Origin of the sequence: Pseudoalteromonas sp. MQS005 (assembly GCF_001661605.1) — a bacterium.
GTDB lineage: Bacteria > Pseudomonadota > Gammaproteobacteria > Enterobacterales > Alteromonadaceae > Pseudoalteromonas > Pseudoalteromonas tetraodonis.
Genome location: NZ_LYRQ01000007.1, coordinates 1 through 57671 on the forward strand (window position 1 = coordinate 1; position 57671 = coordinate 57671).

The 57671-nt window shown below is 40.6% G+C and carries 53 protein-coding genes (1 of these 53 running past the window's edge); 14 read left to right on the top strand and 39 right to left on the bottom strand.

Annotated features, from left to right (window positions below; all coding sequences use genetic code 11):
• Nucleotides 1-823 precede the first annotated feature (823 nt).
• Nucleotides 824-3004 carry a catalase/peroxidase HPI gene (gene katG, locus A9479_RS04265; RefSeq protein ID WP_064662772.1) on the bottom strand — a complete coding sequence of 727 codons (2181 nt, stop codon included), beginning with the start codon at nt 3002-3004 and terminating at the stop codon, nt 824-826.
• Nucleotides 3005-3642: 638 nt separating this feature from the next.
• Between katG and A9479_RS04270 the strand changes: the two genes are divergently transcribed.
• Nucleotides 3643-4527 carry a tetratricopeptide repeat protein gene (locus tag A9479_RS04270; RefSeq protein ID WP_008467888.1) on the top strand — a complete coding sequence of 295 codons (885 nt, stop codon included), beginning with the start codon at nt 3643-3645 and terminating at the stop codon, nt 4525-4527.
• 199 nt (nt 4528-4726) lie between these two features.
• Here A9479_RS04270 and A9479_RS04275 read toward each other — a convergent pair whose 3' ends face one another.
• The 5 genes from A9479_RS04275 to A9479_RS04295 all read right to left on the bottom strand — a co-directional run bounded on the left by A9479_RS04275 (nt 4727) and on the right by A9479_RS04295 (nt 10087).
• Nucleotides 4727-5047 carry a hypothetical protein gene (locus A9479_RS04275; protein WP_008467890.1) on the bottom strand — a complete coding sequence of 107 codons (321 nt, stop codon included), beginning with the start codon at nt 5045-5047 and terminating at the stop codon, nt 4727-4729.
• Nucleotides 5048-5056: 9 nt separating this feature from the next.
• Nucleotides 5057-5758 (bottom strand): nuclear transport factor 2 family protein, encoded by a 702-nt coding sequence (locus tag A9479_RS04280; protein WP_064662773.1) that lies wholly within the window; start codon nt 5756-5758, stop codon nt 5057-5059.
• A gap of 90 nt (nt 5759-5848) precedes the next feature.
• Nucleotides 5849-6592 (bottom strand): ferredoxin--NADP reductase, encoded by a 744-nt coding sequence (locus A9479_RS04285; protein ID WP_016900123.1) that lies wholly within the window; start codon nt 6590-6592, stop codon nt 5849-5851.
• A gap of 1510 nt (nt 6593-8102) precedes the next feature.
• Nucleotides 8103-8804: a purine-nucleoside phosphorylase gene (deoD, locus tag A9479_RS04290; protein ID WP_008110728.1), complete on the bottom strand. Its 702-nt coding sequence runs from the start codon at nt 8802-8804 to the stop codon at nt 8103-8105.
• Nucleotides 8805-8869: 65 nt separating this feature from the next.
• Nucleotides 8870-10087, bottom strand: coding sequence for a phosphopentomutase (locus tag A9479_RS04295; RefSeq protein ID WP_033103236.1), 1218 nt, complete (start codon nt 10085-10087; stop codon nt 8870-8872).
• 192 nt (nt 10088-10279) lie between these two features.
• Here A9479_RS04295 and udk point away from each other — a divergent pair, with 192 nt between their 5' ends.
• Nucleotides 10280-10909 (top strand): uridine kinase, encoded by a 630-nt coding sequence (gene udk, locus A9479_RS04300; protein ID WP_013462847.1) that lies wholly within the window; start codon nt 10280-10282, stop codon nt 10907-10909.
• Nucleotides 10910-10926: 17 nt separating this feature from the next.
• Complete coding sequence (locus tag A9479_RS04305) at nt 10927-12150, top strand: NupC/NupG family nucleoside CNT transporter (RefSeq protein WP_064662774.1); 1224 nt, start codon at nt 10927-10929, stop codon at nt 12148-12150.
• Between the two features lie 572 nt (nt 12151-12722).
• Here the strand turns inward: A9479_RS04305 and A9479_RS04310 are convergent.
• From A9479_RS04310 to A9479_RS04370, 13 genes are all read right to left on the bottom strand, one after another.
• Nucleotides 12723-13481, bottom strand: coding sequence for an ABC transporter substrate-binding protein (locus A9479_RS04310; protein ID WP_064662775.1), 759 nt, complete (start codon nt 13479-13481; stop codon nt 12723-12725).
• A gap of 214 nt (nt 13482-13695) precedes the next feature.
• A complete protein-coding gene (locus A9479_RS04315; RefSeq protein ID WP_008467029.1) occupies nt 13696-13905 on the bottom strand; it encodes a cold-shock protein in 210 nt (69 codons plus the stop codon).
• Between the two features lie 260 nt (nt 13906-14165).
• The gene (locus A9479_RS04320; RefSeq protein ID WP_028834668.1) at nt 14166-14879 is read right to left on the bottom strand and encodes a hypothetical protein; all 714 of its coding nucleotides are present in this window, start codon (nt 14877-14879) and stop codon (nt 14166-14168) included.
• Entirely contained in the window at nt 14876-15616 is a 741-nt protein-coding gene (locus A9479_RS04325) for a hypothetical protein (protein WP_064662776.1), read from the bottom strand. Before A9479_RS04325 ends, A9479_RS04320 begins: the two co-directional genes overlap by 4 nt.
• Complete coding sequence (locus A9479_RS04330) at nt 15603-15956, bottom strand: cupredoxin domain-containing protein (protein ID WP_028834667.1); 354 nt, start codon at nt 15954-15956, stop codon at nt 15603-15605. Before A9479_RS04330 ends, A9479_RS04325 begins: the two co-directional genes overlap by 14 nt.
• Nucleotides 15949-17250: an ATP-binding protein gene (locus A9479_RS04335; RefSeq protein ID WP_029609982.1), complete on the bottom strand. Its 1302-nt coding sequence runs from the start codon at nt 17248-17250 to the stop codon at nt 15949-15951. Before A9479_RS04335 ends, A9479_RS04330 begins: the two co-directional genes overlap by 8 nt.
• A gap of 62 nt (nt 17251-17312) precedes the next feature.
• The gene (locus tag A9479_RS04340; protein ID WP_013462838.1) at nt 17313-17972 is read right to left on the bottom strand and encodes a response regulator transcription factor; all 660 of its coding nucleotides are present in this window, start codon (nt 17970-17972) and stop codon (nt 17313-17315) included.
• Between the two features lie 11 nt (nt 17973-17983).
• Entirely contained in the window at nt 17984-18631 is a 648-nt protein-coding gene (locus tag A9479_RS04345; protein WP_013462837.1) for a hypothetical protein, read from the bottom strand.
• Between the two features lie 13 nt (nt 18632-18644).
• Nucleotides 18645-19415 (bottom strand): SDR family oxidoreductase, encoded by a 771-nt coding sequence (locus tag A9479_RS04350; RefSeq protein WP_064662777.1) that lies wholly within the window; start codon nt 19413-19415, stop codon nt 18645-18647.
• Nucleotides 19412-20101: a TenA family transcriptional regulator gene (locus A9479_RS04355; RefSeq protein ID WP_016900001.1), complete on the bottom strand. Its 690-nt coding sequence runs from the start codon at nt 20099-20101 to the stop codon at nt 19412-19414. Before A9479_RS04355 ends, A9479_RS04350 begins: the two co-directional genes overlap by 4 nt.
• Complete coding sequence (locus A9479_RS04360) at nt 20094-21572, bottom strand: AMP-binding protein (RefSeq protein WP_082918296.1); 1479 nt, start codon at nt 21570-21572, stop codon at nt 20094-20096. Before A9479_RS04360 ends, A9479_RS04355 begins: the two co-directional genes overlap by 8 nt.
• Nucleotides 21569-22225 (bottom strand): thermostable hemolysin, encoded by a 657-nt coding sequence (locus tag A9479_RS04365; RefSeq protein WP_064662779.1) that lies wholly within the window; start codon nt 22223-22225, stop codon nt 21569-21571. The genes A9479_RS04360 and A9479_RS04365 overlap by 4 nt, the downstream gene beginning before the upstream one ends.
• Nucleotides 22226-22311: 86 nt before the next feature.
• A complete protein-coding gene (locus A9479_RS04370; RefSeq protein WP_064662780.1) occupies nt 22312-23832 on the bottom strand; it encodes a sensor domain-containing diguanylate cyclase in 1521 nt (506 codons plus the stop codon).
• Nucleotides 23833-24135: 303 nt separating this feature from the next.
• Between A9479_RS04370 and A9479_RS04375 the strand changes: the two genes are divergently transcribed.
• The 3 genes from A9479_RS04375 (at nt 24136) to A9479_RS04385 (ending at nt 28856) form a co-directional block, all read left to right on the top strand.
• Nucleotides 24136-25947 carry a glycoside hydrolase family 3 protein gene (locus tag A9479_RS04375; RefSeq protein ID WP_064662781.1) on the top strand — a complete coding sequence of 604 codons (1812 nt, stop codon included), beginning with the start codon at nt 24136-24138 and terminating at the stop codon, nt 25945-25947.
• Nucleotide 25948: 1 nt separating this feature from the next.
• Nucleotides 25949-26683 (top strand): 5-oxoprolinase subunit PxpA, encoded by a 735-nt coding sequence (locus A9479_RS04380; RefSeq protein ID WP_064662782.1) that lies wholly within the window; start codon nt 25949-25951, stop codon nt 26681-26683.
• A 154-nt stretch (nt 26684-26837) separates the two neighbouring features.
• On the top strand, nt 26838-28856 hold the full coding sequence (locus A9479_RS04385) for a S9 family peptidase (RefSeq protein ID WP_064662783.1): 2019 nt from the start codon (nt 26838-26840) through the stop codon (nt 28854-28856).
• 703 nt (nt 28857-29559) lie between these two features.
• Here the strand turns inward: A9479_RS04385 and A9479_RS04390 are convergent.
• A complete protein-coding gene (locus A9479_RS04390) occupies nt 29560-31161 on the bottom strand; it encodes an isocitrate lyase (protein ID WP_033103227.1) in 1602 nt (533 codons plus the stop codon).
• 239 nt (nt 31162-31400) lie between these two features.
• On the opposite strand from A9479_RS04390, the gene A9479_RS04395 reads away from it, so the two are divergent.
• On the top strand, nt 31401-33593 hold the full coding sequence (locus A9479_RS04395; protein WP_064662784.1) for a malate synthase G: 2193 nt from the start codon (nt 31401-31403) through the stop codon (nt 33591-33593).
• 106 nt (nt 33594-33699) lie between these two features.
• Here A9479_RS04395 and A9479_RS04400 read toward each other — a convergent pair whose 3' ends face one another.
• The 4 genes from A9479_RS04400 to A9479_RS04415 all read right to left on the bottom strand — a co-directional run bounded on the left by A9479_RS04400 (nt 33700) and on the right by A9479_RS04415 (nt 38389).
• The gene (locus A9479_RS04400; RefSeq protein WP_064662785.1) at nt 33700-34425 is read right to left on the bottom strand and encodes a YebC/PmpR family DNA-binding transcriptional regulator; all 726 of its coding nucleotides are present in this window, start codon (nt 34423-34425) and stop codon (nt 33700-33702) included.
• A 153-nt stretch (nt 34426-34578) separates the two neighbouring features.
• The gene (locus A9479_RS04405) at nt 34579-35196 is read right to left on the bottom strand and encodes an HAD family hydrolase (RefSeq protein WP_013462823.1); all 618 of its coding nucleotides are present in this window, start codon (nt 35194-35196) and stop codon (nt 34579-34581) included.
• Between the two features lie 251 nt (nt 35197-35447).
• Entirely contained in the window at nt 35448-35942 is a 495-nt protein-coding gene (locus A9479_RS04410) for a DUF6702 family protein (protein ID WP_033103224.1), read from the bottom strand.
• Between the two features lie 2 nt (nt 35943-35944).
• Nucleotides 35945-38389, bottom strand: a complete 2445-nt coding sequence (locus A9479_RS04415; protein WP_064662786.1) for a M1 family metallopeptidase — start codon at nt 38387-38389, stop codon at nt 35945-35947.
• Nucleotides 38390-38804: 415 nt separating this feature from the next.
• Here A9479_RS04415 and A9479_RS04420 point away from each other — a divergent pair, with 415 nt between their 5' ends.
• The 4 genes from A9479_RS04420 to A9479_RS04435 all read left to right on the top strand — a co-directional run bounded on the left by A9479_RS04420 (nt 38805) and on the right by A9479_RS04435 (nt 44668).
• Complete coding sequence (locus A9479_RS04420; RefSeq protein ID WP_013462818.1) at nt 38805-39041, top strand: hypothetical protein; 237 nt, start codon at nt 38805-38807, stop codon at nt 39039-39041.
• 66 nt (nt 39042-39107) lie between these two features.
• Nucleotides 39108-40355 (top strand): exonuclease SbcCD subunit D C-terminal domain-containing protein, encoded by a 1248-nt coding sequence (locus A9479_RS04425; protein WP_024602426.1) that lies wholly within the window; start codon nt 39108-39110, stop codon nt 40353-40355.
• The gene (locus A9479_RS04430; protein ID WP_024602427.1) at nt 40352-44002 is read left to right on the top strand and encodes an AAA family ATPase; all 3651 of its coding nucleotides are present in this window, start codon (nt 40352-40354) and stop codon (nt 44000-44002) included. Before A9479_RS04425 ends, A9479_RS04430 begins: the two co-directional genes overlap by 4 nt.
• 9 nt (nt 44003-44011) lie before the next feature.
• Nucleotides 44012-44668 carry a class I SAM-dependent methyltransferase gene (locus A9479_RS04435; RefSeq protein WP_016899984.1) on the top strand — a complete coding sequence of 219 codons (657 nt, stop codon included), beginning with the start codon at nt 44012-44014 and terminating at the stop codon, nt 44666-44668.
• Between the two features lie 103 nt (nt 44669-44771).
• On the opposite strand, the gene A9479_RS04440 is transcribed toward A9479_RS04435, so the two are convergent.
• The 3 genes from A9479_RS04440 to A9479_RS04450 all read right to left on the bottom strand — a co-directional run bounded on the left by A9479_RS04440 (nt 44772) and on the right by A9479_RS04450 (nt 46117).
• On the bottom strand, nt 44772-44981 hold the full coding sequence (locus A9479_RS04440) for a cold-shock protein (protein ID WP_007377377.1): 210 nt from the start codon (nt 44979-44981) through the stop codon (nt 44772-44774).
• Between the two features lie 184 nt (nt 44982-45165).
• Nucleotides 45166-45375 (bottom strand): cold-shock protein, encoded by a 210-nt coding sequence (locus A9479_RS04445; RefSeq protein WP_008463923.1) that lies wholly within the window; start codon nt 45373-45375, stop codon nt 45166-45168.
• A gap of 289 nt (nt 45376-45664) precedes the next feature.
• Entirely contained in the window at nt 45665-46117 is a 453-nt protein-coding gene (locus tag A9479_RS04450; RefSeq protein ID WP_013462814.1) for an Lrp/AsnC family transcriptional regulator, read from the bottom strand.
• Between the two features lie 114 nt (nt 46118-46231).
• On the opposite strand from A9479_RS04450, the gene A9479_RS04455 reads away from it, so the two are divergent.
• Nucleotides 46232-46876 carry a LysE family translocator gene (locus A9479_RS04455; protein ID WP_064662787.1) on the top strand — a complete coding sequence of 215 codons (645 nt, stop codon included), beginning with the start codon at nt 46232-46234 and terminating at the stop codon, nt 46874-46876.
• A gap of 14 nt (nt 46877-46890) precedes the next feature.
• On the opposite strand, the gene A9479_RS04460 is transcribed toward A9479_RS04455, so the two are convergent.
• Together A9479_RS04460 and A9479_RS04465 are read right to left on the bottom strand one after the other, a co-directional pair.
• Nucleotides 46891-47427: a hypothetical protein gene (locus A9479_RS04460; protein WP_016899983.1), complete on the bottom strand. Its 537-nt coding sequence runs from the start codon at nt 47425-47427 to the stop codon at nt 46891-46893.
• Nucleotide 47428: 1 nt separating this feature from the next.
• Nucleotides 47429-47884, bottom strand: coding sequence for a YaiI/YqxD family protein (locus A9479_RS04465; RefSeq protein WP_008110780.1), 456 nt, complete (start codon nt 47882-47884; stop codon nt 47429-47431).
• A gap of 68 nt (nt 47885-47952) precedes the next feature.
• Between A9479_RS04465 and A9479_RS04470 the strand changes: the two genes are divergently transcribed.
• Nucleotides 47953-48486 carry a lipocalin family protein gene (locus A9479_RS04470; protein ID WP_016899982.1) on the top strand — a complete coding sequence of 178 codons (534 nt, stop codon included), beginning with the start codon at nt 47953-47955 and terminating at the stop codon, nt 48484-48486.
• A 207-nt stretch (nt 48487-48693) separates the two neighbouring features.
• On the opposite strand, the gene A9479_RS04475 is transcribed toward A9479_RS04470, so the two are convergent.
• The 4 genes from A9479_RS04475 to A9479_RS04490 all read right to left on the bottom strand — a co-directional run bounded on the left by A9479_RS04475 (nt 48694) and on the right by A9479_RS04490 (nt 52424).
• A complete protein-coding gene (locus tag A9479_RS04475; protein WP_016899981.1) occupies nt 48694-49035 on the bottom strand; it encodes a DUF3325 domain-containing protein in 342 nt (113 codons plus the stop codon).
• Nucleotides 49032-50621, bottom strand: a complete 1590-nt coding sequence (locus tag A9479_RS04480; protein WP_064662788.1) for a PepSY domain-containing protein — start codon at nt 50619-50621, stop codon at nt 49032-49034. Before A9479_RS04480 ends, A9479_RS04475 begins: the two co-directional genes overlap by 4 nt.
• Complete coding sequence (locus A9479_RS04485; protein WP_064662789.1) at nt 50618-50962, bottom strand: hypothetical protein; 345 nt, start codon at nt 50960-50962, stop codon at nt 50618-50620. Before A9479_RS04485 ends, A9479_RS04480 begins: the two co-directional genes overlap by 4 nt.
• An 892-nt stretch (nt 50963-51854) precedes the next feature.
• Nucleotides 51855-52424, bottom strand: coding sequence for a hypothetical protein (locus A9479_RS04490; protein ID WP_064662790.1), 570 nt, complete (start codon nt 52422-52424; stop codon nt 51855-51857).
• Between the two features lie 173 nt (nt 52425-52597).
• Here A9479_RS04490 and arfB point away from each other — a divergent pair, with 173 nt between their 5' ends.
• Complete coding sequence (gene arfB, locus A9479_RS04495) at nt 52598-53011, top strand: alternative ribosome rescue aminoacyl-tRNA hydrolase ArfB (protein WP_064662791.1); 414 nt, start codon at nt 52598-52600, stop codon at nt 53009-53011.
• Nucleotides 53012-53069: 58 nt separating this feature from the next.
• On the opposite strand, the gene A9479_RS04500 is transcribed toward arfB, so the two are convergent.
• The 6 genes from A9479_RS04500 to A9479_RS04525 form a co-directional block, all read right to left on the bottom strand.
• Nucleotides 53070-54119, bottom strand: coding sequence for a DUF2955 domain-containing protein (locus tag A9479_RS04500; RefSeq protein WP_064662792.1), 1050 nt, complete (start codon nt 54117-54119; stop codon nt 53070-53072).
• An 11-nt stretch (nt 54120-54130) separates the two neighbouring features.
• Complete coding sequence (locus A9479_RS04505; protein ID WP_028834643.1) at nt 54131-55195, bottom strand: HlyD family secretion protein; 1065 nt, start codon at nt 55193-55195, stop codon at nt 54131-54133.
• A gap of 2 nt (nt 55196-55197) precedes the next feature.
• Nucleotides 55198-55674 (bottom strand): MarR family winged helix-turn-helix transcriptional regulator, encoded by a 477-nt coding sequence (locus A9479_RS04510; protein WP_024602437.1) that lies wholly within the window; start codon nt 55672-55674, stop codon nt 55198-55200.
• A 288-nt stretch (nt 55675-55962) separates the two neighbouring features.
• Nucleotides 55963-56676 (bottom strand): type 1 glutamine amidotransferase, encoded by a 714-nt coding sequence (locus tag A9479_RS04515; RefSeq protein ID WP_064662793.1) that lies wholly within the window; start codon nt 56674-56676, stop codon nt 55963-55965.
• 71 nt (nt 56677-56747) lie between these two features.
• On the bottom strand, nt 56748-57644 hold the full coding sequence (locus tag A9479_RS04520; protein ID WP_064662794.1) for a spermidine synthase: 897 nt from the start codon (nt 57642-57644) through the stop codon (nt 56748-56750).
• Nucleotides 57637-57671, bottom strand: the 3' portion of a protein-coding gene (locus A9479_RS04525; protein ID WP_064662795.1) for a fused MFS/spermidine synthase. It continues 586 nt past the right edge of the window; the window shows 35 of its 621 coding nt (coding positions 587-621); its start codon lies beyond the right edge, outside the window; its stop codon occupies nt 57637-57639. The genes A9479_RS04520 and A9479_RS04525 overlap by 8 nt, the downstream gene beginning before the upstream one ends.

Here is a 57671-nt window from a genome sequence, read left to right on the forward strand (position 1 = left end):
TTCGGGGTTCGGGGTTCGGGGTTCGGGGTTCGGGGTTCGGGGTTCGGGGTTCGGGGTTCGGGGTTCGGGGTTCGCCAAAATTATGCTTGGTATTAATTAAAACGCAATTAGTAATTTATTTATAAAAGCAAAGAAAGGCTGTGTTTTTTGCTCATTTGTACTCGCTCTTTGCTGTTTGTGCAAATAGATTTTAAGTGATTTATTCACCACAGAGGTTAAGAGGCGCTGCATTTTACCCGCGTCTCGCGCCTCGTAGCCCGTAGCCTTCTCATTTACTCTCATTCGCTTCTCTGTGTTCAAATAGCTTTTAATGAATTATGCACAAAGAGGTTATGAGACGCTGCGCTTTTAGAGGAAAAAGCAACTATCAGGGTGTAGCAGCGATTTTATATCGCGTCAGGCCTAGGTCATTGCATTTTACCCGCAGCTCGAAGTCCGTTGTCTTCTCATTTACTCTCATTCGCTTCTCTGTGTTCAAATAGCTTTTAGTGAATTATGCACAAAGAGGGCTATGAGGCGCTGCGCTGAAAGAGCAGGTTAAAGGATAAAGGTTTCAGATTTTAGCACTAGCTAGCGTCTCGCAGCTCGAAGTCCGCTGTCTTCTCATTTACTCTCATTCGCTTCTCTGTGTTCAAATAGCTTTTAGTGAATTATGCACAAAGAGGGCTATGAGGCGCTGCGCTGAAAGAGTAGGTTAAGGATAAAGGTTTCAGATTTTAGCACTAGCTCGCGCCTCGCAGCCCGTTGCCCGTTACCCGCAGCCCGTAACTTTCAAATAATAAAAAAAGGAGCATTGCTGCTCCTTTTTAAATTTTACTTAGGTTTATTTAATATCAAACCGGTCGGCGTTCATCACTTTTACCCATGCGGCGACAAAGTCGTGTACAAAACGAGTTTTGTTATCGTCTTGAGCATAAAACTCTGCCAGTGCACGGAGTATTGAGTTTGAACCAAATACTAAATCAACCCGCGTAGCCGTGTACTTAGTTTTACCACTAGCGCGGTCGACTATGTTGTACTCGCCTTTAGCTGCAGGCTCCCAGCGGTTGTTCATGTCGGTTAAATTAACAAAAAAGTCGTTACTGAGTACACCTACGTTATCGGTAAATACACCATGTTCACTATTGCCATAGTTAGTACCTAGTACGCGCATACCGCCTAGTAATACGCTCATTTCTGGTGCGGTTAGCCCCATTAATTGGCTGCGCTCTAGTAATAGCTCCTCGGCGGATACAGCATAGTCTTTTTTCAGCCAATTTCTAAAACCGTCATGAATTGGTTCTAATGGCTCGAATGACTCTGCATCGGTCATGTCATCACTAGCATCGCCACGCCCTGGGGCAAACGGTACGGTTATATCAACTCCTGCCTTTTTAGCCGCTTGCTCAACCGCAGCGGTGCCGCCAAGTACAATTAAATCGGCCATACTGACAGGCTTAGTTAAACTCGCTTGCAGTTTTTCAAAGGCTGCAATCACATTGGCTAAACGCTCTGGTTCGTTACCTTGCCAGTTATTTTGCGGAGCAAGGCGAATACGGGCGCCATTTGCACCACCACGGTGATCTGAGCCTCTGTAAGTGCGGGCGCTATCCCATGCGGTATTAATTAAGTCGGTTTCACTCAATCCACAATTAAGTAGCTTCGCTTTTAACTCGGTTATTTCAGCGTCGCTTAGGGTGTAATCAACTGCAGGAATAGGATCTTGCCAAATTAAATCTTCACTGGGTACATCGGCGCCCAAATAACGTGATTTTGGCCCTAAATCACGGTGGGTTAACTTAAACCATGCGCGGGCAAATACGTCAGTAAAGTACTCAAAATCGTCATTAAAACGCTCAATAATTTTACGGTACGCTGGGTCGAGCTTCATTGCCATGTCGGCATCGGTCATTATTGGGTTTAAACGAATCGAAGGGTCTTCCACATCAACGGGTTTATCTTCTTCTTTAATATTAACCGGCTCCCACTGATGAGCCCCTGCAGGGCTTTTGGTTAGCTCCCACTCGTAATTGAGCAACAGTTTACAATAACCGTTGTCCCATTTAGTTGGGTAGGTTGTCCATGCGCCTTCAATACCTGAGGTCATGGTATCGCGGCCAATGCCACGGGTTTTATGGTTATTCCAGCCAAGGCCTTGCTCGTGCACATCGGCGGCTTCTGGCTCTGGGCCTAAGTTTTCTTCTTTGCCGTTACCATGGGTTTTACCTACTGTATGGCCACCTACCGTTAGCGCTGCGGTTTCTTCGTCGTTCATTGCCATACGCGCAAAGGTTTCGCGCACTTGTTCTGCGGTTTTAAGCGGATCGGGTTTACCATTTACCCCTTCTGGGTTTACGTAAATTAAACCCATTTGCACTGCCGCTAATGGGTTTTCCATGGTATCGGGTTTATCAACCTGGGTATATCGCTCATCACTTGGCGCAAGCCATTCTTTTTCTGCGCCCCAATAAACGTCTTTTTCTGGATGCCAAATATCTTCACGGCCACCGGCAAAACCAAAGGTTTTTAATCCCATTGATTCGTACGCCATATTACCGGCTAAAATAATTAAATCGGCCCATGAAAGCTTATTGCCATATTTCTTTTTAATTGGCCATAATAAACGGCGCGCTTTATCTAGGTTGGCATTATCTGGCCACGAATTAAGTGGTGCAAAACGTTGATTACCGGTACCACCACCGCCTCGACCATCAGCTAAACGGTACGAGCCCGCAGAGTGCCATGCCATACGGATCATCAGGCCTCCATAGTGCCCCCAATCAGCTGGCCACCAAGGTTGGCTTTGAGTCATTAAATCTTTTAAATCGGTTTTAAGTGCTTCTAGGTCGAGTGAATTAAAAGCGTCGGCGTAATTAAAGTCGCTGTCGTAGGGGCTGCTTTTGCTATCGTGCTGATGAAGAATGTCTAAATTAAGTGAATTTGGCCACCAATCTGTATTGGTGTTTTCGGTTGTAGTATTACTGCCGTGCATAACCGGGCATTTACCCGCTTTATGATTATCCATATTGAGCTCCTTTTTAAGTATAAATAAAAACGCCCATGCTTACTGCTTTTGGTATTCACCAATTGGGAGCGCTGTTATGTATGGTCTCTGCTTATTCAATATACGTGTAGCTGCTTTGATACGCTAGGGCAAAGTAATGCTTTAAAACGATTACTCTCATTTATAAATATGATGATGCAGCCAATGTTTGTGCTTAGCGTAAATAAATATTAAAACTTTTTATAAAATAGATGATCGTTATTAAAAATAGCCACGTAATGTACGATGAAGGGTTTGAAAGTGACTTAGGTTTTCTTAAGTGCACAGTGGAATACCCCCCTTCGCCATGAAATTATAGTTATAAAAGGTGTATAAGTTACTTATGCACCTTTATTTCTTTTTTATTTTTATCCATTTGAATTTAGTTAAGTAAAAATTCAGGTAGGCAAACTTACAATAGCACCTATCTCCTATTGTTCCCTTGATATGTTGATGTAGTTTTTTCCAGCCCAACTTGGGCTGGATTTTTTTTGCCTGTAATAAAAGATTTTTGAGTTAATTCCAGCTTCCCTATCCTCACCCTAGTACCCCTAGTACCAATGATGTGCGCATGTTAAAGTTAACAAAGCGATTAACTAATTTTTTAACTAGGCATATCAATGCGTTTTTATTTTTTACTATTTATTGTATTTATTGGTGTTTTTTCATCTGCGGTGCAAGCTGCTGATAAAAACACCGCAGCACTCAACGAGCAACAACAGCGTGAATTAGCACAGCTAGAAGCCCCTTTGTACAAACCATTACTTGAACGTTATATTCTCGACGAATTAAAGTCGGTACGCCAAGATCAACAAAAACTGCGTGAAGACGTGACCAAACAAGTTACGCATGCACAGTTAGACACCGCCGATCGGGCGCTTACCTACACCACAGATACCATTAATAATGTATTTTTTATTATTACCGCCACCGCGTCTATTTTGGTATTAGTGGGCTGGAACTCGTTACGTGATGTAAAGAACAAAGTAGAAGATATAGTAAACACCCGAGTGAGTGTTATTACTGATGAGTATGAAGATCGCTTGAAAATATTAGAAGAAAAACTGCGAGTACGCTCTGAAGAAATACTCAGTAACCAAGAACGCATATCAATCACTAATGAAGTTCATTCATTATGGATGCGAGCCAACCTTGAAAGTGATATTGCGAATAAAATTGAAATATTCGATGAAATTTTAAAACGTAAACCAGAAGATGTAGAAGCCATTGCCTACAAAGCGGATGCATTATTAGAGCTAAATGAGACTGAGCAAGCTATTGAGCTTTGTAATCAAGCAATTGATATAGATAGCGACTATGGTTACGCCTATTGGCAAAGAGCCTGTGCGTATGCTTTAACACATGAACATGCAGATGCCCTAGCTGATATAAAAATGTCGCTTGAATACTCGCCTAACTTACGAAACGAGCTACTTCACGAAAGTGCTTTTGCCAGCCTACATGATAACGATAGCTTTAATGCGATTGTTTCAAACGAAGCCTAAACTTCGTAGCCTACAGGGAGGGTGGTAAAAAGCGTGAGCAGAACGCGAAAGTTTTGCTCAGTTTTTACTTATTATTACAAGGATGTAAGCCAGTAGAATAACTTAGGCGCAGTTATCGACCCCACTAGGTTAGAAGCTCGCGCCGCAATTAAACTACCTCTAGATTAAACAAATATCAATCTACAAAGGTCAATAGAGCTTAGCGTTTAAAGTATAAGTCTATTGACTTAGTAAGCAGCTCGTCGAGCTGCTCTTCAAAGTCTTCTATGTTGATTTCAAAATGATTTAAATACGCTTTAGCCTGCACTTGAGATAAGTTGCGGTTTTTAACGCTGTATTGCCGCTCATCTTTTTGCTTGTCGTATCGAGGTAAAAATAATAACTGCGCATAATAAGGCGACTTAATATGCTTGTTCGCAAAGCGACAAAAGTCTTCAATGTGGTCTGCGCCCTCAGGGCCTAAACAGCCGGGCTCTACACGATACATTACACGAATTTTTTTCTCGTCACTTAGCTGCATAATTAATAATTACCTAAAAAATAATACCCTAACCACTTTGCCATCTTTAATTTGATAGCTTGAAATAAGCTCTGAACGTTTATCTATCACGTTCGGATCGTTAGAGCAGGTTTCTGATAGCTCATGGTCAATCACAATGTCACCATGCACAATACGCTTAATAGGTGATGAGTGAAGACACTTTAGCTTTTTAAACATAATGCCATAACGCGCAATTAATTTTTCTTTACCTTTAAATAATAGCTCATTCGGGAAAATATAAAACTCAACATCTTCATCATACATACGAATAAATTCTTCAATGTTACGCGCGTTGTAGGCTTTAACTAATTGCTCTATAACAGCAAGTGACTCACGAGACTGTTTTGCTTTGGCTTGTTGCCTTGCTGTAAGTGCCTCTTTTGCTTGCGTTACTGCTTGCTCAGCCTCGACGACCGCTTGTGCTTTATCTACTTTACTTTTAGGCTGTTCAACCGGCTTCGTTGATTCGCTGCCAAGTACTTTAGAATCATCTGCAGTCACTCTCTTTACATCGGGTTGTTTAGGTATGTTAGCCTCTTGAGTTAACGTATCAAGTGCATCTTGTTGCGGCTGTACTTTTTCTGGCTGTGTCAGTTCAGCATTGTTTGATGATGCCGATTGCTCTATGGCATGACAGTTTAATGTGAAAGCGGCGAATAAACACGCATATATAATGAATGAAGGTTTCATGGTTTTCCTAAGTACAAAGACAAAATGCAATTAACGCGCAACATAGCAAATTTTACCCTCATGAGATAGTTATTATAGCGTTATAGCTCATTACCAATACTGCTCAACCGTAATATGCCCCGGCTCTTTTCGACGATTACGCTTATAGTTTTGAGCCACTAATAACTCACTGGTATCTTTAACCATTTGCGGATTACCACACAACATAAACTGCGCATTATTGGGAGTAGCACACAGCCCCACATGTTCAGATAGCGCGTTATTTTTTATCACCGTGGTTATTCGCCCAGCTAAACCTTGTAAAGGCTCCTCACGGCTAACTACTGGCACATAATTAAGCTGCCCTGGATGAGCCTTTAATAACTTATTAATTAGCTCCTGATAGCTTAAATCGCTATTTAGGCGCACCCCATGCACTAAGTTGATATGTTTGTATTTTTGCCATACCTCACTTTGCTGCAATATAGATAAAAACGGGCCAATAGCGGTGCCGGTGCTAAGCATCCAAAGTTGTTCACTCGCTGGCACTTCGTCAAGGGTAAAAAAACCGCTAGCACGGCGCTCTATTAGTACAGTGTCACCTGGGGTTAGTTGTGCTAAATGCGATGACAATTGGCCATCGACTACATTAATTAAATAAAATTCTAAATTTGGATCATCTGGTGCGTTAACATACGAGTAAGCCCGAGCAATGCGTTTTTCACCGTCCATAACAGAGAGCTTTGTAAATTGCCCTGCTTTAAACGGTTCTACATCGGCGTTAACCGTTAAGCTAAATAACGATTCATTCCACCATTTAACTGACTTTACTGTCGCATCAATCCAATTAGACATAATTACTCCAGAGTGTAAAACGTGTTTTAGCTATCAGCTATCAGCTATCAGCTATCAGCTATCAGCTATCAGCTATCAGCTATCAGCTATCAGCTATCAGCTATCAGCTATCAGCTATCAGCTATCAGCTATCAGCTATCAGCTATCAGCTATCAGCTATTAGTTATCAGCTATCAGCTATCAGCTATCAGCTATCAGCTATCAGCTATCAGCTAAAACTTTAAAGTGCTTCATTTTAAAAGCAAGTTTTATAACTTAAACATTAGCATCAAGTTGTAAATACTGACAGGGAAATAAATGAGAAGGCAGCGAGCTACGGGTTTCGAGCAACGAGCTAGTGCTAAAACCTGAGACCTTTAATCTACTCTTTTAGCGCAGCGTCTCTTTGTCCTCTTTGTGAATAAATCACTTAAAAACTATTTGAACAAAGAGAAGTAAATGAGAAGTAAAAGAGAAAGTAAAACACCAAACTGGTAGCAGCGGGTTTACCCCGCGTCTCTATACTTAATGACCTAGACCTGACGCGATATAAAATCGCAGCTACGAAAGACATTTACTGCTAAAAGCAATTTTTCACCACAGAGGGTTCCGAGGCGCTTTGCGCTGCACAGAGGAAGATGGGTGTTTTTTAAGCATTTCTCTGCGAGCTCTGTGTTCTCGGTGGTAAATATTTATTTTTCATTAATGACCTTGCTCGGCATAAAGCCTGCCTACAGTAAATTCAGAAGTTAACCATATCAGTAGGCGGGAGTTTACCTCGCGCATTTGTGTTTAATATCCTAGACCTGACGCGATATAAAATCGCTGCTACAAAAGGCACTTACTGCTAAAAACAATTTTTCACCACAGAGGGTTCCGAGGCGCTTTGCGCTACACAGAGGTAGATTAGTATTTTTTTAAGCATTTCTCTGTGAACTCAGTGTTCTCGGTGGTAAATACATATCTGACGCGATATAAAATCGCTGCTACAGATCAATATTTAGGTTTTTCTTCCTCTAAAAGCGCAGCGTCTCTTCGCCCTCTTTGTGCAAAATTCACTAAAACTGTTTGAACAAAGAGAAGACAACGAGCTTCGAGTGACGAGCAGCGAGCTAGTGCTGAGACCTAGAACCATAAAGCCCGTAGCTCATAGCTCGAAACCCGTGGCCCGCACCCCGAAACCCGTGGCCCGCACCCCGAGGCCCGAATCTCACACCTAAATTTCAGACATAAAAAAAGCCGCATAAAATGCGGCTTTGGGGGTTTAGTCTCACTTCACTTTGGGCGTGTCTCCAAAACTTAGTGAATACGTTACCAAGGAACTGTTGTATTTAACCTGAACTCTGGATAATAAATCTATCTCAAGCAGCTATTTACAGCGCTAACTACGTTGAATTCACTTACAATAGGCGAGCTATTGACGCGTAATTTCGCCTTGTTTTCACTGGAAATCTCTGGCTAGAGAAAATAAACATAAATATCAATTTTGATTCAATACGTTAGTAAATCTCTTAACCAAAGTTCAGGTTAATTAAATTGACTCTAGGGCAATTTTAACCATTTCGTTGAACGTGGTTTGACGCTCATCTGCAGGTGTTGCTTCGCCGGTGATTACATGATCACTGACGGTAAATAATGCCATTGCTTTTGCGCCATACTCTGCTGCTACGCCGTATAAGCCAGCTGTTTCCATATCAACAGCGAGTACACCTAGTTTGTCTAGATCTTTATAAAACGTGTCGTCTGCTTGATAAAAAGTATCGGTAGTAAATACGTTACCTACTTTCGCATCAATACCTAAATCTTTAGCTGCATTTACGCCGTTTAAAAGTAGGTCAAAGTTAGCAATGGCAGCAAAGTCAGTACCACGAACGCGGGCACGATTTACGTTTGAATCTGTGCTTGCACCTTGTGCAAAAATTACGTCGCGAATTTTAATATCGCTACCAATACCACCACAGGTACCTATACGAATAATATTTTTAACGCCAAAACTGACAATAAGCTCACGAGCATAAATTGACATTGAAGGAATGCCCATGCCAGAACCCATAATGCTCACTGGCTTACCTTTGTAAGTTCCAGTAAAGCCGTACATGTTACGTACGCCGGTTACTTGCACTGCATCATCTAAAAAGTTTTCAGCAATATATTGTGCGCGTAGCGGATCGCCTGGCATTAATACTGTTTCGGCAAAATCACCTACGTTTGCACTGATATGCGGAGTACTCATCGATTGTTTTCCTTTTGTTTGGCTAAAAGCCCTATTACTTTAAAAATAGCGAGCGTATTTTTAAGTTATTTAACTGTGTTCAGCTTATCAATAAAGCCATCACCATATTCTAACGCTTTAAGGTTAAACCATTGTGCAAGCGTTTGGCCAATATCGGCAAAGCTATTGCGTTCGCCCAGCGGGGTATTTTTCATCCCTGTCTGATAGGCAATAACCGGCACATATTCACGGGTGTGCTCAGACCCTGGAAAGGTCGGGTCACAGCCATGATCGGCGGTGATCATTAATAAATCATCCGGCTTTAATTGCGCTAAAATAGTGGGTAAGTAATCATCAAACTCTTTGAGCGCTTTCGCATAGCCAACAGGATTTCGGCGGTGACCAAACTTTTCATCAAAATCAACTAAATTGGTAAAAATCAAACTGTGATCCGGCGCAGTCGCAACCACTTCGCTGGTTTTTTCTAGCAAGTTCATTAACCCTGGTGCTTTATGCTTTTGGGTAATGCCTTGATGCGCATAAATATCTGAAATTTTACCAATACTGATAACTTCGCCACCGTCTTTTGCAAGTACATCAAGCAATGTTGGCGATGGCGGTAATACTGAATAATCACGACGATTACCTGTTCTGGCAAAATCTTGATTATTAGAACCCAAAAATGGCCGCGCAATCACTCGCCCTATATTCATTTCATCAAGCAGCGCCCGTGCGATTTCGCAAACTTGATAAAGCTTCTCTAGGCCGAATGATTCTTCATGCGCGGCTATTTGAAACACACTGTCAGCTGAGGTGTAACAGATTGGTTTACCTGTTTTTACGTGCTCTTCACCCAGCTGCTCTAAAATCGTGGTACCTGAGGCATGGCAATTGCCTAAAATGCCCGGAATACCTGTGCGAGCAATAAACTCGTCTACAAATTCTTGTGGGAAACTCGGCTGTGTTTTAGGGAAGTAACCCCAATCAAATAACACTGGCACGCCTGCCATTTCCCAATGACCCGATGGCGTGTCTTTACCGCTTGAAAGCTCTTTTGCGTAACCCCATGCACCTTGTGGTTCATGTCGCTCAGCAACTAAACAGGGTTCTTTACCAGCGGCTTCACATGCATCCACTAACCCTAATTTTGAAAGGTTAGGAAGCGAAAGCTTATTGCCAGTCTCGTCATAATATGCCTTGAGTAAATGTGCGAATGTATTAGCACCAACATCACCAAATTTATCTGCATCGGGTGCTGCGCCAATTCCTAAACTATCCGCCATTAAGATAATTGCTCTTGCCATTGTGACCTCACATCTGTTCTAGGTGGTTACTTTATCTGCTCTTCGAATTTTCCGTACAGGACATAAGTCCTGTTTCATAAAACCTAAACATTATAAATTTGCACTCTTAAGCGAAGCAAAAGAGATTAATCGTGTCTTTTTTGCTATTGTGATCTACCAACAATATATCCTTCTGTGTGGGTGAGAACTTTAGTGACACGAACTATTATAGCTATTGCAGGCGCATCGGCGTCCGGCAAATCTCTATTTAGCCAAACTATTTACAATGAATTGGTAAATGAGCTTGAACCAGGCGCTATCGCCATTATTGAAGAAGATGCTTATTACAAGGATCAATCGCATTTGCCGATGGCACATCGTACGCAAACGAATTACGACCATCCTGATGCATTTGAACACGAGCTATTGCTTGAGCATTTAACGCAACTTCGTAATGGCCACTCTGTTGAAGTACCAACTTATGATTATGCCCAGCATACACGTAGCGATAAAACGCGCCGTGTGGCTTCGGCTAAAATACTCATTGTAGAAGGTATTTTATTACTGAGTGATAAAGCGCTTAATAAAGAATTTGATATCAAGGTGTTTATAGATACGCCATTAGATATTTGTTTAATGCGCCGAATGCAACGCGACATGGAACAAAGAGGCAGAACATTACAATCTGTTGTTGAGCAATATCAAGCAACTGTTAGACCGATGTTTTATCAATTTATTGAGCCTTCAAAGCATAACGCTGACTTAGTTGTGACTCGAGGCGGTATGAATCGCGTTGCGATTGATATTATAAAAAGTAAAATAAAGTACATTTTACAAGAATAACAACGGGAAACGTTTGTATGACAACATTTATGAGCTTAGTAGGCATGCTAGTGCTACTAGGCATCGCTTTTGCGGCCTCAACTGATCGCAAAGCAATAAAATTAAGAACCGTGGGTATCGCATTTTTAATGCAAGTCATTATCGGCGGTTTTGTACTGTTTTTTGAAGCAGGAAAAAATGTATTAGCGAGTATGTCTCGCGCCGTTTCATCGGTGATTGGATTTGCTAACGATGGTATAAGCTTTTTATTTGGCCCACTAGCATCGCAAGATACACTCGGGTTTATTTTTGCCATTCAAGTATTGCCAGTGATTGTGTTTTTCTCAGCGCTTGTTGCTGTGCTTTACCACCTTGGCATTATGGATTGGGTGATTAAAATTTTAGGCGGTGGTTTACAAAAACTGTTGAAAACCTCTCGCACCGAGTCGCTTTCAGCCACCGCAAATATTTTTGTGGGCCAAACTGAAGCACCACTCATTGTTAAACCGTTTATTGCGACAATGACCAAGTCGGAATTGTTTGCAGTAATGGTTGGTGGTTTGGCAACCGTAGCAGGCTCGGTAATGGCCGGTTACGTGATAATTGGTGTAGACCTTAAATACTTAATTGCGGCCAGTTTTATGGCAGCGCCTGGTGGTTTCTTAATGGCAAAAATGATTGTGCCAGAGACAGAAACGCCAAGAGATGATTTAGCCGATATAGATTTAGGCGACGACAAACCGGTTAACGTAATCGATGCAGCAGCATCAGGTGCGTCAAACGGTATGCAGTTGGCACTTAACGTAGGTGCAATGCTACTTGCTTTTGTTGCATTAATTGCTTTATTAAACGGTTTGTTAGGCGGTATTGGTGGGTTGTTTGATTACCCAACACTAACGCTACAAGAAATTTTAGGTTATTTATTTGCCCCTGTTGCATGGTTACTAGGAGTACCGTGGAATGAGGCAATTATAGCCGGCAGCTTTATTGGTCAAAAGTTAGTGGTAAATGAGTTTGTTGCTTACTTAGACTTTATAAATTATCGCGATACGTTAAGTGCGCATACACAAGCAATTGTTACTTTTGCTTTGTGTGGCTTTGCTAACTTATCATCGATAGCCATTTTACTAGGTGGATTAGGCGGTATGGCGCCTAGTCGGCGAAAGGATATCGCACGCTTAGGGCTCAGAGCAGTGTTAGCAGGATCTATGGCTAACCTTATGAGCGCAGCAATTGCTGGGTTTTTCCTCTCGCTAGCTTAGAAACTTAATGAGACGATCCAACTGTTGCAAAACAATAGGATAGCGCTTTAAGGGGTTAAAGCACTATCTGACTTGAACGATACTTCACCAAGGGCCGCAAGGCCCTTTTATCGTTTTTATAGCCTCTACTTTCTAAATCCTCAGCAATTCATACCTAAAAATTCCCTAGCAAAGCTTTCATTCACGCACTCCTTACGCCATCAAAAGCCATCATTGCACTTATACCAATCCGCAATAATACTTAATCATTTTGCGGGGCTAAACATGTCGCTACCTGTGTTAAAAAATTCTCATTTAGAACAACTAAATAGCGAATTTTTTGCCTAGCTATCAACTCGTTTTTCCAGCCTCAAAATAGACCACTTAATTAAGCGAATTGGTATTACTAAAAAATATGAACAACTGTGTAGCTGTAGGAGCATTTACTTATTAGCCCTTTACAAGGCACTTGAGAGTATAAAAGGTAGCGAAGTTAACAAGAATGAAGGCTGTGAAGAGGTAATATAGGCATTATTGAGTGGGAACTTTTTGAGTTTTTCTGTGCTTAGGCGTGTTTATTATTGTCTATAGGCTTAATTTTTTACATAACGTTTAATGTAAGCTTCATAGCCAGACTCTGCCTTAAGCTGCTCAAGTGCTTGATTAAAGCGTTTTACTACCACAGGTGAAGCGGCTTTGTTAAAGCCAATATAGTTGCCTTTAAGCTCATCCACATGAATTTGCTTGAGCTTCACCAAATCATCCCTAGAGTACCCAAATGGCTCAGTTTGATGATCAATAGTAAAGTCAGAGCCAATAATTAAATCGATGCGTTTTTTAAAAAACAGTCGCATAAATGAGTCTGCTTCACTAAACAGTAGTAAGTTTTTATCGGTAACAAACCCAAGTCGACGCACCAGCATTTCATAAATGTCGCCTCGCACTATGCCCAACGAGTAGTTTTTAGCTTGTGAAATATCATTCATCACAATATGGTCGCTAGTTTTTAATTTAAAAAAGTAGGTTTGGCTCGATACCAAAGGTCCCACCCATTCAAAAAGAGGAATACGTTCTTGCGTTTTTGCTAGAGAAATGATGGCTGAGTGTGGGTTATTTTGCACTAACTGGTAAGCACGCTTCCAAGGTAACATAATAAATTCGCACTCTAGTGCGGCACGAGCACAAGCATCTTTCACTATATCATGATTAATACCCGCCAGCTGCCCAGCTTCATTTTGAAAATTGTAAGGGGCAAAGCTTTCGGTATAAATAACCAATTTAGGCTCATTAGCCTGAATATTATGGCTAAATAACAACCCTAACGCTAATAATGTAAATTTAAAAATAAACACCCCCTGTGATTTAAGTATTAACTTTAACCTAGAAAGCGTACAGAAACTATTAATTTATAGCGCAGTTTATGATGTTAAAAATAGCAGGTGATGTAAATAGAAATGAAAATGACCGTGGTGATATATTTGCGCAACACTGTGGTGGCAGATCTTGAATTTTAGACACAAAAAAAGCGCCTTAAGCGCTTTTTTTCATTTTACTTAAAAAGTAAAATTATAGAGCTGTGATGTTATCAGCTTGAGGACCTTTTTGACCTTGTGAAAGAGTAAACTCTACACGTTGGCCTTCAGCTAAAGTTTTGAAACCTTCGCTTTTGATTGCTGAGAAATGTGCGAAAACGTCTGGACCATTTTCTTGCTCGATGAAACCAAAACCTTTAGACTCGTTGAACCACTTAACTGTACCTGATACGATGTTAGACATAGTATTATTCCTGATATAAAAATTAAATTGTGCCCTAATGGGCGGTGTAGCAAAAAATGAGATGGTACTTAAAAACTTCAGGACGGTACTACAAGTATTACTTATACAACAACGAAATGGAGATTTATAAATTATCATGCTTTCTTTCTAGCTGCGGACTACTATATAGAGTTACAGACTCAAGTCAACCCTTAATGCGATTTAATTTATAAAATAGCTTAAGCAGCCCGTTTTATAAATTAAGTACTTGTTTAAAGAGCTTAAAATTCAAATTCTAGTGCCATTCTAAAGCTATGATTTTTCTCTGACTGGCTAATTTCAGTAATAAAACCGGCTTCCCACTTTAATTGTTTTTGTCCATCAAAGCGATGTAACCCTATAAATCCGGGGCCAATACCCACAAAGTCTTCGCCAAGATAAACCTCAACCGCGGGCTGAAAAGCAGACAAATAGCGGTAGCGATATTGCGCTCTAAATTCGCTTTCCCACTCATTTTGTATATCTTGGCCCCACTCGTACACTAAAAATGCATTCATAGTGAGACTTGCACGACCAAACTCTTTTTCAATCACAAAACCGGTGGTTGCTTCGTATGCGTCGGCGTCATGCTGTTTTTCAAATTCAAATAACGCGCCCCAATCAGCCCATAGCCTGCCCTGCTCTATTAACTGCCAACGAAGTTCTAACTCATACGCTTGCAAGCCAAAGTCACCATTATCATCGCGCTCGCCCACTAAATAGCCTTCCAATGCCATGGTGTCGTTAATTGCGCCGCCTAAGCCAACGCGCTGCGCTAAAATATTACCACTGTCGGTTTGATGTGACACAAGCCGCCACTCTAGCTCGCGCTCAAACGGCAACACATACGGATGATAAACTTTATCAACCACTATGCCATCAGCATAAGCCAGCTTAGGTATTAATAAACAAAAACCAATTAATACAGTGGCTGCAAATAGGTTTATTGCTTTCATGATTGTTCCTTAGTTATTGATTTAGGAATAAAATAACAAACTGATAAAAATAACACGCTGCTCAGCACATAACTTAAAACACTGGTTAAATTAGGCGTAGCCTCATAACCGATAAGTGCGCGCAAAACCCGTCCAAACTCTGAGTTTTCAGTTAAAATAGCACGTAAATCCCATACGGTTGCCGTTGTTGCTATCAAATCAATTTGGCTCGCCAAATCAAGTGCCACAACCAGTTTTGCCGCACTGTTTAATGCTAACAATACCAATAAAGGGATAAGCCCAAAGCGCTGTTTGATTGCACTCAATAAAAAATACAACAACACACTAAAGCTACTGCATATCCCTAAGCCTAAAAAAGTGCCAATAAATAAGCTTTGTGCTGCTTCGTTGTTTTGCCAAAAGCCAATCAGGTAAATAATGTAATGACTTAAATAAAGAGTCATTACACTGATAATCGCAATCATAAATGCAGGCGTTGCTTGTTTAATGGCGTAGTACAGCGCACTGATAAACACTAAAACACATAAAGCAATTTGGGTATATTCTAAACCCTGGTAGTCGAACAAGGGACTAATTAGCGGCGCACTTTTTACAAATAAAAATGATAGCCCCACACCTAAAACAAGCATCCCCAGTACCTTCACTAAACTTTGCTTGGCAATCACTTGGAGTAAAATAAGTAAAATGGCCACCGGCAATAACTGATTGAGGCTCATCACAAGGCTAGTTATTAGCATCAGAACCCTCCTTTTCGGTCGCTATTACAGCACCACGCGCCGTATTAGGCGAGAACTCGCCAAAAAATTCATAACGCCCAGGAGTTAACGGCCCAATATAAATAACGCTTTTGCGATTAGGGTAAAGTACTTTCTCTCGGTTGAGATCGAAACTGTCGAATTCTTCAGGCGTACTATCTTGATTTTCGATTAACAAGCGTACCTTTTTATTGGCCGGCACCACGATTTCTGCGGGATAAAACAAATGATCTTTAAGTACAATAAGATAGTCTTTACTGGCGGCGTTAAATGATAAAAATACGCAACAATATAAATAGGGGTGAATAAGTCGTTTAATCACATTTAGCTCCTGCAAAAACTACCTGTACTTTTAAGCCGCCCAAATCGCTGTCTGTTAAATTAATTTCAGCGCTATAAATAGCAATAATGTGCTGGACTATTGCCATGCCTAAGCCCGCACCTTGTTCACCCGAAGGATGTTGGTCACCGCCAACGCGATAAAAACGGTTAAATATCCGTTGTTTTTGATCGTCCGTCATACCTGGACCGCTGTCTTCTATTTGCCAAATACGCTGCCTGTGCATCTGCTTTAGGGTAATTTTTATTTGTCCGTTTGCAGGCGCGTACTTTATAGCATTACTCAGTAGGTTTGAAATCAACGTCACTAAGGTAAACTCATCACCGTTAATAGTAAAGTCATCTCCCTCAAGGCTAATAGTGTGATTTTTAGCCTCTATTTTTTCATATAGTTGGCTAACTACTTCTTGCGTGATCGCTAATAATGACTGTTCTTTAAACTGCTTTTGCCACTGCTCTGGCTGAGTACGTCCTAGTATTAGCATTTGCTCCACTATATTGGTGAGTCGATTTATACCTTGAGTCATGGCTTGTAATTCTTGGTTATCGCCTTGTTGGGCGGCCAAATTATGCACATTAATTTTTAAACTGCTCAGGGGTGTACGTAATTCATGGGCGGCATCTGAGGCAAAAAAACGCTCTCGTAAATAGGCCGTTTCTACGCGTTTAAATAAGTCGTTTAAGCGGCTGATCACTGGTTTTATTTCTTCATCCGTCACCTGCCAATTGATCGCTGTGAAATCATTTGCTTGGCGCAGGGCTAACTGTTTTGATAAACGGGTTAACGGTGCCAGTGCATATTTAACAAAAAAGCTAATAAATAGCGCAAGCAAAGGAACCGCCCATAACATGGGTAACATGGCTGATAAAATCACCGCCTCGGCAAGCTCAAACCGCTTAGCAATCGGCTCGGCAACAATAACAGTGCGTAAAGAAGTAGCAAAAACGAATACCCGCATTCGCTGCCCTGCAATATTAAGCGTTTGAAAACCCGCTTGATATTGGCTCAAATCAAGATTTAATTCGTCAGAACCGCTAAGTAGCTCACCACTTTGCCAAATTTGATACAGTAGCTGGGCGCTTTCTTGCATTTTTGGCGCCATAGCGTTTATAGATAGAGGCTGTTGCATCAACACTCCAGCCACTACTTTTAGCTCACTATCGAGTAATTGCTCACCATGGCTCATACTTTTTTGATAGCCTTTTACTAAAGCTAAAAAGCAGGTTAACACCATCATTGACAGTAAGATAAGTGTTAAACGCTTACGAATTGACATAGAGCATGGTTACCTTTGTAAATTCAAGTTTGTGCAATCTAGGGGCGTTTTAATCACGTGAGCTATCTCTTTCCCACGACATAGCCAATACCACGGAGAGTTTTAATAAAATCGCTGGGGAATTTTTTTCGTAGGTGATGAATATGCACCTCAATGGTGTTAGAGCCAACCTCTTCACCCCATTGATAGAGTTTATTTTCTAATTGCTGCTTAGATTGCACGCGACCTTGGTTTTCCAGTAACGCTTTTAGCAGCATGTACTCTTTTCGCGGCAGAGAAAGTAGCTCATCGTTAAGTGTGACACTGTGCGCTGACGTATCCATAGTAACATCACCACATTGTAATAAGCTCGACTGAGCTTGATTTACACGTCGGCTCGCTACGCGCAAACGAGCAAATAATTCGGCTGGTTCAAATGGCTTAGCTAAATAATCATCAGCCCCCATATCAAGCCCTTGCACTTTGTCATCTATGCTACTGCGAGCGGTCAGTATCACCACCGGAATCACTTTTTTTTGTGCTTTTATGTGCTTTAAAATTTGCGAACCATCACCATCAGGTAAGCCTAGGTCAAGTATAACCAACTCTATTTCGCCACTGCCTAAACATTGCAACGCATGCTTAACCGTTGCGCTGTGTTCTACACTGTAGCCTTCTTGGCGCAATGAGCGGCAAAGCCCTTGCGCCACAAGATGATCATCTTCAACTAATAATAAATGCATTGTTTGTTTTGTTATCTCTTTAGTTTTTTATCAACTTTAGCTAATAATTGGCTAATTGCTTGCTGACGATATTTGTCCGCTTTAGCGCGAGTATCACGAATACCGGCCGCTTGTGCAACTAACAAATGGGCTTTGGCTTGCTTATATTCACGTTCGTCATATAAAAACTCACCATACAAGTAATTAGTATCAATGCCTTTTTGATTAAAAGCGAGTGCTTGCTTAAAAAACTTATCGGCGGTGTCATCATCACCAAAGCCAATTGGCCACCCTGGTACTTTACTATATAAGGTTGCCAGGCTGGCATACGCTGAGCCACCTAAAGCACTGTCGTCTATTTTAAGGGCTTGCTCTAATGATGCCTTTGCATCTTTGGCATAACCCAACGCCCCTAAGCCGCCTTTTGCACCCGCAAAACTTGCCAGCACAATGCCGTTCCACGTATAGCTATTTGCTGAATTAGGATAGTTTTCAATAAATTGAGCACTTTGCTCACTCAGTTGAGTAAAGGCTTTGATTTGTGCGTCATCTTTAAGCTCATAATTAGCGACCGCCCATTGCTGTTGAATAGCGAGTAAGTCGCTTTGTTCGTCTGCAAATACCGGCGATGAAAACACACTAACAATGCTTAAATAAGCTGCTAAAGTAAATTTTTTCATAATAAATCCTCTATTAACCTAAAAACTGTTTTATTTTAGGGAGCTGTTTAGCAATTGCGTTATCCACAATACGTGGAAAAACACCATTGATACGTGCAAAAAGTTTCTCAGGAAAACCAATAAATCGTCTGGTTTTATTTGAGTTTAATAACGCAACTAACTCATCAGCCACCAACTGCGGGGAGTCCATTTGATTACCAAGCGCCTTATTCATTGCTCGTGTTTGTGCATCATTAATATCTGTATCGGTTGCTCTTGGTGCTAAATAACTAACTTTAACGGGTGTATCTGAAAGCTCTCGTGATAATGCTTCGCTAAAACCACGCAAACCAAATTTACTGGCACAATAAAGTGTTTGATATGGGTAACCTATGCTGCCAAAAGATGACCCAACATTAACTATGGTGCCTGTATTTGCTTGCAGCTGCTCTAAAAACAGCTGGCATAGTTTCATCGGGACGGCTAAATTAGTGCTCAATAGATTATCAATTTGTTCACTACTACAACTACTTAAGCTTTGCATAACATTAATGCCTGCATTGTTTATGAGTAATTTAGCACCGCCCAATTTTTTGGCTTTAATTGCCAATGCCAGCATGTTTTCTGCAACGGTTAAATCTCCCACAAAAGTCATACTACCTGGGCACTGGCTACTTAGCGCATTTAGCGCATCGCCATTACGCCCCACCAAGAGTAGTTGCCAACCTTGTGCGTGCAGTGTTTTGGCAATCGCTTGGCCAATTCCCCCTGTGGCTCCTGTTAACACACATAAGCCGGTATTCATGCGTGTTGCTCTTGCGCTGATGCTTTAAAGAACGGCTCGTCATCTAAAGCGCGGAAAATATCACCGTACAAACGATAAAAACATTTTGCGCCATGTAAAATAGCTTGCTGATCGGCCTCATTAGTAATTTTGTTCATCAAGTTTTCAAAAAACTTTACGTGCTCTATATCAAGCGCACCATGAGAGGTTAAATAGCTAAATGCTTTTTTAGGTAAACCAACTGCATCAGCAATATTTGAAGCTGCGCCATCAGCCAGTGCAATTGAAGTCCCTTCGAGTACATGAACCATGCCAAAAAAGCTTAATGGATTTTTACGAGCGATACTGTCATAGGCATACGACACCATCATTTCGGTAGCAAATTGTGGCTTACTATGGCGCACGCTTTCTTTATCAAAACCACACGCGGCAATATCGTTAAGCACCCATTCTTGATGGCCAATTTCCTCTTCAATGTATTCGGCTACGGCTTCACGTAACCATTCTTGTTCGTCGGTTAAACGGGCACCTAACGACATCATTAATGGCACAGTGTGTTTTACATGATGATAGGCTTGCGCTAAAAATGACGCATACTCTTCAAGTGATGCTTGGCCTTTAAAAACGCGCTGTATAATTGGCGCAGCTAATAAGTACTCACGCTCGTTTTGAGTTTGTGCTTTTAATGTATTAAAAAAATCAGTCATGGATCACTTCTCCAAGTCGGTAAAATTGTTCAAAAATAAGGTTAAATTGCTGGCTAATAGCCTGGCGCTTAGGACGATTATTGGTCGTTAGTAACCCTTGCTGAACACTTAAAGGCTGAGCTAACCGATGCCACTTTTTAACTTGTGCATAATCGGGTAACTGTTGATTTATAAATTTCATATGCTCACTGAGTTGTTGATCACTCAACTCAGGGATTGCATAAATAATCGCGGTTAAAAAAGGTCTGCCCTCACCAAAAACAACGGCTTGTACAATCGCGCTTTGGCTCAATATTAATGACTCAGGCCATTCAGCACTGATATTACGGCCCATGCTGGTAATAATCAGGTTTTTAAGTCGCCCTTTTATGAAGAGCTTATCGCCATGCTGGGTCACTAAATCGCCTGTTGCATACCAGTTATTTGGGTTATGCGGCGCTTGATTTAAATACCCTAAAAATAGCTCACCCTTTATGTACAACTGGCCTTTTTCGATTTTGGTTTGTATGTGCGGCAGTACAGTGCCGGCACTCTTTAAATCATCATTTTTGGGCGTATTTAAACTTACGACAGATGCCGCCTCTGATAATCCATACCCCTGATAAACAGGTAAATTAAGCTCTCTGGCGGTGGCAATTAAAGCATCACTCACGAGCGCTCCGCCAACTGCAATAAACTGTAATGACTTTGGTGGCTGCCAACCTTGTTTTGCAAACGCTACTAAACACGTTAATAACTCAGGCACTAAAATAAGGGTGTTAGGTTTTACACTGTCGATTGCATTAATGAGTTTTTCAGGATTTTTTAACCCTGAGCCAACAAAACCCAATTCGTTTAACGGCATTAAATGTACACAACCACCACTTAATAATGGTGCATAAATACCTGCAATATTTTCCAGTAATACAGGTAATGGCAGTAAACATAAGTGAGTTGGTTTACTTATACCTATTTGCTCACATAACGATTGTGCAACTTGCATTTGGCTATGAGTTGATAAACACACCCCTTTTGGCTCGCCTGTAGAGCCTGACGTGAAGGTGATTTTTTGCGTGCCCTCAAAGTAACTAATCGATTCTTTAACGTTGAGCTGATAAATATATAAGGTGTAATGATCAAACAAAGTAATAGACAATGTATGCGCACCCAAAGAAAGCCTTGGCATATCACTTATAAACAGCTGTGCACCACACTGTGCCAACACATATTGCGTTTGTTGTTGACTAAAAAAATGGGCAATCGGTATAGCCACTTTATTAGCAACGCTGGTCGCAGCATCAAGTACCAACCAAGCAGGTGTGTTATCAAGTTGAAATGCAATTGCATCAGCATCTGAATTTGCAAAAATTTCCGCTACTTTATTTATTTCTTGAAGCAGCTCAGCACCTGTGAACTGTTGTGTTTGATTCGCAAAATGCGCAACTACCGCCGGCTGAATAGCTAAATCATTTAAGCTATTTAACATACTCATACCGCCTCCAGCGCATTGATTAATGCAGTAATGCCATTTGCATTTTGTTGTTTAATATCAAGTAGCATTGGCGTATTAAGTACTTGTAGATGTGCTTGCTCTAAATTAACAATGCATACTGTAGGCTGGTTCGCGTAATAGCTTCCCCAGCTTTTTGGTTGCTCAACAACACTGCTGTTAGCCAATGCGATTTCATTACACGTTACCCCTAATAAACGCAATAAGGCACGTACATGTTTAGTGGCACAAAAAACCAAATTAGTAGCACCAATAGCTCTTAAAGCTTCATTAACAATAATAAAATGCGATAACGTGGCTTTTCTGTGTGTTGAATAGAGATTACCTAACTCAAACACTTTACTGCGCTGTGTGCCCATTGGTAAAAACTGCTCAATGGGCGCTGCTAAATATTGTTCAATAAATAAAGGAGAAGTGGCGTTTCTAAGCCCTAAAGTGCAATGCCCTTGCTGAGTTTTATACTGACAGAGTAATGGCATAAATGAAGTTAGGCTGGCATTGTACGCAGCTAAAAAGCCTTGTTTTACTGTATCTTCAAGGCGCTGACGGTGTTCATCACATTCTCTGGCGCTCACAAACTGTGTGAACGACTGAAAAAGTGTTGATGATGACTGTTGTTGTTGAGCTAATTGCATAAAAGCATCGCCTGTATTAAATCTATAGGTAGAATTTAATAGACGAAACTTAAATAAAACTTAAGGTAAATTAATTTTTTAAAAATTTAATTTAGACTGGCAATAACGGTTTTATTACGGCCCGTTTCTTTTGCATGATAGAGCGCTTTGTCGGCACATTTGTATACTTGATCAATATCATCACTGTGCTGCGGCCATGTAGCAATGCCGATGGAGACATTTATACAACCAACTTTGGCCATCGGTGTATTCGCCACTTCATTACGTAACCGCTCAGCAATAACAAACGCACTATCGCTATTTTCGTTCGGTAATATAAGTAAGAATTCCTCCCCACCAGTTCGCGCGACAATATCATCTTTGCGAGATACCTGCTTGGTCACACACGTTAAAGTTTTTAGTACCTCATCGCCCACATCATGGCCAAAGGTGTCATTAACCCGTTTAAAAAAGTCGATATCTATTTCTAGAACCGCAAAGGGGATCTGTTCTTGAATTAATTTATCTAACAATAAATACAAACCTCGCCGATTATGCGCACCAGTTAGCGGATCGGTGAGTGCATCTTGGCGTAATTGCCCCATTTTCGACTGCAGTATATTAAATCCTTCTAACATGGCTGCTTTAAGTTGCTGACTTTCAAAATACCAAGATTTAATACTTTTAAGATTCGCCACGTTTTGTTGATCAGTCGATAAATTTGCACTGTCAGCTAGTAACCTAAGGGGCTTAGCAATAAAATGCGCTAACACACCAATCAATACAAAAGTAATTAATACAATTGGTAGCATTCGCTTAAGCACCAGCCCTTGAAGAGTATCTAACGTGGCAAGTGTTGCCACCTCACTACGCTGGGCAACTACGCCCCAATTAGCAAGTTTAACGGGCGAATATCCAGCAAGCATGTGCATACCTAAACTATTAATTACCCGCGCATGTCCATCCTCACCTTTGAGCACACGATTTATCACAGGATTATTCTGAACCACCTCACCAATACGCTCACTCACGGGATGATAAAGTAAAGTTTTATCATCGGCCACTACATAAAAATACGCCCCGCCATCGTAACTATGCTGTTTTAATAAGGCGTTTAAAATGCTCTGCTGTTCTAAATAAAGACTTCCACCAATGTAACCATAATAATTACCCGCTTCATCGAACAAAGGATACGAAATGATCACCATTAAGTTATTAGCTAACGATACATAAGGACGACTGATAAGTGGGCGCTGCAGCTTAAATGCTTGCTTGGAATGAGGCGAATCAACCCGTTTATTAATGATATTAAGCGAGGCGGGTGAAGCAGCTTTCAGCACACCTAACTTATTAATAACAAAAGAATTAAAACTATTTGTTTGCTTTAAAAGTCGGTTTGTTTCCAGTTGTAACAGCTCGATATTATTAATGTCTTTAACAATAATATTGGCTGAAAACTCAAGCTGCTGCATCGCAGCAATTAAAAAGTGATTAGTTGCCGAGGCAAGCTTACTAGCAAATACATGGTTACTTTTGAGAGTATCTTCTATTACCCGTTCTTTTTGTACTTGGTAACTAATGTATAAACCACTGAACAAAATAGCGGCTGTAGCAGAGATAGCTAACAACAGAATTAATTGCCTAAGTTTAAAAGTAAATGGTGATCGAAAACGCAACTTATTATCATCCTAAGCAAATAAAAACGACTGCTATGTACTACATATATCCTAAATATAATACAGAAATTAAACTAAGTAGCCTAATTTTTGTTATTTTTGGAATAATAAAATGACATTTATTATATATGTCGAGTTTTGCAGTTAAGCTCAATAATAGTTAAGCTGCATGCACTTTATTTTTATTTAGCCTTGAGGTGTGTGTTGCTAAATAAGTACCTGTTGTCGTCTTCTCTTTTTTTAATCGGATGTTTCATGCCAATAAAATCTTCTTTTGCCGATTCTGCGCTGTCGCTTGAACAGCAACTTGGGCAAAAACTTATGCTCGATTTACGCTACTTTTGTCACCAAGGCAGCAGTAAGCGCTGCAGAACAGCGTTAACTGAATTACCAGATACACTAGCCAAAGCGATTAGCCGTTATGATATTGGCGGGGTTATTTTATTTTCTGAAAACACCCAAAGTATTGAACAAATAATTAGCCTTAATCAGCAACTGCAACAAGCTGCGTCTCACTCTAAATCAGGCTTACCGCTTTTTATTTCAATTGACCAAGAAGGTGGACGCGTAGCTCGACTGCCACGTGATGTGGCCACTTCATTTACTGGTAATATGTCAATTGGCGCCACCTACCCTGAGCATGGCACTTATTTCGCAACTCAAACCGCGAATGTTCTTGCCACGGAGCTTTCAGCATTGGGGATTAATGTAAATTACGCGCCAACCGTTGATGTTAATATGAACCCAGACAATCCGGTAATTAATGTCCGCTCTTTTAGTGAAAACCCAAATGATGTAGCAGTATTAGGTGCCGCACAAGTTAGTGAATTTGAAAAAAATGGCATTATTAGCGCACTAAAGCATTTTCCTGGGCATGGCGACACCAATGTAGATAGTCATACCGGCTTGCCTAAAGTGATGCATTCAAAAGAGGTGATTTACGCACAAGATTTAGCGCCCTTTAAACACATTATTGAGCAGCATAGTCCGGGCATGATAATGACCGCGCATATTCAATACCCTGAGCTTGATAGCAGTACATTAACCAATGTAGACGGTAAGCAAATGATCAAGCCCGCGACAATGTCGCGTAAAATCATGACCGATATTCTACGTAAAGAACTTAACTATCAAGGTGTGGTGGTAACCGATGCACTTGATATGGCAGGTATTAGTCACTTTTTTAGTCCAACTCAAGCAATTATAAACACCTTTGCCGCTGGGGTTGATATTGCGCTGATGCCAATAGAGATTAGAACGCCAGATGACATTAAAAAGCTCGATGCCCTCATTGAGTCATTAGTCAGTGCGGTTAAATCAGAACAACTAAACGCACAGGAAATTGCGCATTCAGCACAGCGTATTACCTCGCTTAAAAGTAAATTTAAATTAAACGCTTCGCCAGATCCCATTAAAGCATTAGCCAATGCTAAGCACATTATTGGTAATAAAGCACATCGCGAATTAGAAGCGTCACTGGCATTAGCGGCGATCACCCAAATAAAAAATAACAACAACACCTTGCCACTTAAGCTTAATGCTGGCCAACACATTCATATTATTATGCCTGATACGCGTAAATGTATGGCCATACAACAAGCCATAATGGCGCTCAGCTCACACGCATTAGTTTTTAGCTGTAGCAGTTTACAAGGTTTTGACCCAATCGATGCTCAGCGAAATATAAACCAAGCTGATATTATTATTGCCGGAAATGCCACGCCTAATCAAAGCGCGGTGGAAATTGGCGGGATGGATGATTTAGCCGATAACCCAGACTTTGCCCTCAATAACGCAGAGCAACCTAAAGCACTTGAATCATTACTTAAAATGGCTAACAAGCAACAAATACCCACCGTGTTTATTAGTTTGCGAGCTCCTTATGATATTGCGCAGTTTGGCGACTCTGCCGATGCAGTATTAGCTTCATATGCTTATAATATTGACGTAGACAAAAACGAGCAAGTATCTGGGCCTGCATTTACAGCACTTGCTAAAGTATTACTCGGTCAAGCCCCTGCTAAAGGCAGCTTACCGGTAACTATTAAACAATCAAAGAGCCACTAATATGAAACTCAATTGTGATTTAGGTGAAAGCTTTGGCGCGTGGAAAATGGGGCTTGATGATCAAGTAATGCCGCATATTGATATGGCAAACATTGCCTGTGGTTTTCATGCGGGCGATCCTAGTGTTATGGCCAATACTCTTAAGCTCGCTAAACAGCATAATGTTATGATTGGCGCTCACCCAAGCTACCCCGATAAACAAGGATTTGGCAGACGCTCAATGAACCTGAGTGTGGCCGAGCTCACTCAGTGTTTACACTACCAAATAGCTGCCCTTGATGGTATGGCAAAGGCACAAGGATTAACCCTTAGCTATGTTAAACCCCATGGTGCGCTGTATAACGACATGATGAAACACCAGCCACTACTTAGTGCTGTGATGGGCGCGGTTGCCAGCTACCCTGCTGACCTAAAATTAATGATACTGGCCACGGCCGATGCTAAACACCACCATACAATGGCACGTCACCTTGGACTAACGCTTGTTTTAGAAGCGTTCGCAGACAGGCTATATACTGATCAAGGGCACCTCGTAGCAAGAAATATAGCAGGCAGTGTGCATAACAAAGACGCATTATTGGCTCAGGTTAAACAGCTTTTAACTAGTAACAGTGTGACTACCCAGTCAGGAAAATCGTTAAAACTTAACGCTGATAGTATTTGTGTGCACGGTGATAACGCCCAAGGTGTTGCGCTTATTGAAGACATTAAGGCACTTTGCAGCGCAAGCGTATAACTTCCTCTAAGCTGTAAACCCCCTTTACAGCTTTTACTTTCTTTTATCACCTTCATTCATTGGTAGTTTTAAATACTGGCTTCGTCGCATCTGACTGTTAATTATCCCTCTCCTACCCTATAAATAGAGCAGTGATTTAAAACAGGGATAAATAATGAAAACGCTTTTAGCTATGAGTCTTATACTGGGCAGCAGTCAATTAGCTGTTGCCAATACCGATACATTACAACTTCAAGATATCTTCAATCTTGAATATGCCAACCAAATAGACATAACAGAAGACGGTAAAACCGTGTATTTTGTCCGCAACCGCATGGATATTAAAACCGACCGTAAAGTAGCCAATATTTGGTCTGTTGATTACAGCACAGGGCAACTACAACCATTAACTTCTGGTGTATATATGGATTACTCGCCAGTAGTCTCTCCTGACGGACAGCGACTTGCTTTCATATCAAACCGAGATGGTAGCAACCAAATATATATTAAATGGTTAAAAACAGGGGCTATCGCTAAGGTTAGTAATTTAACTAGCAATCCAAGCTCACTAACTTGGACTCCTGATTCAAACCAGCTGGTGTTTAGTATGTTTGTTCCAATGGCGGCGTCTGCGCCTGTCAGCTTACCTGGAAAACCAAAAGGTGCCACGTGGGCAGAGCCTGCTAAATATATTGACGATGTTTATTATCGTGCCGATGGAGGGGGTTATACTGAAAAAGGGTTTAGTCAATTATTTACACTTGATGCCAATGGCGGTAATGCTCAACAACTCACCAACGATAATTTTAATAATGGTGGGGAAGTCAGCTTTAGTAAAGACGGTAAAACTTTGTATTTTTCTGCTAATCGCAATGAAAATAATGAATTGAAGCCCACTAACACTGAGCTCTATCAACTCGATTTAGACTCGCTAGCCATTTTCCCTTTAACTGAGCGTAATGGGCCTGATCAACAACCTAAAGTTTCACCCGATGGCAAATACCTTGCCTATACAGGGTATGACGACAAGCGTACTAATTACGAAAACACCCAACTCTATATTCGCGATTTAAAAACAGGGAATACTCAAAGCCTAACCACCGATTTTGATAGAAGTGTTGGCCAAATTAAGTGGAGCGCGAACTCAAAAGGGCTTTATTTTAGCTATGCCGATGAAGGGCAAACTGCGCTGGCTTATCAACCTCGAAGTGGCAAACGCAAAGTGATTACTGAAAAAATAGGCAGTGTTGCGTTTGGTCGCCCTTATTCCGGTGGCGATTTCGATATTAGTGAAAATGGTCATGTTGCATTCACATTGGCCGATACCCAGCGTCCTGCTGATGTAGCCACAATAAAGCGTGGTAAAGCGCAGCGCTTAACCGATTTAAATTCTGATGCACTCGCAACTAAACAACTCGCTAAGGTTGAAGAGCTATGGCTTAAATCAAGCCATGATGAATTGCCTATTCAAGGCTGGGTTGCGTATCCGCCAGGTTTTGATAAATCAAAAAAATACCCACTAGTGCTTGAAATTCATGGTGGCCCTGTCGCTAATTATGGCCCGCACTTTAGTGCCGAAGTACAACTATTTGCCGCTAAAGGGAACGTGGTTTTATACATGAACCCACGTGGTAGTGATTCATACGGTAAAGAGTTTGCGCAAACCATTCATCATAATTACCCAAGCAATGATTACGATGATTTAATGACTGGGGTTGATGCGCTTATTGCAAAAGGGTTTATTGATGAATCTAAGTTATTTGTAACCGGTGGCTCTGGCGGCGGTGTATTAACAGCGTGGATTGTAGGTCATACAGATCGTTTTGCTGCAGCCGTGGTTGCCAAACCGGTGATAAATTGGATCAGCTTTGTACTCACTGCCGACTTCTATCCTTTCTTTGCCGATTACTGGTTTCCAGGCAAACCTTGGGATCATATTGAGCATTACATGAAACGCTCACCAATCAGTTATGTTGGCAATGTTAAAACCCCAACCATGTTACTCACGGGTGAGGCAGACTACCGTACGCCTATTTCAGAAACAGAGCAGTTTTATCAAGCCTTAAAATTGCAGGGGGTTGATACCGCGATGGTGCGTATTCCAAACGCTTCACATGGTATTACTGCCCGTCCATCTAACTTAATGACCAAAGTGGCTTATATTCAATGGTGGTTTGATAAGCATTCGAAATAAAACGCAGAGTTATGAGTGACGAGCTATATAAGCTCGTTGCTCGAAGCTCGAAGCTCACAAGTGTAAACCCCCTTTACAGCAATAATGTGAGTAACCCCTTACATACTCAAACTAAATATCGGACTTAGCTTCAGACTGAGTTGGTAAAAAATCGGTTTATAGAAGAAATAGTGCTGTGAGTTAGTAAAAAATCGGTTTGAGTCACTGTTTATAAGCCCTCAGTTAGTAAAAAAAGGTTTTATAAGCTGCAGCAGTTAGTAAAAAATCGGTTTATTACTCTCTCGATACCTGCCTAAAACCTTTAAATTAATCGTTTAAGTGGCCAAATTGTGAGTTAGAAAGACAAATACCCCCCTTTAATAATAAAAAATGGCCGTTATTAGCATGGTTAGTTAAAATCTGATCTGTATTAAGAGCAGCTAGTTAAATCGTGATCTGCTTTTAGTCAGTTAGTTAAACTCTGATCTATATGCGGCAAAAACAGTTAATTTATCGTGCTTATACATGTTAAAGCGTAACCAGACTATCAAGCCCTCCAGCCGAGCATAAACATCCTTTAAATTTTATTTACACTTTTAACCTGCATTGCATTGAAAACTCTCACTAACCAAATGACTAGTAAAATACTGATCTATTAAATTCTTCCTTTATGCAGGCATAAAAAAAGGGCCTTGCGGCCCTTAAGTAACACTATCTTGTTGAATTAAAATTGGTTCATGGTGTTAGCTTCACCACCGGCTTTAAGTGCATTCTCACCTGAGAAGTACTCTTTGTGTGTATCGCCAATGTTTGAACCTGCAAGGTCTTGGTGTTTAACAGACGCTTGCTCACGACGGATTTCTTGACGCTGTACATCACGTACATAAGCCAGCATACCTAAGTCACCAAAGTAACCTTCAGATAGAATATCTGTACTTAATGCTGCTGTATGGTACGTTGGTAACGTGATTAGGTGGTGGAAAATACCCGCTTCACGTGCACCATCGCGTTGGAAGTTTTGTACTAATAAGTCAGCGGCTGCTGCAAGCTCTGTTGCATCCATCTCTGGAGCCATAAGCGCTTTGTTATCATCAAGACTTGGGTAAGCGCTCAGGTCACGACCTTGTTCCTGCCATTCTTGATATACTTGCTCACGGAACTTCAGCGTCCAGTTGAACGATGGTGAGTTGTTGTATACTAATTTAGCATCTGGTACTTGCTCTTTTACGCGATTAACGAGTTCAGCAATTTGTTTTACATGTGGTTTTTCTGTTTCTATCCACAGTAAATCAGCACCTGACTGTAGGCTAGTTACACAATCTAGTACTACACGGTCTTTTTCAGTGCCTTCGCGGAACTGGTATAAACCATTGTCTAGGCGTGTTGGCTTACAAAGCTGACCATTAAGCTTCATTGCTGTTTCGCCTTCATTCAAGTCATCAACACTGTTTACTGGGGTTGTTTCTAAAAATGCATTGTATTGGCTTGCTAAGTCACCTGGTTTTTTTGAAACCGGTACTTTTTGCGTAAGGCTTGCACCTAGTGAATCGGTACGCGCAACGATAATACCGTTATCAATACCTAGCTCTAGGAACGCGTAACGTACTGCGTTAATTTTTGCTAAAAAGTCTTCATGTGGAACCGTCACTTTACCTGCTTGGTGACCACATTGCTTAGCATCTGATACTTGGTTTTCGATTTGGATAGCACATGCACCCGCTTCAATCATCTTTTTAGCTAACAGGTAAGTTGCTTCTTCGTTACCAAAACCGGCATCAATGTCAGCAATAATTGGTACAACGTGCGTTTCAAAGTTATCAATTTTGTTAAGTACTGCTTGAACGTCGCCGCCGTTTGCTTTTGCGTCGTCTAATTCGTTAAATAAATGGTCAAGTTCACGTGCATCCGCTTGCTTTAAGAAGGTATAGATTTCTTCGATAAGTGCCGGTACTGATGTTTTCTCATGCATACTTTGATCTGGAAGAGGACCAAACTCAGAGCGAAGCGCTGCAACCATCCAACCGCTTAGGTACACGTAACTGCGCTTAGTTGTTTTTTGATGACGCTTGATTGCCATCATCATTTGTTGGGCAGTAAAACCATGCCAACAACCTAAAGACTGTGTGTACTGGCTTGTGTCTTTATCGTATGCAGCCATGTCTTCACGCATGATGTCTGCTGTAAATTGTGCAATATCAACACCAGAGCGAAAACGATTTTGTAAACGCATACGTGTTGCGTATTCAGGATTAATTGTTTTCCATGCACTGCCTTGTGATTGGCATAATGTTGCTAGTGTATCTGTTTCGCCTTGATATGTTGTCATAATAAAGTCCTTCGAACGGGTATTAATATTTATTGTTGAGAGAGTGACTACATCACGTTAGCTCTGTAGCGCTTAATTAAACATTAGGCTTATTTTTTAGATTTAGTAAATTTATAGTTTTTATTGCGGCTATACATATAGTGAATGACTAAAAAGCATTCAAAGCGACTTTTTTGCGATATGGTAGGTGTACGCATATAAAAAATTGCACACTGTCGGACCGTTTAAGGATATTAATTATGAGCCACACTCTCACCCATTCAGGACTCAGCGTTGATAAGCAACTTGCTGAATTTGTTAAAAAACAATTATTACCTGGTACCCATCTTGATGAACACCAGTTTTGGAAAAGCTTTGCCCACATAGTGCAAACACTTACACCATTGAACAAATCACTACTGGCTAAGCGTGAACAGCTACAAAAGCAAATTGATGACTACCACCTTGCAAATAAAAATGCTGACCAAGCTCAGTATCAAGCGTTTTTAAAAGATATTGGCTACCTAGTTGATGAGCCTGAAAATTTTAGTATTGAAACTCAAAATGTAGAGCCAGAAATAGCGTTGACTGCAGGGCCACAGCTAGTGGTGCCGGTTAGTAATGCACGCTTTGCACTTAATGCAGCTAATGCACGTTGGGGGTCGTTGTACGATGCTTTATATGGAACCGATGTATTAAGCGAAGACGACGGCGCCGAAAAAGGTAGCCAATACAACCCTGTTCGTGGCTTTAAAGTAATGGCTTACGCAAGGCAGTTTTTAGACAAAGCATTACCGCTTGAAAATGGCTCGCATATTGAAAGTACTAACTATTCTATTGTTGACGGCGCCCTTGCTATTACCCTGCGCGACAGTTCGCACACCACACTTAAAAACCCTGAGCAACTGATTGGCTATCAAGGTGAAGCACAAAACCCGAGTGTTATTTTACTTAAAAACAATGGATTGCATATTGAGCTGCAAATAGACCATCACCACCCTATTGGTCAAGCTGATAAAGCAGGGTTAAAAGATGTGGTGCTAGAAGCCGCACTAACAACTATTATGGACTGTGAAGACTCGGTTGCCGCAGTGGATGCAGAAGATAAAGTACAAGTTTACAAAAACTGGCTTGGTTTAATGCAAGGCAACTTGGTTGAAACGTTTAGAAAAGGCGACAAAATGGTCGACCGCACGTTACAAGCTGACCGACAATATACAGGTCTTGATGGCCAAAAACTGACCCTCAAAGGGCGCAGTATGATGTTTGTGCGTAACGTGGGACATTTAATGACAAATCCAGCCATTACCGATGTAAGCGGCAATGATGTGTTTGAAGGCATTATGGATGCCATGTTCACCGCAACAGCTGCTTTGCACGATTTAAACACTAAAAACACGATTAAAAATTCAACCGCGCAAAGTATTAATATTGTAAAACCGAAAATGCATGGCCCTGATGAAGTCGCCTTTGCTAATACTTTATTTGGTATGGTTGAAGAGGCACTGAGCTTGCCTAAAAACACCCTTAAAATGGGTATTATGGATGAAGAACGTCGAACATCAGCCAACTTAAAAGCATGTATTCATGCAGCAAAAGAGCGTGTTGTGTTTATTAACACTGGCTTTTTAGACCGCACTGGCGATGAAATTCATACCTCAATGCAAGCGGGTGTTGTGCTGCCGAAAGCGGCTATTAAAGCACAGCCTTGGATCAGCGCTTACGAAGATCGCAACGTTGATATTGGCCTAGCCTGTGGCTTAAGCCACAAAGCACAAATTGGTAAAGGTATGTGGGCAATGCCAGATAAAATGGCGATGATGATGGAGCAAAAAATAGCGCACCCTCAATCTGGCGCAAATACCGCTTGGGTGCCCTCCCCTACTGCCGCCACATTACACGCAATGCATTATCATGATGTTGATGTATTTAGCCTGCAGCAAAGCATTGCCACGCGTCAAATAGCAAGCCTAGAGAGCTTACTTACACCGCCGCTCATGCCAAACCCTGAAACGCTATCAAAAGAAGATATTCAAAGCGAGCTTGAAAACAACGCGCAAGGTATTTTAGGCTACGTAGTACGTTGGATTGACCAAGGAATAGGCTGCTCTAAAGTGCCTGACATTAATCATATTGGTTTAATGGAAGACAGAGCCACCTTACGTATTTCAAGCCAACATATCGCCAACTGGCTACATCATGGTGTATGTAGCAAAGAGCAAGTACAAAAAGTGATGGCAAAAATGGCTAAGGTTGTTGATGGCCAAAACGAGCATGACAGCCTTTACACGCCAATGGCAACTAATGAGCAGACATTAGCTAAAAGTATTGCGTATCAAGCTGCTTTAGCACTGGTATTTGAAGGGGTTAGCCAACCGAGCGGTTACACAGAGCCGCTACTACACAGCTACCGCTTGAAATATAAAGCACAGCACCATAACCTAGCTGAATAGCTAACATTTATTTAACACTAAAAAAGCGCGTTTTGCCTACACAAAACGCGCTTTTTGTTTTATTAAGCGGCAAAATAGCTAAAATTCGCCTAGTTAAAACTACGAATTAATTTTTAATAGTCGCGTTATGATAGACATTTTGTACGTCATCGCAATCTTCAAGCATATTGATAAATTTATCAAAGTTGGCAATAACTTCTTCATCAGTGATTTCAACATGTACTTGTGGAACGAAGGTAATTTCATCAACTTCAAAGTTAATGCCTTCAAATGCCTCTTCCAGTGCCGTTTTAGCTTTAAAGTACTCAGTATGCGGTGCAAATACCGACACCTTGCCATCTTCGGCTTCTACATCGGTTACATCAACGTCAGCCATCATGAGGGCTTCTAACACAACTTCGTCGTCATCGCCCACAAATCCTAAAACAGCAAGGTGATCAAACATATGTGCTACACACCCAGGCGTACCTATTTTTGAATCTGTTTTAGTAAACGGTAAACGTACATCTTTAATTGTGCGGTTTGGGTTGTCGGTTAAACAGTCAACAATCACCATACAATTACCAGGGCCGTAACCCTCGTAACGGGCTGAAGAGTAATCTTCCCCTGCCCCGCCGGCTGCTTTTTCAATTGCTTTTTCGATTACGTGCGCAGGAACTTGGTCTTTTTTTGCTTTTTCAATTAAGCGGCGCAATGTTTGATTTACATCGGGATCAGGTTCACCACTTTTGGCTGCAACGTAAATTTCTTTACCGTACTTCGAATTTACTTTAGTTTTTGCGTTGGCTGTTTTAGCCATCGAACTTTTGCGGACTTCAAATGCTCTGCCCATCTTGTGCCTCTATTGAATACATTTGGTTTGCGATATTTTACCAATTCAAACCGTATTGGGCTAGTGGTTCAATATGCTATGCTGTGCAAAAGCAGCTGGGTATTATTTAAATAATACCCATTGTGTTATTAAATAAATAAAACAAAGCTCAATTTAACATAATTCCACTTTTTCAGCGTAATTGTCAATTAATGACACCAACTCATCAAATGCATGAATAACAAAATCGGCTTGTTCGGCATACCCGGGGGTCACATCAGGTGCATACAAACAGGCACGCATATTGGCATTGTGCGCCGCTTGTATGTCGTATAAATAATCACCAACATAAATCACATTATCAACCGGCATTTCCCATTGAGTTGCAACCGTTAATAAAGCGCTCGGATCGGGTTTTGCTGGTGCGTCTGTTCGGGTGAGTACTGTTTCTATTGGTAGCGGGTTATTCTGTAACTTTAATGTCGCCGCCTTATCAAAATTACGTGTAACAATAGCCATAGGTATGTTTTTAGCTTGTAGCGCTTTAACAGCCTCTACAACGCCAGGTAGAAGCTTAGCCGATTGTGCATCTAACAACTCATGCTGATGCACTATATTCATTGCTTCTTCACGCATATAGGGGGAAGGCAGTTGTTCTATGTAATCGAGTAAGTCTTGCTCTGCAGGGCAACCTACTTGGGCTTTTATCAATGAAAAGTTTAATTCTGAAGATACTAAAGTTCCGTCTAAATCAAAAATAACACCTTTGATTGCCTCAATTTGCGTTTTCATTTCATTCCTTGCGCTAAATAATTAGCTCAGTATGCTAGGTTTGGCTTAGGTTATCTAAACCTTTAATAAAAAGTATATCAATAAACATATAAAAAACAGCTCAGTCCATTGAAATTTAATTATAGCTCATTTGATAACGTAATAGTTTGGGTTTGTATAACTGGTATAGTAAAGACTTTACGATGCAATTAATTAACTCGATCAGCTATAAAGGAAAGTGCGCACCCTCTAAAGGTGCGCAATAATAGTGGTTATTTCGGCTCAAATTTCGCTTCAAGCCAGGTATCGTCTTGGCTAAAGTTTAAGGTTTTTATCTGTCCTCGCCCTTCAACATTCACCATATTCACTTGTGCAGGCCACAAATCACGCAGTGCACCATGACTCATTCTAATGCCCTCAATCTCATCGGGAATAGCAGCTTCTTGGTACACCCAAAAAAACTTACCATCCACTTGTGCACCTACATAATTAAGGGTGAGGGGCTCACCGCTCAAGGTTTGTAAGGCAACATGAGATTCAACATACTTGGCAAAGCGTTTTTGGTCACGCTTGTTACTCATAATATCCACTTTGCCTTGAAACAAGTTACCAACAGCATGCTCTGTGTCATGTAAATAAAAACGATGCATCAATTCAATATTGTGCGTACGCTGATTAAATAACACGGTTGTAACGGATGATTTTAATTGATGCGCCATACTTGGCGCAGCAATTAAAAAACAAACAATAATAAGCAAAAAACGCATTATTATTGATCCTCGTCGTTATTTTTTTCGTCTTTTGGCTCGTCTTTTTTCAGCTCTGTTTTGATATCTTGCATAATATCGCGGCTTACTTTTGCCTTACTCTTTTCACGTTTATACACTTCAATACGCGAAGGAATAATACGACGTGGGTAGTGGTTATTTTCTACATCAACATCCGCTGTTTCCCAGCCTGGATCAACCGTTACTGAGGTAAGCGGTTTGTTTTTGTCGGTAATAATCAGCTTTTGTACGTTTTTGTGATTACGACGCCAAATTTCTGCAGGAATATAACGTTCCTCTTTAGTGCCATCTTCATACGTTAGCTCTAAAAGAATTGGCATCACTAAGCCACCGAGGTTTGAAAACTCCATCACGTAGTAGTTTTTGTCTTCTTCTAGCGCGCGATCAAGTGTTTTACGCTCCCACGGCTTTAAGCCTTTTAAAAACTTATTGTACGTATTACGCTCTTTGTTTGTAACGGTAAAGCGATCGTTTTCGTCATAAAAGTCTGTCACATCTGGATTTTGTTCAACCCACGTTTTTTTACCTTCAGCGCGATTACGCTCAACAAATAATGAACTTGGCTTATCAGCCTCTATATCACGTAACCGTTTAAAGTCGATATCTGGATTTTTGGTGTCTAAACGTAATTGATATACTTTATCAAGCGAGATATCAACATGGTCTGTGGTGTAGAACCAACCACGCCAGAACCAATCTAAATCAACACCTGAGGCTTCTTCCATAGTACGGAAAAAATCAGCGGGAGTAGGGCGTTTATACTTCCAGCGCTGAGCGTACTCTTTAAAGGCAAAATCAAATAATTCACGCCCTAAAATCACTTCACGTAAAATATTTAATGCCGCAGCAGGTTTAGTATAGGCATTAGGGCCTAAACGTAGCACACTGTCTGATTGCGTCATGATAGGCACTTGAGTCTCTGACTTCATGTAAGCAACAATGTCACGTGGTTCAACACCCCATGGAATGGTTGGATCCCATTCGCGCCCAGCAACACCGTCTAAAAAGCTATTTAAGCCTTCATCCATCCAAGTCCATTGGCGCTCATCTGAGTTTACAATCATTGGAAAGTAGATATGACCTACCTCATGGATAACAACACCAATTAAAAAGCGTTTTTCTGCTTGAGAGTAAGTGCGTGTACCATCGTCTTGTAAATCTGTACGTGGGCCATTAAAAGTGATCATTGGGTATTCCATACCCCCTACAGGGCCATTAACTGACTGCGCAGTTGGGTATGGGTAATCAAATGAATACTGTGAATACACTTCCATCGTGTGTACAACCGCTTCAGTTGAGTATTTCTTCCATAAATCGCCACCTTCTTTAGGGAAGAACGACATCGCCATAACGAGTGGTTGTTCATCACCACCTTGCTGGTAACCTTTAGCATCCCACATAAATTTACGTGATGATGCCCAAGCAAAGTCACGAACATTTTCTGCTTTAAAATGCCATGTTTTTGTTTTGTCTGTACCAGCTTTTTCGTTTTCGAGCGCTTCTTCTTCGGTAACAACAAACACAGGGCGTTTTGCTGTTTCAGCTTCTTTTAAACGCTTGCGCTGAGTGCTGGTCAATACCGAGCTTGGGTTATCAAGCTTACCAGTTGCCGATACAATATGATCCGCAGGAACCGTAATTTCAACATCGTAGTCACCAAACTCTAAAGTGAACTCACCACTGCCTAAAAACGGTTTGTTTGTCCATGCTTCGTAATCGGTGTAAGCCGCTAAGCGAGGAAACCACTGTGCAACTAAGAAAATATCGTTACCGTCTTCTTCAAAATGCTCGTAACCTGCACGTGCGCCTACCGCGTCCTCTTCAACGAGGTTAAACGCAAAGTCCATACTAAACTCAACATCTTTACCGGGTTTAAGTGGCGTATTTAAATCAATGCGCATTAAGGTATCAACCACAGTCACGCGCAGCGTTTTACCATCTTCATCTTTAACATTGCTGATGGTGTAACCCAGTTCATTATCGTCCATAAATTGCTGACGACGTAAATCACCTAAGCTTAACTTAGCTGGTTTTGCATCTGGTTCGTTTTGTAGGGTACTTTTAAATGTTTGCGTGGTTTCTGCAATTGAGTCATTTTTAAAAATATTTTGATCAAGCTGAAGCCATAAATACTTTAATGTATGCGGAGAGTTATTTTTATATTCAATTGTTTGACTCCCCGTTAAGCGACGCTTTTGCTCATCAAGCTTTACATCAATATCGTAATCAACGCGTTGTTGCCAATAATTTTCAGCAGGGGCACCAGCTGCACTGCGGTAAACGTTAGGCGTAGGTAAAGCTTCATCTAGTTGACGAAACTTATCAACATAGCTGCCTTTAGTTTGTTCAACAGATGACGCCATCACAGAGCTCGCCATTGCCAAAGGCAATACAAACGCACTCAATGTAAATAAATTTTTCTTCATTGTTAATCCTGATCGATTTTAGTGACGCTACTGTGACAAATTTACAGCTAAGCTTCAATAAAATAGCGATAAAACCCTGCTTTTATAGGGTGATATTCCCCACGTTTATGTAAATACTATTTATAGTGTTTCATACCATAAAAAAGAACGGACATTTCGTCAGAAATTTAATAAAAAACAAAAGCAATTAATACGCTAAACAAAACTGTAAAGGGGGTTTACATATCACTAAAAGTAGAGATAAAACGAAAAAACACAGCTATTTTCATTAAAAATACTAAATAACGCAGTTTTAGGTTGATCTTTACTATGGTTTGTAATTAGAATCGCCCACTTTTTTAATTTGAGAGCATTTTTTTAGCGTTTCTCTCAAATATTTTTTGTTCTAACTAGTCGTAACAAGTGTGGTGAGTTTATGGATTTTTATGTCCTAAAAAAGCAGCAAAAACTAATTGCAATACCAGCAGACGTGCAAAATTGTAAGCAGTATATAAACTCGGGTTATCTGTATATTGATAAAGTCGCTGCTTGTAATGAAACTAATGCACTGCAAGTATTACAAGCTAAAAAAGCCAAAGCATTAAAGTGGCCTTTAACAATCGCGCTCGCTGCTTTGCCCGTTATTTTTATAGCTTGGTATACTTTAACCTAAAGCGATACTTGCATCTTTAATTGCCTTGGGTATATTGGCGCTCTTATGGTTTTTTAAGAGCGCAAAATGAAAGTTCTTCACACTTCAGACTGGCACCTAGGTCAGCAATTTTATGAACATGATCGCCGTCATGAACACCATGCTTTTTTCTCTTGGCTGTTAACCACCCTCGTTAACCAACAAATCGATTTATTGCTTGTTGCAGGTGACATTTATCATACTGCCACACCGAGTGCTAGCGCCGAAAACCAACTCTATCAATTTATAAAAAACGCCAAAGCCCAGTGCCCACAATTACACGTTGTTATTATTGCGGGTAATCATGACTCCGCTAATCGTATTTTGGCTGCACAACCCTTATTAGCCCAGTTTGATACTCATGTGGTAGGGCGGTTTGATCCTGCTAAACCCAGTGACGTTGTAATAACGATTAATAACGATGATAAACGCGCTGTGGTACTCGCTATGCCTTTTTTACGCACCAGTGACATAAGCACGCTTAGCCAAACCGAAAATGGCCCCAGTTACGCACAGGGCGTTGCAAAAGCCTATGAACTTGCTCTTGAACATGCGCTAACACTTAACGCTGAAAATACGCCTTTAATTGTTATGGGTCATTTGCATGCAAAAGGCGGTAATATTTCCGGTGACTCTGAACGTAATTTGGTCATTGGCGGTGAAGAAGCTATTTCAGCGTCGGTATTTGGTAAGCAAGCCAATTACGTCGCACTAGGCCACTTACATAAAGCACAACTAGTAGCTAAAAATGAGCAAATACGTTACAGCGGCACGCCTATTCCAATGTCGTTTTCAGAGAGAAAGTATACCCATCAAGTAAATGTGGTTGAATTTAGCGAGCAAAAAAACCAACCGTTAAACACCACTGTAAACCCCCTTTACATTCCGCGCTTAGCTGAAGTCATTGTACTTCCTGAAGGAGAATGTGTGCCTTTAGCGCAGCTGTGTGAGCAAATAAAAGCACTCGATACAGAGCAATACGACATTGCTCCTTACTTGCGAGTAAAACTTAAATCAAGTGATATCGATACCACCTTTCGAGAACAAATCGAGCAAGCACTTAAAGGAAAACAGGTTAATTTTTGTGGCATAGAGCGAGTTCGTGACCAGCAAATGAGTAATTCCTCAGAAACGGTATTTGAAGATTTAAGTTTTGTGGAAATGCTCAACCCAATTAGCTTACTCGAACAAGCATTTAATAATGATAAAGATATGGCCGCAGCGACCGTGCCCAATGAATTAAAAGCACTGTTAACCAACGTAATTGAAGAACTTGAACAGGAGCAACTGCTATGAAAATAACGGCTGTTCGTATTCATAATTTAGCCTCTATTGCCGATGCCGAAATCGACTTTTTAGCCTCACCACTCAAAGACGCAGGCCTCTTTGCCATTACAGGTGACACCGGCGCAGGAAAAAGCACCGTACTCGATGCTATCTGCTTAGCACTTTATACTAAAACTGCGCGTTTGAAAGGCGATAAAGGTAACCTAATTGATTTTAATGGCGATAACATTAAGCTTAACGATGCCCGCAATTTATTGCGCCGTGGCAAATGGGAAGGGTACGCCGAAGTAGATTTTAGTGGCCAAGACCAACAGCTTTACAGAGCACGTTATAGTATTCAACGTACGCATAAAAAAGTAACCGGCAAACTTAAAGTGGCCGAACATACTTTACATAGCCTACCCGATGAAACCTTAATTGCTGACAAAAGTGGCACCTTAAAAGCCATAGAAAATAAAATAGGTTTGACCTTTGAGCAGTTCTCGCGTGCGGTGTTACTAGCACAACATGAGTTTGCCGCCTTTTTAAAAGCCACTGGCGATGAGCGCGCGCAGCTTTTAGAGTGCCTGACTGGCACCGATAAATTTAGTCGAATAGGGCAGCGTATATTTGAGCGCAACAAAGCTATTAAAGATAAATTTGAATTACTAACGGCAAGTTTAGCCAGTTATACGTTATTGTCTGACGATGAGCTGAGTGAAAAACAACAAACGCTGGCTGATTTAAAACAACAAATTGAACACACTAAAACAACTTTAGCAACGACAGAGCAAGGCGTTAATTGGTATAAGCAAGCACATAGCTTGGAGCTGACATTAAAAAATGCTCAGCAAAACGAGCAACAAGCACATGCCGCACTCAATGCTGTTAAAGCGCAAACGGAGCAAGCGAAACAAGCGCAAAGTGCGCTTGAAATTAAAGATAACCGCCAGCGCTGTGAAAGCTTAACAGCACAAAATAGCCAGTTAAATACACAAATAAAACAATTAAACGAGCTTGATCACAACTCGCTGATCACCGAGCAAGCAAGTAACGTTAAAAAACAGCAAAACGAATTAGATACAGCAAAACAACAAAAGCTAACAGCAGAGCCTCTGATTGCAAAAGCGCGAGAGCTCGACAGCCAATTAGCAATATATAACCAAACTATAAAAAGTCTGACTCAACAAAGCGCCAAAGAGCAGCAACAATTAAGTGATTTACAACAGCAGCTACAACAAAACAAAATAAGTGCAGAGCAAGCCACAACTCAAATCACAGGGCATCAGCACTGGTTGAACGAGCAGAGTCAATTAAAGCCATTGGCAACTGATTGGAACTATTTTCATCATAGTTTTAAGCAGTTTTTTAATACTCAGACACAACTAAAAACAACCCAGCAGCAAGCTCAGGCTCACGCAGAGCAACAAACAATACTCACAGCAAAACTTAGCGAGCAAAATAAACAACTCGAACAAGCAGAGCAAACGCTTACAACGCAGCAGCAAAGCCTAAATAAGCTAAACCAGCAGCACGCTCAATTTAACATTGAACAATGCGACGTTAAGCTTAAAAACATTGATTATTTAAAAGATCAGCGCACACGCTATAAGCAGTTTAACCAAGAATTAAAACACACGGTGCAACAGCAACGTGATGTGGCAGAAAAGCTCAGCCACAGTGAACACTCTAAAACTACGCTGCTTACGCATTTAACCAGCAAAGAGCAGGCACTTAAACACGCAGAGCAAGCGCTTAATCAAGCGAGGCTTCGTGCCAGTGAGCATGTTGAGCATTTACGCGCACAACTGGTTCCAAATGAGTCGTGTGCCGTTTGTGGGGCTACAGAGCACCCGTTCGCGAGCAATCAAAGCCAACCTTTTACAAACCTAATAACCGACTTTGAAAATGCATATAATAACGAAAAGCAGCAACACCAAGATGCTCAAACACAGCTTCATCAGCACCAAACACAACACGCGGTTTTGGTGGCAGAGCATGCTCAGTACAGCCAAGCCATTAGTGATGCACAAGCCAAAATGCTGGAAATTAAAAATACCATGCAAGCGGCTAAAACCGAGCTTAATGAGTTAACAGTTGAGCAGCTTGATGAAACTTATAAGCAATTAAGTGAACAAAAAACACAGTATTTTTCGGCGCAAAAACAGCTCAGTAATTTGCAAGAAACTGTTAACCAGCTGCAAAGCACAGTTAAAAAAGAACAAGCGACACAGCAACAATTAAATACACAGCATGTTGAGCTGAGCAATCAGCAATCTCAGCTTAATAACAAATGCGATGAACTAGCAACTCAAAGCGAAGCGCTTATAAAAGAGCTCAATTTACATTTTAAACACAGTGATTTTTGGCACGCATTGCAAGCAGGCTCGTTACCGCTTAGCGATTTAGCTCAGCAGGTAGAACAATATCAGCAAATCCAAGCACAGCTTGAACAAAGTCAAAAACAATTCGACAGCGCCAATGTACAGTTACAACAACTAACACCGCTTATAACCAAAGCAGAGCAGCGAGTTAACACGCTCAATGAAGAATTAACTCAAACACAGCAACAGCACAATAATACGCAGCAACAGCGCTTAGCCTTGTTTGATAACCAAACTATTAGCGCCGATGACTACCAAGCTAAACTGTCAGCACAGCTAGAGCACTGCCAAAACCAATTAAGTGCCAGCCAACAAGCACACGACAGTGCCGTAAAACAGCGCGATGAACACGCCATCACGCTTAAAAACCTTGAGCATCGTCTGGCAGATAACCACCAAGAGTTAGTGATGCTTGAAACGCGTTACAACGACTGGTTTAAAGAATTTAACATCCTTCATGGCGATATCAGTCATGAGCAAGTCACATTTTTACTAACTATCAGCAACGACGATATTAAAACTCAGTTAAAACAAGGCGAGCAACTATCGCAAGCAGTCGTTGATGCCAGTGCCGCGTTAAAGCAACAGCAACAAGCTAATGAACAGCATCAACAAAATAATCAGCCAACGCAAAGCGAAGCACAGCTAATTGAGCAACAAAACCACTTAAATACCCAGCAAACACAATTGCAAAATAGCTTACTCACCATCAACACCGCGATTGAGCAGCACAACCAAAATGCAAAAGCGCTTGAGGGCAAACAAGCTGAACTGAGCCAGCTCAAGCAACAGGTTGACCAATGGCATTTACTTAATAAAGTACTAGGTGATGCCACAGGTAAAACAATGCGTAATTTAGCGCAAACACAAACACTCAAAATATTGCTGCATTATGCTAATAGCCATTTAAAAACCCTTAACAAGCGTTATGAGCTCACTGCAATTGCTGAGTCACTTGATATAGCCATTATCGACCGCGATATGGCCGATGAACAACGCTCGGTCAATACGCTATCTGGCGGTGAATCGTTTTTAGTGTCGTTGGCATTAGCACTGGGACTTGCCTCACTATCTTCGAACAAAGTGCAAATTAACTCGTTATTTGTTGACGAGGGCTTTGGAACACTAGATAGTGAAACACTCAGTATTGCCATGGACGCGCTAGATTCATTGCAAGCGCAAGGTAGAAAGGTCGGTGTAATTTCACATGTAAGTGAAATGAGCGAACGCGTTGCTACGCAAATTCATGTCGCTAAAAAACCGGGTGGATACTCCACCATAAACGTAATTTAAGGAGACAGCATGCCCACTTTCAAAGGCGAAGAAGCACAAGAATATGATAACCGCATTACCCGTTTAGTCCCAGGCTATGAGCTACTTCATCAACTAACCAATGCACAACTGCAAACCACGTTAAGCGACGATGCACACATTTTAGTGATTGGTGCCGGCACAGGTAAGGAAGTATTAGCATTAGCACAAATAAATCCTAAATGGCAGTTTACTGCCCAAGACACCTCCAGTGATATGCTCGATATTGCAAAACAGCGCTTTGCAGAGCAAGGTATTGATAGCCGTGTCACTATTGAATGTAGCCCAGTTGATAAAGTAAAAGCGAAAGCAGACGCCGTATTATGTTTACTGGTGATGCATTTTGTAGAAGATAACGGCGACAAAAAACAAATTCTTAAAAGCATTAAAACTAACCTTAAAAAAGGAGCGAATCTTTACATTGCTGATTTAATGCGCCCAGAAACAACATTTGAGCGTGAGTCACAATTAAACACCTGTGCTCAATTAGGCTTAACTGAAGCTGGCAAAACTCAAATGGGGCATAACCTCGAAAGAGAGTTTTACCCCCTAGATCGTATGCGCTTTAGTGAACTACTGAATGAATGTGGATTTGGTATTCCAAAGCTTTATTTTAAAGCACTTGGCTTTAGCGGTTACGTTGTATAAATTTTTGTCAAAAAAAAAAGCTAATATCATAATGATATTAGCTTTATTGCTTAACACTAGTTTAAGCGGAGTGAGTGCGCTTTAAAGCCCACTCCTTCTATAATTAGATGCAAACGATGTTTTCAGCTTGCGGGCCTTTTTGACCTTGAGTAACAGTAAACTGTACACGTTGGCCTTCAGCTAGCGTTTTAAAACCGTCGCCAGAGATAGCACTGAAATGTGCGAAAACGTCTGCGCCAGATTCTTGCTCGATAAAACCAAAACCTTTTGCTTCGTTAAACCATTTTACTGAACCAGTAGTTGTATTAGACATAATATGTATCCTAAAAATTAATTAAAGTGTGCCTGAAAAGAGGCGATTGAGCCGAAAAAATAGTTAACTTGAGGATATCGCGTAGGATTATTACTAAAACAACGGGGTACTAACAAATAAAACAAAACTTCTTTCAAACTTATAAATATTGATGGGTTAACACTAACCCATCAATTAAAACTATTTAGATGCAAACGATGTTTTCAGCTTGCGGGCCTTTTTGACCTTGCGTTACAGTAAACTGTACTTTTTGGCCTTCGGCTAATGTTTTGAAACCGTCGCCAGAGATAGCACTGAAATGTGCGAAAACGTCTGCGCCAGATTCTTGCTCAATAAAACCAAAACCTTTTGCTTCATTGAAAAATTTTACTGTACCAGTAGTTGTATTAGACATAATAATATCCTAAAAAAATAATAAAAAATTTGCCTTAAAATAGGCGTTTAACAGGAAGAAAACAAACATTTAACTTGAGGATATCGCGAAGGATTATTACTAATAACAACGAGGTACTTACAAATAAACAGGGCTTTCTATCAACCCGATGGCAAGCAGAATAACAGCAATACACTTTATAACAAGCTTTATTTACACTTTATTTTTACCTATTTAGGCAAAGCCCGCTGCCATAGGCTTTGCAGCGTCATCGGTTTAACTTTTTAAACTTCGTGTAAAACATAACCTGTTAAAAGTGCAAGTTACGCGCTCTTACAATATCTTTCATCACAATGGTTGAGGTTAAACGTTGTACACCCGGTAAGGCTGATAGCTTGTCATCGTAGAGTTGCTGAAACGCGGCTAAATCTTTAGTAACGACGTGTAATAAGTAATCAGGGGTGCCAAATAAGCGTTGTGCATTGGTGATCTGAGGAATAGCATCCACCGCTTGCTCTAATTTGCTTAACGACGCTTTATCACCTTCTTTAATGGTAATAAATACTAACGCAGAAAAGTTTAAACCCACTTTTTCAGGTGATATTTCAGTTCTGTAGCCAACAATTGCTTTGCTTTTCTCAAGCTCTTTTACACGACGATGACAAGGTGACACGCTTAGCCCAACACGATCAGCCAATTCAGAGAGGGTGAGCCTGCCATCAACTTGCAACTCAGCAAGAATTTTCCTATCTATGGTATCCATAGTTGATTATTTCCTAAAATGAACGCTTATATCAGTAAAATACAGTAACTTTTACTCATCAGAAAGAAATAAAATAGCAGCTCACTTATTTTGGGTTTTAGCGCATGGATACGTATGGATATTAATATTATTTTTTCTTTTTGGCTGGTATCAATCTTGTTTGTACTTACCCCCGGTGCCGATTGGGCTTATACAATCAGTGCAGGTATAGCGGGTGATAAAATCATTCCTGCAGTAGCGGGGTTAATACTTGGGCATTTAATGGCCAGTTTAATAGTGGTGGTAGGTTTAGGCGCGTTATTAGCATCGCAGGCCATTTTTATAAAGCTGTTAACCTTATTTGGTGCTTTGTATATCATTTGGATTGCCGTATCACTGTACCGATTTCCTCCAATGCCTGCAGCCTATAACGATGGCCAAGAACACACCTCAGACACGCCTCTAAAGTGGATGAGAAAGGGCTTTATAATTAGTGGCTTGAATCCCAAAGTGATGCTGTTATTTTTAGCCTTATTGCCGCAGTTTGTTTTACCAACACTGTCATTTTCTATTACTGAACAATTGCTGGTACTTAGCATTATTCATTTAGTTGGCTGTGCGCTGGTATATTGGTTAATAGGGGTAAGTGCCAGAAAAATCCTCAGCAATAATCCGGCGCTCTCACTAAAATTTGGCCGTGCATCGGCCTGCATCCTATTTATTTTGGGCTCGCTCATGCTAGTTGATAGCGCTAACACACTGAGCGTAACACTTACCTAAAAAACGAAAGTGGCTTAGATTATTCGCAACTGAGCCACTAATTCACTCAAACGGGCAATTTTAATATTACTCAGCTGCCTATAATCAAAATAGGGGCATACAATAATATTCTGGCTTTTATCTATAGCAAACTCATCATCAAGCCAATCAAGTTGGGCGTTTAACTTACCTTGTTGTATCAAGTTTTTAGCGTGAGTTCGCCCAGCAATAATGTGCAATTGATTTTTATGCTCAGTAAGCACCGGCGCACTAAATAGTAATGCAGTACCGTTATGCTGCTGTAACAACAGCTCATCGCGATATGCTTGCCAACTCACGGCTTGTTTAGCAAAAGCGTAATACTCGCTTGGCAGCGCAAATAACACCTTGGCGTACACATTAAAGACTTTTCGCCAGCCATTGCCACAGTGCTGGTTTATGCTATTTATTTGCCCACTAACTACAGGCTCTAGCTGCGCAAGTGTTTCAAAGTAAGGCATAGGGGGCGCTTTTGCTACATACACAGCAACACTGAATGAGTCATCACCTAACCCTATTAACTGGCTGCTCACTTTAACTGCTCTTATTTTGCGCTAAAATACGATCAAGATTGTTAGCAAAGTTTTGTCTGTCACTTTGGCTTAATGGAGGCGGCCCACCACTCATTTCTACACCACTTGAGCGCATAGTATCCATAAAATCGCGTACATTTAGTAATGAACGAATGTTTTCAGTGGTGTAAAGCTCACCGCGCGGATTAAGTGCTTGGCCGCCATTATCAATCACTTCACTTGCCAGTGGAATATCTCCTGTGATCACTAAATCGCCTTTTTCAATCCGTTTTACTATTTCATCATCAGCCACATCAAAGCCCGATGACACTTGTAGTCGGCTAATAAATTTTGACGGTGGGATGCGCATGGCATGATTTGCAACCAGTATAGTTTCTGTTTGCGTACGCTCTGCGGCTCTAAATAAAATTTCTTTTATTACCACCGGACAAGCGTCAGCATCAACCCAAATTTTCATGCTAAGTTCTTTAAATTGCTTTAGTATTAAGGCGATCCTATAGCAATTTCTAAAGAAAAGGAAACAACATGAAACTCGCTTTTAAAACCGCATTATTTATTACCACCGTGTTTTTACTCAGTGCCTGTACCAGCGCACCCGAAGGAATAACCCCTGTTAAAAACTTTGATTTAGAGAAATACCAAGGCAAGTGGTATGAAATAGCACGATTAGACCACTCTTTTGAACAAGGAATGGAGCAAGTAACAGCCACTTATTCAATTAACGATGATGGAACGGTAAAGGTATTAAACAAAGGGTTTATTAGTAAAGAACAAAAATGGGACGAAGCTGAAGGCTTAGCTAAATTTGTAGAAAACGCCGATACAGGGCATTTTAAAGTGTCATTTTTTGGCCCGTTTTATGGTGCCTATATTATTTTTGAGCTCGACCAACCTGATTATCAATATGCCTTTATTACCAGTTATAGCAAAGATTACTTATGGTTTTTATCGAGAACACCTACAGTGAGTAAAGAGCTCAAGCAGCACTTTTTAAGCCAAGTAAAAGCGCTTGGTTTTGCAACAGATGAGATTATTTGGGTAAATCAAAAATCGCTGTAAAGGGGGTTTACATGCCCCTAGGTTGTAATAAAACATTCACCTTACTGTAAGGTAAACTAAATAAAGAGGGGCTATATTAGCCCTACTTGCAAAAGGAAAGGCAAGTACAAGACATAATGACAATCCCCCTTTTTTATTGGCAAGCCTGATGGCTTGCCATTTTTTTACCTCAATTTAGCCTATTCTTTGGGATCAGGTTTTTACTAACTAAAGCCCATTTAAACCAAAAAATAACGTACTTGTGGCTAATATCAATAATACAAGCAAGTTAAAAAGCTTAGTTAAATTGACTAAAAAACTATAAAAAATCATTATAATTAAAGCACTTAACGACATAAACCCGCAAAACTGTAGAGCGCCATAGCCGTGTAATTCGCTAACGCAAAGCAGCAAACTTAGTAAAATACTGATCCAAGCAACACTCAATAAAATTAAACGCTGCTGATCAGTCGGGCGCTTGTTAAAAACATCCTTAAAATGATTAAACTTAGCCAGTGCAAAGCAGTTAAAAGCCACCAAACATAAGCTAAAAGGGAGCAATGCCATCATACTTTTTGCTCCTGAGTGTTTATCGGACTAGGTTTTTTAGCTTGCAGCGCAGTACGTAATTTTTCGGTTTGTAACAAAAACAGCAAACCAAACAGTAAAAAGAGACTATCAAACATAAATAAAGCCCACTGTTCATTACGTAAATAACTGATTATCTTCCCTTGTGTTGTTAGCGCATTAACCACTGGCACACTAAAACAAGCAATGCTGTTTATGGCAGCCATAACACACCACTGCAACTTGTCACGCTTTACAAAAGCGATAATAAGTACACACAGCCAAGTTAAAAAGAAGGCAAGTATCTCTTTATCCGCGCGCTCCATTGCGCGTGTGCTGATTAATCGGTTTGCTAAAAAGAACGCAGACGTTGCCAAGGGCAATCCCATTAAAGTTCCTAAATTAAGCGCTTCGACGAGTTTTAAACCCCATGATGGCCGAGCATTTTTTTTCATTCGCTCTCGAATGCGCTTTGCCCACATAATACAGCCCGTGGCTATCATTATGCAGCCAGCAATGCCGCCTAAAAAGTATAAAACACGTAATAATGGCTCTGCTAAACGCCCAGTGTGCATTGAATTTAGTGACTCATACAGCGCTTTACTGCCGGTGAGTTCATCATCAGTTTGAGCAACAAGCTCACCACTCGCTCCACTAAATATCAAACGCGGTGCTTGATCCCTTAATGTTTTTCCAGGACTGACCAAAACCATAATAGTCGCAGCGGCCTTATTCGGCTTATTTATAATCACCCGAGTTATATCAGCCTCTGGCCACTTAGTATAAACCTGATCCAAAACAGTATTGATAGGCACTAACGGTGCAGTGCCTTGCAACGACTCTGTTGCAGAACTACTTGGCGAAACATCATTAAAAAAGCCTCGTATTCCATCCTCATAAACGGTTTGCGCGGGGTAGGGGAAAATCATAAATATCAGGGTAATAATGCCCGTATAAGTAATCATTAAATGAAACGGTAAGGCAAATACCGAACTTAAATTATGCACATCTAACCAGCTACGGCTGCCTTTATTAGCTCTAAAAACAAACATATCTTTAAAAATACGTTTGTGAATAACGACGCCAGATATCAACGCAATGAGCATAAATAAACTAGCAAAGCAGACAATCCAACGCGCCGTTTTTACATCAATATAATGCAAATCAAAATGCAGGCGATAAAAGAAATTACCCCCTCGGGTATCTACAAAGGGTGCTAAAGGCTGCATGGTATTTGGATTTAAACGGGTATTTTCAAACTGCGCTCTGCGTTGTCCAGGCTCTTTTGGTTTTGCATAACCATACGTTAAATAAGGTATACGCTCCTCAGGAAGCGTTATACGCCAATTAGGCGCATTAGGTGCTTGCGCATTTAAATACTCAACACCCGACACAATTTGTTGCTTTTGCGCGCCAATACGATCTGCCTGCTGCTCAATATTATGGACACTTGGCTGATTCCATAAGCTCACTTCATCTCTAAAAAAGCTAATAGTGCCTGCAAAAAATATTAAATACAGTAACCAACACACGAGCAAACCCACCCATGTATGTAACCACGTCATTGAACGAAAAAAACTCCCTTTCATAACCATCCCTTCAATAGCGATAACAAGACAAGTTGCGCTGCAATACTTAGTAAAATACTGATCCAAACAGTTTTTAATGAATGAATATAAAAGCTATAAATAAACACCAGGGCATAAATTAAAATACTCGCAGACACACTAAGCAAAACCGCGTCAACTTTAGGCACAGGCACTACTGCACTTAATAGCGACACACTTACGGCTGTAAAAAAATACCCGCCAACAATGGCAATAAAAAAACGCGATAAAACCGCTAATTCATAGCTAAAGCGTTCCATAAATTGCCATAACATAGAAAAAACGGGTTTGGGAAAGTCTAAAAGACGGTTGGAGGCCTGCATAAACTGCAAATTCCTTTTAAACATAGCTAAAAAAAGATGGCGATATTATAACGCCAACAAATACAAAAGATAGTAATTCTTATTTGTATTTGAATGCAGTAATAGGCATTTAATTGAGTTAGTTAAATAGTGATCTGAAATAAGGCACCTGAACAAACAGTCATAACGGCTGCAAACGGCTATATAGCTACGCTTTAATCCTATTATTTGCTATTAACATACGTGCCCTTTGGGATTACTACTATTTTAACTTTATAAAAGCAAAGCCTAACTAGCTAATTTATAATAACTTTATTTAAAAACACCGAAAGGATCACGATTTTACTAACTACTTTTCAAAATCGTTAAAATAAACCGATTTTTTACTAACTCAACCGTATACAAATTAAAAAAAGGCTAATAAACAAACAAAAATAAGCTAGCTGAAAGCAAATATACCGTCATTTACTACTTAAGTTGATAAATGGCTGATCCGTATCAAACAACAACTAGTCAGTAACAACTAACTTAATACCAATTGTGTTAAGTTACTGACCATTTATAGCGACAGATAAATGGAGTGATAACAAGGCGTAAATTTTGACATGTGGTTGTTCTACTTGAAAAAAATATAACGCAGTTAGCGCTTTATTTAGCTCGCTAGAATGGTTAAATATTTAAGTCGATTGGTATAACTTCAGCGTCAAACAAAACGTAGCGTTAGCGTTAGTAAAATTAGGGTTTATTTATTACTTTTTATTTTTTTAGCGTTAGCGAAATAACGCCTTAATCATAGCCGTAAAGGGGGTTTACAGCATTAAAACTGAGGCCATTGTTTAAACTTAAAATACATGAGACTAGGAAAGTAAGCATAAAAAAAGGTGGCTAATGCCACCTCTATAAACAATAACTTTTACAACATTGAAAACAGCTTTTTAAGTTGTGGCATGTATTCGCTCACAAGTGCTAGGTTATTTTCACTGACTACAGGCTCTGCCGATTTAGCTGCGCTTGATGCATTGCCAAACGACCCCATTAATGAACTAACACCTTTGTCTTTACTGCTTTGCATACTTTGTAAGCCACCCATTAATTTATTGGCGGTTTCTTTATGTTCATCTGATAAACCTGATTTCAGGTTTTCAATGTAAGCCATTGAAACTTCTGATCCTACAGCAATTAATTGTTCAGGCGTAAAACCATATTGGCTAGTTACGTTGGCAAAGCTTTTATATAAGTCTTGCTGTTTGATCATGCTAAGTGCGCTGTTAGCTAACGAGCTTTGCTCAGTGACTGTTTGATCTGCTGATGCGCCCAGCATACTCGCTAAATCTAAGCCTTTTAACGACTCTTGATTGCTTGCCCAGCTTGTAACCGCAGGTAATGCCTTAATGTAGCTTTGTAATTGACCTTCGTTAATGTCTTGTGCAAAGCTTGAGAAGCTCATCGCTAATAAGCCGATTGATAACAGTAATTTTTTCATTAAGCATTTCCTAATAGTAAAGTAGCGTTAATTAAAAACTAATTAACGGCTCTTGCCAATACAAAGCGTAAATTTATAAATTATTATTAACTCAGTTGTGAGTTTAACTTGATTCACCACAACGCAATGTACTGATGATATAATACATTTTTTTGCAAAAAGAGCGGGGCACTATGTTAACTATTTCAAACAGCGTAACCATTGATGAATGGGAAGTAGAGCTCAGCGCTATTCGCTCGCAAGGTGCAGGCGGGCAAAATGTTAATAAAGTAGCCAGTGCTATACATTTACGCTTTGATATTAATCGCTCTAAATTACCTGACTTTTATAAAGAACGATTACTTGCTTTAAAAGATTCAAGGATCACCAAAGAAGGGGTATTGATAATTAAAGCGCAAAGCCATCGCACCCAAGAGCTAAACAGGGAAGATGCGCTAAAACGGCTAAAAGATTTAATTTTAAGCGCGACTAAAGTTAATAAAGCACGCCGTGCCACCAAACCTAGCCGTAACTCACAGCGTAAACGCATGGACAAAAAAACCAAACACGGCCAAACCAAAGCCCTACGCGGTAATATTAAGCTATAACTTTAGTAACCTGTACTGTGGTTAAGTATATAAAAAGGCTGCGGATGCAGCCTTTAATTTAATCATAAGTATGATGGCGGGTGACGCTAAATCGGTTGAGGATTCGATGCACTAAATACACTGCACTTAAGCTTACTGTTACTGCAACAGCCACCGAGCTAAATCGATACATGGCGCTGTATATTAAATCTTGCCCTGGGCCTAACGACTGACCAAATAAAATGCCAAATGTGGTTAATACCCCAAACCCAACACCCGGTGGACCACCGCCTAAAATATGAAAACGACTGAATATAAAAGACAAAATCCATAATATAGCCACCGGAAAAAGCAAAACGTCAGTATGGTTATACAAAAACAATTGCGCAACTAAGGCAGCATTACAGCCTATCAGTGTACCAATAATACGTTGCCAACTTGCGGTGCCCGCAGCCTTAAAACACAACGAAAACAAAATTAAAATAGACGCCGCTTGCGCCGAAATTGAATCTTGTAAGTCAAGTACCTGAAAAACCACGAATGATAAAGTCGCAACGCTAGCGCATAGCAACACCTCGTGACGAATACTTTCTTTATCCTTGTGTGGCACAGCCCGCATGGGCCGCGCTGTCACATCAGGAAACAAACCATGCATCAAGAACGCAATAATAATAGTAATAAAAATAGCCATACCATTACTTAAAATAAGCGGGTAAATGCTGCTTCCTTGATCAACATGGCTGGCAAAGTGCAACTGAATCGATAAACTCACCGCCCCCAAAGCACCAAATAAAAATGCTCCACCAGAGCTCATTAAGTAAAACAATATACAAAAGCTGGCAAAAATAATGAGCGTCATTAACACCGGCAAGTGTGAAAATAAGCCCTGTAAAATAAGCACTATAAACGCACTGTAGGCAGCACTAGCAACAAATTGATGGATCACGCCTTTGTTAATACTTGGCACTAAACCGAGTAATAACATAGGGTAAACTGTAAAAAATATTCCATTGGGCCAATTCATTAACTTGCACAAAGTAAAACCAATAGTGCAGCCGCCAGCAATCCGTAGCGCTTGGCGTAAACCATTTGAATCGAGTTGTGGCGCTTGGCTAACATGTTGTGTCATTACTCGCCCCACTAATAAATGTAATGTAACCAACTAATAAAGCGGATCTGTACTGATCCCAACCATTGACCTATAGCCGATTGTGGAAGTAACTGCACAGTGGCACGCGCACCACTGGGCATATTATTTATAAGCTGAGTGTTATTTGGCAGCACTAAATGAATACGTTGACGCTGAGCGTCACGAACCCAGCGGTTGCTGGTTTCGGTGGTGCTAAGTAATCCATTCGCACTAAGTTGCCCGTCACTAACACCTGCTTCGAAGGTTTCAATTTTAGCGTCGAATACTTCACCTGGTCGGCTGTCAAACACTACTTTTGCTAAACTGCCTGGCTGCATATTTAATAGTGACTTTTCACGAAAATCAGCCACTAAATCTGCTTTTCTTGCCACAATAGCAAGTAATGGCTTACCCGCAACAGCATAGGAACCCTCAAGTAACTGTAAATTAGCCACTACACCATCACTTAAAGCACGCACTTGCGTATAGGATAAGTTAAGCTCGGCTTGCGCTAACTGATTGGCCGCATGGCGCAGCGCTAAATTATTTTGCCCCGAGTCGCCTCGCGCCAAAACAGCTTCAGAAAGCTGTGCTTCAAAGGCGGCTAAATTAGATTGGCTTGCTGCAAAATTTGCACGAATGCTTTCAAGCTCTTGTTCCGAAATAGAGTTTTGTTTATAAAGCGTTTCGCCACGCTTTTTTAATAGCTGCTGCTCATGCAATTTAGCGTTAGCTGCACTTATTTGTGCCTCAAGCGCTTTTACATTGGTATCAAGGCGTTTATTTTGAAGTTTAGCATCGTCAAGGGCAAGCTGTGCTTGCTCAAGTGCTAGTTGGTAAGTATTTTTATCTATCTCAAATAATACATCACCCGCTTTAACCGCTTGGTTATTACTGACCAATACATCGGTAACACGGCCATTTATTTGCGGTGATATTTGCACAACCGGATGATAAACCCGTGCTTGTGGCGTAACCGGCAACCACACATCGGCAACAATATAATAAAAAAAGACAACAATAAAACCAACAAGCGAAACTTTAACGTAGCGGGCAAATTTTTGATCAGGTGTCATACTTATTTATCTCCAGATAAGCTTGCAATACAACGCCGCGCGTTTTCTTCCATTTGCACTAAACTGTGCGCCATACCATCAAGTTGCTCAGTACTTAAACCGGCATATAAACGCTGTTTAATATCGCTTGTTAGCTCTTTTAAATGTTCTAATAACTTTATACCCTCATCGGTAAAGTACAATTTTTTACTGCGTTTATCGTGTTCATCAACTTGTCGAATAACCAGATTTTGCTGCTCTAATTGCTTAATGGTGCGCGTTAATGAGGGCATTTCAATACCTAAACTGGTCGCCAACGCTTGCTGTGTTGCCCCTAAAGGTAAATGATGTAAGTGAATCATTGCCGTCCAGCGCGACTGAGTTAAACCTAAGGGTTCAACCGCCACTGTCACCGCTTCTCGACATAAGCGGTGCACTCGACCCATATTGCCGCATAAGGTTAAATCGAGTGTTTCATGAAAAGGAATAGTGCTACTCATAGGAACTCTTACTTGTGAATATCAGCAAATTTTAGCATTAGTTAGCAGGCTAAGTAAATAATTGGCATTTTAACTTCAGGTAAATAAGTTTTATTTAACCTGAACTCTGGTTAAGAGATTTACTAACGTTTGAATCAAAATGATATTTATGTTTATTTTCTCTAGCCAGAGATTTCCAGTGGAAACAAAGCGAAATTACGCGTCGAAAGCTCGCCTATTGCAAGTAAATTCAACGCAGTTAGCGCTGAAAATAGCTGCTTGAGATAGATTTATTATTTAGAGTTCAGGTTATTTAGATAAATAGTGTACGGCAAGCTTATCTAAGAAAGTATAAAGCTTATTGTTCATCTCATCATAGTCGTGACTTAAGAGCTTTTCGGGCTGTTCAACAAAGCGGTAATTATGGGCATTGGTTAAATCATCGTTGGCAATGAGGAGGATAACCACCTCGGTGGTCAATTCCATGTGGCATTGAAAACCAAATACTAAATCGCTATAAGCGACTATTTGCCTTGGACAACCTTCGCTATAGGCAATAATACTGGCTGTAGTAGTCAGCCCAGGCATATCGTTATGCCAATGCCCCACATTAAGCTCACTGCCAAAATGGCTAAATAACGGATGATTCAAACCTGCATCTGTGAGGATAATAGCAAACTTACCAATTTCCTTTTCTGGACTAGGTTGATAAGCCGCGCCTAACGCTTCACCAATTAATTGCGACCCCAAACAAACGCCCAACACTACTTTGTTTGCCGTGATCGCACTGGCAATAAAGGCTTGTTCTTTTTTGCTATCAAAATAAGCGCATTCTGCAAGGGATGTAGCGGGCGATTGTGGCCCACCCATTACGATTAAAAAGTCTATATCATCAGCATGTTGCGGTAAGTTTTCAGCTAAATAAATACGGGTATAAGACAGCGTATGACCATTCATTTTAGCCCAGGTTTCATAAGCGCCTGGCGCTTCAAAATGTTCGTGAATAATAAAGTGAATGTGCATTGCCGTTTCCTTAAAATATTATCTTTTTAATAAGTAATGGTCACCGGATATAAGTGACCATGTAACAGCTACTAAAAGTTAAGTAAATTTGCTGGAGAGTATTGATCGGTTAGCACCTTAGTATCACTTGGCCAATCTTGGCCATCTTTAGTGAAAAACATACGCTGGCTAATTGCCTCTATATCCACATCATAAGGGGCAAGTAACGGAGCTAGCTGCGTCACCCGCTGCGCTATTTGTTGCTCTGTAGGGATATTGCTATAACCAGCTAAAATAATACGATTACTGTTATTATTGGCTGTTACATTAATAAAATCGCCAAATACCGCATGATAGGTCGCCGACTCATGTTCATAGAGTTTACTTGATGAAAACGTGTTAGCAGCCACAATTCCGCCTTCGGCTAATACGCTTTTTATCTCTTCAAAAAACTCTTTTGTGAGTAAGTGCTCAGGAATGTAATCGCCATTAAACGCATCTAAAATAATCCAATCAAATTGCTGTTTTTTAAGCGCCGCACGTTTAATAAAAATACGCCCATCTTGCACTTTAGCAGTTACGTTATCGGTTTCTATAAAGTTAAAATAATCGCGCGCCACTTTAATTACCGCAGGATCTATTTCAACATTTTCAATATGCGCACTCGGGTATAGCTCGTGAATCATATTAGAAAGCGTACCGCCACCTAAACCAATAATGAGCACATTTTTAGGGTTATCAATCAGTAACAAACTAGAAAAAGCCAGCTTAGTGTAGTTAAACACGAGTTTTTTAGGGTCGCTAATGTACATGCAACTTTGGCTGCTTTGTCGGGTTTTTTCATCAAACTTTAAACAGCGTAAATCGCCAGTTTCTTCAACGAGTAGATTTCGATACAAGGAGCGCTCTTTATGCACAACATTAGCTGCACTGTATGATGAGAGCAGTAGCGCCGTAATACAAACAAACAGGGATTTAAACTTAAGCATAAACGGCCTCTCGTACTTTAAGTTTGT

Coding starts and splice junctions, on each gene's coding strand:
- katG (WP_064662772.1), bottom strand. CDS start 3,004: ATGGATAATCATAAAGCGGGTAAATGCCCGGTTATGCACGGCAGTAAT.
- A9479_RS04270 (WP_008467888.1), top strand. CDS start 3,643: ATGCGTTTTTATTTTTTACTATTTATTGTATTTATTGGTGTTTTTTCA.
- A9479_RS04275 (WP_008467890.1), bottom strand. CDS start 5,047: ATGCAGCTAAGTGACGAGAAAAAAATTCGTGTAATGTATCGTGTAGAG.
- A9479_RS04280 (WP_064662773.1), bottom strand. CDS start 5,758: ATGAAACCTTCATTCATTATATATGCGTGTTTATTCGCCGCTTTCACA.
- A9479_RS04285 (WP_016900123.1), bottom strand. CDS start 6,592: ATGTCTAATTGGATTGATGCGACAGTAAAGTCAGTTAAATGGTGGAAT.
- deoD (WP_008110728.1), bottom strand. CDS start 8,804: ATGAGTACTCCGCATATCAGTGCAAACGTAGGTGATTTTGCCGAAACA.
- A9479_RS04295 (WP_033103236.1), bottom strand. CDS start 10,087: ATGGCAAGAGCAATTATCTTAATGGCGGATAGTTTAGGAATTGGCGCA.
- A9479_RS04305 (WP_064662774.1), top strand. CDS start 10,927: ATGACAACATTTATGAGCTTAGTAGGCATGCTAGTGCTACTAGGCATC.
- A9479_RS04315 (WP_008467029.1), bottom strand. CDS start 13,905: ATGTCTAACATCGTATCAGGTACAGTTAAGTGGTTCAACGAGTCTAAA.
- A9479_RS04320 (WP_028834668.1), bottom strand. CDS start 14,879: ATGAAAGCAATAAACCTATTTGCAGCCACTGTATTAATTGGTTTTTGT.
- A9479_RS04325 (WP_064662776.1), bottom strand. CDS start 15,616: ATGCTAATAACTAGCCTTGTGATGAGCCTCAATCAGTTATTGCCGGTG.
- A9479_RS04335 (WP_029609982.1), bottom strand. CDS start 17,250: ATGTCAATTCGTAAGCGTTTAACACTTATCTTACTGTCAATGATGGTG.
- A9479_RS04340 (WP_013462838.1), bottom strand. CDS start 17,972: ATGCATTTATTATTAGTTGAAGATGATCATCTTGTGGCGCAAGGGCTT.
- A9479_RS04345 (WP_013462837.1), bottom strand. CDS start 18,631: ATGAAAAAATTTACTTTAGCAGCTTATTTAAGCATTGTTAGTGTGTTT.
- A9479_RS04350 (WP_064662777.1), bottom strand. CDS start 19,415: ATGAATACCGGCTTATGTGTGTTAACAGGAGCCACAGGGGGAATTGGC.
- A9479_RS04355 (WP_016900001.1), bottom strand. CDS start 20,101: ATGACTGATTTTTTTAATACATTAAAAGCACAAACTCAAAACGAGCGT.
- A9479_RS04360 (WP_082918296.1), bottom strand. CDS start 21,572: ATGAGTATGTTAAATAGCTTAAATGATTTAGCTATTCAGCCGGCGGTA.
- A9479_RS04365 (WP_064662779.1), bottom strand. CDS start 22,225: ATGCAATTAGCTCAACAACAACAGTCATCATCAACACTTTTTCAGTCG.
- A9479_RS04375 (WP_064662781.1), top strand. CDS start 24,136: ATGCCAATAAAATCTTCTTTTGCCGATTCTGCGCTGTCGCTTGAACAG.
- A9479_RS04380 (WP_064662782.1), top strand. CDS start 25,949: ATGAAACTCAATTGTGATTTAGGTGAAAGCTTTGGCGCGTGGAAAATG.
- A9479_RS04385 (WP_064662783.1), top strand. CDS start 26,838: ATGAAAACGCTTTTAGCTATGAGTCTTATACTGGGCAGCAGTCAATTA.
- A9479_RS04390 (WP_033103227.1), bottom strand. CDS start 31,161: ATGACAACATATCAAGGCGAAACAGATACACTAGCAACATTATGCCAA.
- A9479_RS04395 (WP_064662784.1), top strand. CDS start 31,401: ATGAGCCACACTCTCACCCATTCAGGACTCAGCGTTGATAAGCAACTT.
- A9479_RS04400 (WP_064662785.1), bottom strand. CDS start 34,425: ATGGGCAGAGCATTTGAAGTCCGCAAAAGTTCGATGGCTAAAACAGCC.
- A9479_RS04405 (WP_013462823.1), bottom strand. CDS start 35,196: ATGAAAACGCAAATTGAGGCAATCAAAGGTGTTATTTTTGATTTAGAC.
- A9479_RS04410 (WP_033103224.1), bottom strand. CDS start 35,942: ATGCGTTTTTTGCTTATTATTGTTTGTTTTTTAATTGCTGCGCCAAGT.
- A9479_RS04415 (WP_064662786.1), bottom strand. CDS start 38,389: ATGAAGAAAAATTTATTTACATTGAGTGCGTTTGTATTGCCTTTGGCA.
- A9479_RS04420 (WP_013462818.1), top strand. CDS start 38,805: ATGGATTTTTATGTCCTAAAAAAGCAGCAAAAACTAATTGCAATACCA.
- A9479_RS04425 (WP_024602426.1), top strand. CDS start 39,108: ATGAAAGTTCTTCACACTTCAGACTGGCACCTAGGTCAGCAATTTTAT.
- A9479_RS04430 (WP_024602427.1), top strand. CDS start 40,352: ATGAAAATAACGGCTGTTCGTATTCATAATTTAGCCTCTATTGCCGAT.
- A9479_RS04435 (WP_016899984.1), top strand. CDS start 44,012: ATGCCCACTTTCAAAGGCGAAGAAGCACAAGAATATGATAACCGCATT.
- A9479_RS04440 (WP_007377377.1), bottom strand. CDS start 44,981: ATGTCTAATACAACTACTGGTTCAGTAAAATGGTTTAACGAAGCAAAA.
- A9479_RS04445 (WP_008463923.1), bottom strand. CDS start 45,375: ATGTCTAATACAACTACTGGTACAGTAAAATTTTTCAATGAAGCAAAA.
- A9479_RS04450 (WP_013462814.1), bottom strand. CDS start 46,117: ATGGATACCATAGATAGGAAAATTCTTGCTGAGTTGCAAGTTGATGGC.
- A9479_RS04455 (WP_064662787.1), top strand. CDS start 46,232: ATGGATATTAATATTATTTTTTCTTTTTGGCTGGTATCAATCTTGTTT.
- A9479_RS04465 (WP_008110780.1), bottom strand. CDS start 47,884: ATGAAAATTTGGGTTGATGCTGACGCTTGTCCGGTGGTAATAAAAGAA.
- A9479_RS04470 (WP_016899982.1), top strand. CDS start 47,953: ATGAAACTCGCTTTTAAAACCGCATTATTTATTACCACCGTGTTTTTA.
- A9479_RS04475 (WP_016899981.1), bottom strand. CDS start 49,035: ATGATGGCATTGCTCCCTTTTAGCTTATGTTTGGTGGCTTTTAACTGC.
- A9479_RS04480 (WP_064662788.1), bottom strand. CDS start 50,621: ATGAAAGGGAGTTTTTTTCGTTCAATGACGTGGTTACATACATGGGTG.
- A9479_RS04485 (WP_064662789.1), bottom strand. CDS start 50,962: ATGCAGGCCTCCAACCGTCTTTTAGACTTTCCCAAACCCGTTTTTTCT.
- A9479_RS04490 (WP_064662790.1), bottom strand. CDS start 52,424: ATGAAAAAATTACTGTTATCAATCGGCTTATTAGCGATGAGCTTCTCA.
- arfB (WP_064662791.1), top strand. CDS start 52,598: ATGTTAACTATTTCAAACAGCGTAACCATTGATGAATGGGAAGTAGAG.
- A9479_RS04500 (WP_064662792.1), bottom strand. CDS start 54,119: ATGACACAACATGTTAGCCAAGCGCCACAACTCGATTCAAATGGTTTA.
- A9479_RS04505 (WP_028834643.1), bottom strand. CDS start 55,195: ATGACACCTGATCAAAAATTTGCCCGCTACGTTAAAGTTTCGCTTGTT.
- A9479_RS04510 (WP_024602437.1), bottom strand. CDS start 55,674: ATGAGTAGCACTATTCCTTTTCATGAAACACTCGATTTAACCTTATGC.
- A9479_RS04515 (WP_064662793.1), bottom strand. CDS start 56,676: ATGCACATTCACTTTATTATTCACGAACATTTTGAAGCGCCAGGCGCT.
- A9479_RS04520 (WP_064662794.1), bottom strand. CDS start 57,644: ATGCTTAAGTTTAAATCCCTGTTTGTTTGTATTACGGCGCTACTGCTC.